65 protein-coding genes and 3 pseudogenes (1 of these 68 running past the window's edge) are annotated in these 55,904 nt (G+C 47.8%); 50 read left to right on the forward strand and 18 right to left on the reverse strand.

Annotated features, from left to right (window positions below; translation table 11 throughout):
- The 6 genes from D908_RS14535 to motX all read left to right on the forward strand — a co-directional run.
- A partial coding sequence (locus tag D908_RS14535) for an NAD-binding protein (protein WP_005523119.1) occupies positions 1–1,197 on the forward strand: 1,197 nt, incomplete at its 5' end.
- Positions 1,198–1,206: 9 nt separating this feature from the next.
- A complete protein-coding gene (locus D908_RS14530; RefSeq protein WP_000810611.1) occupies positions 1,207–1,407 on the forward strand; it encodes a YheV family putative zinc ribbon protein in 201 nt (66 codons plus the stop codon).
- A gap of 91 nt (positions 1,408–1,498) precedes the next feature.
- Positions 1,499–2,101 (forward strand): peptidylprolyl isomerase, encoded by a 603-nt coding sequence (gene slyD / locus D908_RS14525; protein ID WP_000687668.1) that lies wholly within the window; start codon positions 1,499–1,501, stop codon positions 2,099–2,101.
- Between the two features lie 165 nt (positions 2,102–2,266).
- Positions 2,267–3,247: an isoaspartyl peptidase/L-asparaginase family protein gene (locus D908_RS14520; RefSeq protein WP_005523138.1), complete on the forward strand. Its 981-nt coding sequence runs from the start codon at positions 2,267–2,269 to the stop codon at positions 3,245–3,247.
- A gap of 141 nt (positions 3,248–3,388) precedes the next feature.
- Positions 3,389–4,687 (forward strand): adenylosuccinate synthase, encoded by a 1,299-nt coding sequence (locus tag D908_RS14515; RefSeq protein WP_000527939.1) that lies wholly within the window; start codon positions 3,389–3,391, stop codon positions 4,685–4,687.
- Positions 4,688–4,894: 207 nt separating this feature from the next.
- Positions 4,895–5,530, forward strand: a complete 636-nt coding sequence (gene motX / locus D908_RS14510) for a flagellar protein MotX (protein ID WP_001883957.1) — start codon at positions 4,895–4,897, stop codon at positions 5,528–5,530.
- 40 nt (positions 5,531–5,570) lie between these two features.
- On the opposite strand, the gene D908_RS14505 is transcribed toward motX, so the two are convergent.
- Positions 5,571–7,400 (reverse strand): DUF3413 domain-containing protein, encoded by a 1,830-nt coding sequence (locus D908_RS14505; protein WP_005523142.1) that lies wholly within the window; start codon positions 7,398–7,400, stop codon positions 5,571–5,573.
- A 182-nt stretch (positions 7,401–7,582) separates the two neighbouring features.
- On the opposite strand from D908_RS14505, the gene rnr reads away from it, so the two are divergent.
- The 30 genes from rnr to rplQ all read left to right on the forward strand — a co-directional run bounded on the left by rnr (position 7,583) and on the right by rplQ (position 24,914).
- Positions 7,583–10,048, forward strand: coding sequence for a ribonuclease R (gene rnr / locus D908_RS14500; RefSeq protein ID WP_005523144.1), 2,466 nt, complete (start codon positions 7,583–7,585; stop codon positions 10,046–10,048).
- Between the two features lie 7 nt (positions 10,049–10,055).
- Positions 10,056–10,796 carry a 23S rRNA (guanosine(2251)-2'-O)-methyltransferase RlmB gene (gene rlmB / locus D908_RS14495; protein ID WP_000064144.1) on the forward strand — a complete coding sequence of 247 codons (741 nt, stop codon included), beginning with the start codon at positions 10,056–10,058 and terminating at the stop codon, positions 10,794–10,796.
- 449 nt (positions 10,797–11,245) lie between these two features.
- Positions 11,246–11,557, forward strand: a complete 312-nt coding sequence (gene rpsJ, locus D908_RS14490; protein WP_001181007.1) for a 30S ribosomal protein S10 — start codon at positions 11,246–11,248, stop codon at positions 11,555–11,557.
- A 14-nt stretch (positions 11,558–11,571) separates the two neighbouring features.
- Positions 11,572–12,201 (forward strand): 50S ribosomal protein L3, encoded by a 630-nt coding sequence (rplC, locus tag D908_RS14485; RefSeq protein WP_000579660.1) that lies wholly within the window; start codon positions 11,572–11,574, stop codon positions 12,199–12,201.
- Between the two features lie 16 nt (positions 12,202–12,217).
- The gene (gene rplD, locus D908_RS14480; protein ID WP_000422344.1) at positions 12,218–12,820 is read left to right on the forward strand and encodes a 50S ribosomal protein L4; all 603 of its coding nucleotides are present in this window, start codon (positions 12,218–12,220) and stop codon (positions 12,818–12,820) included.
- Entirely contained in the window at positions 12,817–13,119 is a 303-nt protein-coding gene (rplW, locus tag D908_RS14475) for a 50S ribosomal protein L23 (RefSeq protein ID WP_000617540.1), read from the forward strand. The genes rplD and rplW overlap by 4 nt, the downstream gene beginning before the upstream one ends.
- A gap of 16 nt (positions 13,120–13,135) precedes the next feature.
- Positions 13,136–13,960 (forward strand): 50S ribosomal protein L2, encoded by an 825-nt coding sequence (rplB, locus tag D908_RS14470; protein ID WP_001018909.1) that lies wholly within the window; start codon positions 13,136–13,138, stop codon positions 13,958–13,960.
- Between the two features lie 20 nt (positions 13,961–13,980).
- A complete protein-coding gene (gene rpsS / locus D908_RS14465) occupies positions 13,981–14,259 on the forward strand; it encodes a 30S ribosomal protein S19 (RefSeq protein WP_001138114.1) in 279 nt (92 codons plus the stop codon).
- A gap of 10 nt (positions 14,260–14,269) precedes the next feature.
- Entirely contained in the window at positions 14,270–14,602 is a 333-nt protein-coding gene (gene rplV / locus D908_RS14460; RefSeq protein ID WP_000387269.1) for a 50S ribosomal protein L22, read from the forward strand.
- Positions 14,603–14,621: 19 nt separating this feature from the next.
- On the forward strand, positions 14,622–15,323 hold the full coding sequence (gene rpsC / locus D908_RS14455; RefSeq protein WP_000529940.1) for a 30S ribosomal protein S3: 702 nt from the start codon (positions 14,622–14,624) through the stop codon (positions 15,321–15,323).
- An 11-nt stretch (positions 15,324–15,334) separates the two neighbouring features.
- Positions 15,335–15,745, forward strand: a complete 411-nt coding sequence (rplP, locus tag D908_RS14450) for a 50S ribosomal protein L16 (RefSeq protein ID WP_000941218.1) — start codon at positions 15,335–15,337, stop codon at positions 15,743–15,745.
- Positions 15,745–15,936, forward strand: coding sequence for a 50S ribosomal protein L29 (gene rpmC, locus D908_RS14445; protein ID WP_000647192.1), 192 nt, complete (start codon positions 15,745–15,747; stop codon positions 15,934–15,936). Before rplP ends, rpmC begins: the two co-directional genes overlap by 1 nt.
- Positions 15,936–16,190 (forward strand): 30S ribosomal protein S17, encoded by a 255-nt coding sequence (gene rpsQ, locus D908_RS14440; RefSeq protein WP_001280802.1) that lies wholly within the window; start codon positions 15,936–15,938, stop codon positions 16,188–16,190. Before rpmC ends, rpsQ begins: the two co-directional genes overlap by 1 nt.
- A gap of 162 nt (positions 16,191–16,352) precedes the next feature.
- On the forward strand, positions 16,353–16,724 hold the full coding sequence (gene rplN, locus D908_RS14435) for a 50S ribosomal protein L14 (RefSeq protein ID WP_000615540.1): 372 nt from the start codon (positions 16,353–16,355) through the stop codon (positions 16,722–16,724).
- Positions 16,725–16,736: 12 nt separating this feature from the next.
- The gene (gene rplX / locus D908_RS14430; protein ID WP_005523146.1) at positions 16,737–17,054 is read left to right on the forward strand and encodes a 50S ribosomal protein L24; all 318 of its coding nucleotides are present in this window, start codon (positions 16,737–16,739) and stop codon (positions 17,052–17,054) included.
- Positions 17,055–17,078: 24 nt separating this feature from the next.
- Complete coding sequence (rplE, locus tag D908_RS14425; RefSeq protein ID WP_001096208.1) at positions 17,079–17,618, forward strand: 50S ribosomal protein L5; 540 nt, start codon at positions 17,079–17,081, stop codon at positions 17,616–17,618.
- 17 nt (positions 17,619–17,635) lie between these two features.
- Entirely contained in the window at positions 17,636–17,941 is a 306-nt protein-coding gene (rpsN, locus tag D908_RS14420) for a 30S ribosomal protein S14 (protein WP_001118926.1), read from the forward strand.
- Between the two features lie 29 nt (positions 17,942–17,970).
- The gene (rpsH, locus tag D908_RS14415) at positions 17,971–18,363 is read left to right on the forward strand and encodes a 30S ribosomal protein S8 (protein ID WP_000062614.1); all 393 of its coding nucleotides are present in this window, start codon (positions 17,971–17,973) and stop codon (positions 18,361–18,363) included.
- 14 nt (positions 18,364–18,377) lie between these two features.
- Complete coding sequence (gene rplF / locus D908_RS14410) at positions 18,378–18,911, forward strand: 50S ribosomal protein L6 (protein WP_000091925.1); 534 nt, start codon at positions 18,378–18,380, stop codon at positions 18,909–18,911.
- Between the two features lie 9 nt (positions 18,912–18,920).
- A complete protein-coding gene (rplR, locus tag D908_RS14405) occupies positions 18,921–19,274 on the forward strand; it encodes a 50S ribosomal protein L18 (RefSeq protein ID WP_000358092.1) in 354 nt (117 codons plus the stop codon).
- A 14-nt stretch (positions 19,275–19,288) separates the two neighbouring features.
- Complete coding sequence (gene rpsE / locus D908_RS14400) at positions 19,289–19,792, forward strand: 30S ribosomal protein S5 (protein ID WP_001040926.1); 504 nt, start codon at positions 19,289–19,291, stop codon at positions 19,790–19,792.
- 6 nt (positions 19,793–19,798) lie between these two features.
- A complete protein-coding gene (gene rpmD, locus D908_RS14395) occupies positions 19,799–19,975 on the forward strand; it encodes a 50S ribosomal protein L30 (protein ID WP_000201159.1) in 177 nt (58 codons plus the stop codon).
- Between the two features lie 5 nt (positions 19,976–19,980).
- A complete protein-coding gene (gene rplO / locus D908_RS14390; RefSeq protein ID WP_000926114.1) occupies positions 19,981–20,415 on the forward strand; it encodes a 50S ribosomal protein L15 in 435 nt (144 codons plus the stop codon).
- Positions 20,416–20,435: 20 nt separating this feature from the next.
- Positions 20,436–21,770 carry a preprotein translocase subunit SecY gene (gene secY / locus D908_RS14385; protein ID WP_000101601.1) on the forward strand — a complete coding sequence of 445 codons (1,335 nt, stop codon included), beginning with the start codon at positions 20,436–20,438 and terminating at the stop codon, positions 21,768–21,770.
- A 37-nt stretch (positions 21,771–21,807) separates the two neighbouring features.
- Positions 21,808–21,921 (forward strand): 50S ribosomal protein L36, encoded by a 114-nt coding sequence (rpmJ, locus tag D908_RS14380; protein ID WP_000868186.1) that lies wholly within the window; start codon positions 21,808–21,810, stop codon positions 21,919–21,921.
- 149 nt (positions 21,922–22,070) lie between these two features.
- The gene (gene rpsM / locus D908_RS14375; RefSeq protein ID WP_000090771.1) at positions 22,071–22,427 is read left to right on the forward strand and encodes a 30S ribosomal protein S13; all 357 of its coding nucleotides are present in this window, start codon (positions 22,071–22,073) and stop codon (positions 22,425–22,427) included.
- A gap of 19 nt (positions 22,428–22,446) precedes the next feature.
- On the forward strand, positions 22,447–22,836 hold the full coding sequence (gene rpsK / locus D908_RS14370) for a 30S ribosomal protein S11 (protein WP_001118870.1): 390 nt from the start codon (positions 22,447–22,449) through the stop codon (positions 22,834–22,836).
- A gap of 27 nt (positions 22,837–22,863) precedes the next feature.
- Positions 22,864–23,484, forward strand: coding sequence for a 30S ribosomal protein S4 (gene rpsD, locus D908_RS14365; protein ID WP_000135214.1), 621 nt, complete (start codon positions 22,864–22,866; stop codon positions 23,482–23,484).
- 24 nt (positions 23,485–23,508) lie between these two features.
- Complete coding sequence (locus tag D908_RS14360; protein ID WP_001162087.1) at positions 23,509–24,501, forward strand: DNA-directed RNA polymerase subunit alpha; 993 nt, start codon at positions 23,509–23,511, stop codon at positions 24,499–24,501.
- Positions 24,502–24,527: 26 nt separating this feature from the next.
- Entirely contained in the window at positions 24,528–24,914 is a 387-nt protein-coding gene (rplQ, locus tag D908_RS14355) for a 50S ribosomal protein L17 (RefSeq protein ID WP_001216361.1), read from the forward strand.
- A gap of 122 nt (positions 24,915–25,036) precedes the next feature.
- On the opposite strand, the gene D908_RS14350 is transcribed toward rplQ, so the two are convergent.
- Positions 25,037–25,513, reverse strand: a complete 477-nt coding sequence (locus tag D908_RS14350; protein WP_005523153.1) for a DUF2780 domain-containing protein — start codon at positions 25,511–25,513, stop codon at positions 25,037–25,039.
- 144 nt (positions 25,514–25,657) lie between these two features.
- A complete protein-coding gene (locus D908_RS14345) occupies positions 25,658–26,278 on the reverse strand; it encodes a BamJ family beta-barrel-assembly machinery protein (RefSeq protein WP_000005598.1) in 621 nt (206 codons plus the stop codon).
- A gap of 225 nt (positions 26,279–26,503) precedes the next feature.
- Between D908_RS14345 and D908_RS0118975 the strand changes: the two are divergent.
- Positions 26,504–27,072 (forward strand): annotated as a pseudogene (locus D908_RS0118975) (LysM-like peptidoglycan-binding domain-containing protein).
- Here the strand turns inward: D908_RS0118975 and D908_RS14340 are convergent.
- Positions 27,022–27,915 carry a DMT family transporter gene (locus tag D908_RS14340; protein WP_000017476.1) on the reverse strand — a complete coding sequence of 298 codons (894 nt, stop codon included), beginning with the start codon at positions 27,913–27,915 and terminating at the stop codon, positions 27,022–27,024. The pseudogene D908_RS0118975 and the gene D908_RS14340 sit on opposite strands and share 51 nt — an antisense overlap.
- A 2-nt stretch (positions 27,916–27,917) precedes the next feature.
- Complete coding sequence (locus D908_RS14335) at positions 27,918–28,367, reverse strand: GNAT family N-acetyltransferase (RefSeq protein ID WP_000634060.1); 450 nt, start codon at positions 28,365–28,367, stop codon at positions 27,918–27,920.
- 200 nt (positions 28,368–28,567) lie between these two features.
- Between D908_RS14335 and dbpA the strand changes: the two genes are divergently transcribed.
- Positions 28,568–29,950, forward strand: coding sequence for an ATP-dependent RNA helicase DbpA (gene dbpA / locus D908_RS14330; protein ID WP_005523155.1), 1,383 nt, complete (start codon positions 28,568–28,570; stop codon positions 29,948–29,950).
- A gap of 2 nt (positions 29,951–29,952) precedes the next feature.
- On the opposite strand, the gene D908_RS14325 is transcribed toward dbpA, so the two are convergent.
- Both D908_RS14325 and cpdB read right to left on the reverse strand, forming a co-directional pair.
- Positions 29,953–30,522 carry a Crp/Fnr family transcriptional regulator gene (locus D908_RS14325; protein ID WP_001148839.1) on the reverse strand — a complete coding sequence of 190 codons (570 nt, stop codon included), beginning with the start codon at positions 30,520–30,522 and terminating at the stop codon, positions 29,953–29,955.
- Positions 30,523–30,642: 120 nt separating this feature from the next.
- A complete protein-coding gene (cpdB, locus tag D908_RS14320) occupies positions 30,643–32,550 on the reverse strand; it encodes a 2',3'-cyclic-nucleotide 2'-phosphodiesterase (RefSeq protein WP_235047345.1) in 1,908 nt (635 codons plus the stop codon).
- 367 nt (positions 32,551–32,917) lie between these two features.
- On the opposite strand from cpdB, the gene cobA reads away from it, so the two are divergent.
- From cobA to cysC, 4 genes are read left to right on the forward strand one after another with little or no spacing between them, the layout of a single operon-like run.
- A complete protein-coding gene (gene cobA, locus D908_RS14315) occupies positions 32,918–33,784 on the forward strand; it encodes a uroporphyrinogen-III C-methyltransferase (protein ID WP_005523157.1) in 867 nt (288 codons plus the stop codon).
- 43 nt (positions 33,785–33,827) lie between these two features.
- Positions 33,828–34,796 (forward strand): sulfate adenylyltransferase subunit CysD, encoded by a 969-nt coding sequence (cysD, locus tag D908_RS14310; protein ID WP_227744713.1) that lies wholly within the window; start codon positions 33,828–33,830, stop codon positions 34,794–34,796.
- Positions 34,797–34,813: 17 nt separating this feature from the next.
- Positions 34,814–36,244: a sulfate adenylyltransferase subunit CysN gene (gene cysN / locus D908_RS14305; protein WP_005523158.1), complete on the forward strand. Its 1,431-nt coding sequence runs from the start codon at positions 34,814–34,816 to the stop codon at positions 36,242–36,244.
- A 32-nt stretch (positions 36,245–36,276) separates the two neighbouring features.
- Positions 36,277–36,903: an adenylyl-sulfate kinase gene (gene cysC / locus D908_RS14300; protein WP_005523162.1), complete on the forward strand. Its 627-nt coding sequence runs from the start codon at positions 36,277–36,279 to the stop codon at positions 36,901–36,903.
- An 87-nt stretch (positions 36,904–36,990) separates the two neighbouring features.
- Here cysC and D908_RS0118980 read toward each other — a convergent pair.
- From D908_RS0118980 to msrA, 9 genes and pseudogenes are all read right to left on the reverse strand, one after another.
- Positions 36,991–37,888 (reverse strand): annotated as a pseudogene (locus D908_RS0118980) (TIGR03899 family protein).
- Positions 37,889–38,186: 298 nt separating this feature from the next.
- Complete coding sequence (locus D908_RS14295; protein ID WP_005523165.1) at positions 38,187–38,711, reverse strand: DUF3299 domain-containing protein; 525 nt, start codon at positions 38,709–38,711, stop codon at positions 38,187–38,189.
- A 52-nt stretch (positions 38,712–38,763) separates the two neighbouring features.
- On the reverse strand, positions 38,764–40,023 hold the full coding sequence (locus D908_RS14290) for an ABC transporter permease (RefSeq protein WP_005523167.1): 1,260 nt from the start codon (positions 40,021–40,023) through the stop codon (positions 38,764–38,766).
- A complete protein-coding gene (locus D908_RS14285; protein WP_000543019.1) occupies positions 40,020–40,736 on the reverse strand; it encodes an ABC transporter ATP-binding protein in 717 nt (238 codons plus the stop codon). Before D908_RS14285 ends, D908_RS14290 begins: the two co-directional genes overlap by 4 nt.
- 77 nt (positions 40,737–40,813) lie before the next feature.
- The gene (zrgA, locus tag D908_RS14280) at positions 40,814–41,482 is read right to left on the reverse strand and encodes a zinc uptake protein ZrgA (protein WP_005523169.1); all 669 of its coding nucleotides are present in this window, start codon (positions 41,480–41,482) and stop codon (positions 40,814–40,816) included.
- Positions 41,483–41,528: 46 nt separating this feature from the next.
- Positions 41,529–41,819 carry a DUF2607 domain-containing protein gene (locus D908_RS14275; protein WP_005523170.1) on the reverse strand — a complete coding sequence of 97 codons (291 nt, stop codon included), beginning with the start codon at positions 41,817–41,819 and terminating at the stop codon, positions 41,529–41,531.
- A 159-nt stretch (positions 41,820–41,978) separates the two neighbouring features.
- The gene (locus D908_RS14270) at positions 41,979–42,530 is read right to left on the reverse strand and encodes a YtfJ family protein (RefSeq protein ID WP_005523172.1); all 552 of its coding nucleotides are present in this window, start codon (positions 42,528–42,530) and stop codon (positions 41,979–41,981) included.
- Positions 42,531–42,673: 143 nt separating this feature from the next.
- On the reverse strand, positions 42,674–43,204 hold the full coding sequence (locus D908_RS14265) for a DUF2799 domain-containing protein (RefSeq protein ID WP_032467536.1): 531 nt from the start codon (positions 43,202–43,204) through the stop codon (positions 42,674–42,676).
- A gap of 212 nt (positions 43,205–43,416) precedes the next feature.
- Positions 43,417–44,055 (reverse strand): peptide-methionine (S)-S-oxide reductase MsrA, encoded by a 639-nt coding sequence (gene msrA / locus D908_RS14260; RefSeq protein ID WP_005523174.1) that lies wholly within the window; start codon positions 44,053–44,055, stop codon positions 43,417–43,419.
- A 163-nt stretch (positions 44,056–44,218) separates the two neighbouring features.
- On the opposite strand from msrA, the gene tamA reads away from it, so the two are divergent.
- Genes tamA through D908_RS14240 form a run of 4 tightly spaced genes read left to right on the forward strand, consistent with a single transcriptional unit; the run spans position 44,219 to position 50,444 of the window.
- Positions 44,219–45,934, forward strand: a complete 1,716-nt coding sequence (gene tamA / locus D908_RS14255; protein WP_005523175.1) for an autotransporter assembly complex protein TamA — start codon at positions 44,219–44,221, stop codon at positions 45,932–45,934.
- Entirely contained in the window at positions 45,931–49,695 is a 3,765-nt protein-coding gene (tamB, locus tag D908_RS14250) for an autotransporter assembly complex protein TamB (protein ID WP_005523176.1), read from the forward strand. The genes tamA and tamB overlap by 4 nt, the downstream gene beginning before the upstream one ends.
- A gap of 10 nt (positions 49,696–49,705) precedes the next feature.
- Positions 49,706–50,053: a gamma-glutamylcyclotransferase family protein gene (locus D908_RS14245; protein ID WP_001164259.1), complete on the forward strand. Its 348-nt coding sequence runs from the start codon at positions 49,706–49,708 to the stop codon at positions 50,051–50,053.
- Between the two features lie 37 nt (positions 50,054–50,090).
- Entirely contained in the window at positions 50,091–50,444 is a 354-nt protein-coding gene (locus tag D908_RS14240; RefSeq protein ID WP_000976317.1) for a DUF2799 domain-containing protein, read from the forward strand.
- A gap of 68 nt (positions 50,445–50,512) precedes the next feature.
- Here D908_RS14240 and ppa read toward each other — a convergent pair whose 3' ends face one another.
- Together ppa and fbp are read right to left on the reverse strand one after the other, a co-directional pair.
- On the reverse strand, positions 50,513–51,043 hold the full coding sequence (ppa, locus tag D908_RS14235) for an inorganic diphosphatase (protein WP_000056163.1): 531 nt from the start codon (positions 51,041–51,043) through the stop codon (positions 50,513–50,515).
- 170 nt (positions 51,044–51,213) lie between these two features.
- The gene (fbp, locus tag D908_RS14230) at positions 51,214–52,224 is read right to left on the reverse strand and encodes a class 1 fructose-bisphosphatase (protein WP_001171117.1); all 1,011 of its coding nucleotides are present in this window, start codon (positions 52,222–52,224) and stop codon (positions 51,214–51,216) included.
- A gap of 306 nt (positions 52,225–52,530) precedes the next feature.
- Here fbp and mpl point away from each other — a divergent pair, with 306 nt between their 5' ends.
- The 4 genes and pseudogenes from mpl to thiP all read left to right on the forward strand — a co-directional run.
- Entirely contained in the window at positions 52,531–53,886 is a 1,356-nt protein-coding gene (gene mpl, locus D908_RS14225; RefSeq protein WP_005523189.1) for a UDP-N-acetylmuramate:L-alanyl-gamma-D-glutamyl-meso-diaminopimelate ligase, read from the forward strand.
- A 12-nt stretch (positions 53,887–53,898) separates the two neighbouring features.
- On the forward strand, positions 53,899–54,528 hold the full coding sequence (locus D908_RS14220) for a flavin prenyltransferase UbiX (RefSeq protein ID WP_005523201.1): 630 nt from the start codon (positions 53,899–53,901) through the stop codon (positions 54,526–54,528).
- Between the two features lie 260 nt (positions 54,529–54,788).
- Complete coding sequence (gene thiB, locus D908_RS14215; protein ID WP_005523203.1) at positions 54,789–55,781, forward strand: thiamine ABC transporter substrate binding subunit; 993 nt, start codon at positions 54,789–54,791, stop codon at positions 55,779–55,781.
- 9 nt (positions 55,782–55,790) lie between these two features.
- Positions 55,791–55,904: pseudogene (gene thiP / locus D908_RS0118990) on the forward strand (thiamine/thiamine pyrophosphate ABC transporter permease ThiP) (it continues 1,483 nt past the right edge of the window).

Below are 55,904 nucleotides of genomic sequence, written 5' to 3' on the forward strand. Positions count from 1 at the left end.
CCACTGTTTCGTTACATTGCTTTGAGCGGGGTGCGTGAACTGTTTACCGTCGCGGCTTTGCTGCTGGTGGTGGGCATTGCCTTGATGATGCAAAAGCTCGGTCTTTCCATGGCACTTGGCACTTTTTTAGCGGGCGTCATCCTTGCGGAAAGTGAGTTTCGCCATGAATTAGAAATTGCTATCGATCCTTTTAAGGGATTGCTGCTGGGGCTGTTTTTTATCTCGGTCGGTATGGCAGTCGATGTTGGTCTGCTGTTGGTGAAACCTGTATGGATAGCACTCACGGTGCTGGGTTTGGTGATTGTCAAAGGGTTGATCTTATATTTGCTGGCTCGGCTTTCCGGCACTGTTGCAAAAGCACGCAGTAAAATGGCGGTAATTTTAAAGCAAGGGGGGGAATTCGCCTTCGTGATCTTTACTGCCGCCAGCGCAGAAGGATTGCTGAATGCAGAGCAAATTTCCTTCTTGCTGGTGGTAGTCAGTTTGTCTATGGTCACCACTCCCTTATTACTCAGTGCTCAAAAGCACTGGTTTGCCCGCCAACTCAATACGGAAGATGCACCTCTCACGCCCGATGTGGAAAACAAAGAGCCGCGAGTGATCATCGTTGGCTTTGGTCGTTTTGGTCAGATTGTTGGTCGCTTGCTGTACGCCAACAAAATCAAAGTGACCATTTTGGAAAGCGATGCTAGCCAAGTTCGCTTGCTGCGTAAGTATGGCTATAAAGTTTTTTATGGTGATGCCACCAACCTTGAGTTACTGCGCGCCGCAGGCATAGAGCAAGCCGAGGCTTTGGTCATTTGTACTGACGATCCGGAACAAGTGATTAAAATTGTCGAGCTGTGTCAGCATCATTTTCCTAAACTCAAATTACTGGCACGTGCCCGAAGCCGAGTGGAGGCTTACCAGCTATTGAGTCTTGGGGTGCAAAACTACACCCGAGAAACATTTTTAAGTGCACTGGATTTGGGGCGTAAAGCCCTCATCCAGTTGGGGATGCATCCTTATCAAGCTAAGCGTGCTGAAGAGCATTTTCATCGCTTAGATAAAGCGATGCTGAAAGAATTGCTACCGCAGCATAATGAAGATAAACAACTCGAACTGCGTGCCAAAGAAGCGCGCACTGAACTTGAAGAGATTTTCAGCCGTGAGATGGACAGTGACCAACTCTCACGTCGATATTGGGAAAAGGAGTAGTACAATCTCGTGAAACAAAAAAAACGTTTTATAGCCGGAGCAACCTGCCCTCAGTGTAAAACTGCGGATGCATTGCAATGGTGGATGGAGAACAGTATTGAGCTGGTTGAGTGTGTTGAATGCGGCTTCCATGAACAGCGCAAACCTAAGTCACTTGAACAGAGTCAGCATGCGAATGAGCAGATGATCGGGATTTTTAAGCCGGAGTAATTGAGTTTCTGCGTGTGATCTTCATAATGTCGGCAACATTCCTCTCTTAGTCTGTATTGAGCGGTTAAGAGACAACCTCCCTGGAGCAGTTATGAAAATTGAAAAAAACACGGTAGCAAGTCTTGCTTACCAATTGACGATCGAAGATGGCGTGGTGGTGGATCAGTCTACTGTTGATGCGCCACTGGATTACCTGCACGGCCACAACAACCTGATTACAGGTCTTGAGCGTGAGCTGGAAGGCAAAGTGGCTGGCGATAAATTCACAGTAACGATCGCACCGGAAGATGCGTACGGTGAGCACAACGAAGATCTTGTTCAACGTGTTCCTGCTGAAGTGTTCCAAGGCGTTGATGAGCTAGAAGTAGGTATGCGTTTCCTAGCGGATACTGACCAAGGTCCAATCCCAGTTGAAATCACTGAAGTTGATGGTGATGAAGTCGTCGTTGATGGTAATCACATGCTGGCTGGTCAATCACTGACTTTCACGGTTGAAGTTGTTGCAGTTCGCGCAGCAACAGAAGACGAAATTGCTCACGGCCATATCCACCAAGGTGGCGGCAGCTGTGGTGGTCATGATCACGATCATGATCATGAAGGCGGTTGCTGCGGTGGCGAAGGCCACGGCCACGATCACCACGGTCATGGCAAAGAAGGCGGCTGCTGTGGCGGCGGCAGTTGTGGTTCTCACTAATTAGTGAATCCATTTACTCCTAAGTAATACGTAATTCTCGTAGTACGATAGGTTTGAAAAGCGCTAACCGCGATCCGGTTAGCGCTTTTTTATTGCTGATTCAGGCACTATACGCGAATCATCTTAAAGCAATTAAGTGGTTAACTCCGCTGGAGAAAAGAAGTTATGACACAGCCTTTTGCGATTGCAATTCATGGTGGCGCAGGCACGATTTTGCGTGAGCAGATGAGTGAATCATTGCGCACGGACATCCTTAACACCTTAGAACAGGCCGTGCGAGCCGGGCATCAATTGCTGACACAAGGTGCGGATGCCTTGGATGCGGTCGTTGCTGCGGTGACGGTATTGGAAGATTCTCCTTTGTTTAATGCAGGTAAAGGATCGGTACTGACTCACAATGAAATGGTGGAGATGGATGCCTCAGTCATGCATGGTGCAACGCGTGAAGCGGGGGCGATAGCGGGTATACGACACATCAAAAACCCCATCCAACTTGCGCGCGATGTGCTGCGACATAGCGAGCATGTATTTTTGATCGGCGAAGGGGCTGAGCAGTTTGCCTTCCAACAAGGTCATGTGTACACCGAACAAGACTATTTCTTCACTGAACGACGTTATGAACAGCTACAAAACATGAAGCAGCAAGATCGCTTCACGCTTTCAGAAGCTGCCTATCAATCTGGAGCCGACGAACAAGAGCCGCAAAGTGAATATCCCGATGATAAGAAATTTGGCACGGTAGGTGCTGTGGCGCTGGATCAGCATGGTAACTTGGCTGCGGCGACCAGCACGGGCGGGATCACCAACAAGCGTTTTGGTCGGGTGGGAGATTCTCCAGTGATTGGAGCCGGAACCATCGCTGAAAACGGCAATGTTGCGATTTCATGCACAGGAATGGGCGAGTATTTTATTCGTTATGCGGTGGCGGGCGATGTTGCAGCGCGAATGCGTTATCTCAAAGAAGATGTACACACCGCCTGTGAAACTGTTGTGCAGGGTGAGCTAAAAACCGTCGGTGGTGAAGGTGGTTTAATTGCTATCGATGGTGAGGGTGATATTCACTTTGCCATGAACAGTTCTGGTATGTATCGCGCCTGTATTGATCGTCATGGTCAAGTCAGTGTAAAAATTTACGCCGACGAATAACCGATTCTTAATTATCGTTTTCTAATAACTGAATGGATTTTCAAGGTCGTTTTATATGAATTTTTCATGCTTAAAAAATGACTGCAAGGATTCAAATTCGGTGCTAGAATCCATTTTTAACTAGCAATCAGACTTGGAAAGATGGGTAATAACGTAGTCGTTCTTGGCACCCAATGGGGTGACGAAGGTAAAGGTAAAATCGTAGACCTTTTAACTGAAGATGCAAAATACGTGGTTCGCTACCAAGGCGGACATAACGCAGGTCACACACTAGTAATCGACGGTCAAAAAACCGTTCTTCACTTGATTCCATCCGGTATTCTTCGCAACAACGTGAAATGTATCATCGGTAACGGTGTTGTACTTTCACCAGAAGCGCTGCTCAAAGAAATGTCTGGTCTTGAAGATCGTGGTGTTCCTGTTCGCGAGCGTCTTTTCATTTCTGAAGCTTGTCCTCTGATCCTTCCATACCACGTTGCTCTTGACCAAGCGCGCGAAGCCGCTCGTGGCAAGAAAGCGATTGGTACTACCGGTCGTGGTATCGGTCCTGCGTACGAAGACAAAGTGGCTCGTCGTGGTCTGCGTGTTGGTGATCTATTCGACATGGCAACTTTTGCTGAGAAGTTGCAAGAAGTCATGGCATTCCATAACTTCCAGCTTGAGCATTTCTACAAAGTAGAACCAGTAAGCTACGAAGCAGTACTGGAACAAGCTAAAGGTTACGCAGAACTGCTGACTTCTATGGTTATCGATGTGACTAACGAACTTGATGCAGCGCGTAAGCGTGGCGATAAGATCATGTTCGAAGGCGCGCAAGGTACAATGCTGGATATCGATCACGGTACTTACCCATATGTAACCTCTTCAAACACGACTGCTGGTGGTGTTGCTGCGGGTTCTGGTTTCGGTCCTCGTCACCTAGGTTACATTCTAGGTATCGCGAAAGCGTACTGTACACGTGTTGGTGCAGGTCCATTCCCAACTGAACTGTTTGACGAAGTGGGCGAACACTTAGGCGTTAAAGGTCATGAGTTTGGTGCAACCACGGGTCGTAAGCGTCGTTGTGGCTGGTTTGATGCAGTGGCGATGCGCCGCGCAATTCAAATCAACTCAGTAACTGGCTTCTGTCTGACTAAACTGGATGTTCTTGATGGTCTGAAAGAGATCAAGATCTGTACTGGTTACCAAATGCCAGATGGTTCAATTGCTGAAGTTTCACCAATGGCGGCTGACGCATTTGAAAACGTGACTCCAATTTACGAAACTATGCCTGGTTGGTCTGAAACGACTTTCGGTGCAAAAACTCTGGCTGAACTGCCACAGACAGCACTGGATTACATCAAGCGTATTGAAGAGCTGACTGGCGTTCCTGTAGACATCATTTCTACTGGCCCAGACCGCAACGAAACTATCATCAAAGTTCACCCATTCAGCGCGTGATCTTGAGATAAAAAATAGTAAGCCGACTCATTGAGTCGGCTTTTTTTTGCCATACTGTTGGTGGTATTTTGTGCGCCTATGGCAAAAAGTTGCCGCAAAAGGGTAAATGAGCCTAAAGCGATGGCATTGAATGCCGATATAGAAAGCAAACCGGGTCAGAGTGCAATGTGGCACGTGATGGCTGCGGTGTTATGTAAGAGTGCAGGTATGAAGCTACGAACGGTAGCCGCTTCCTTATTGCTTGCATGGCACTCCTCGTACAATCCTGCTTATGCAGCGGATTTAGGAGAGCCAGTGCCTATCTATTCGGAAGCTGAGCTAATCAAACTGATTGAAGAAAATAAACATCTTGAGCGCGTAAAAGCCGATAATTGCCAGATCGTGGAAGACATTGTCGCGCGTGCTACGCGTATCAGTCTGCCCTCGTATGAATTCCTGTATGGTGACATGCTGGCGTGGGGCGTGTGTGTTGATCAGGATGTCGAGCTTGGTCTCTATTATATGGAGAATGCGGCGCACCAAGGGCTACCAGCTGCACTTGAGCAGCTTGGACGTTACTACTCCCGTGGCACGTTAGTTCAACAAGACAAAGAACGCGCAATTCCTTATCTGCGTGAAGCTGCTGCAATGGGTAACCTGAATGCACGCATTCAGCTTGCTGAGCTGTTATTGCGTGACTATGGCAGTCCGCTGGATTATGAAGATGCGTATCGTTGGTTATATAACTCAGTGACCGCCGATCAGCGTACTCACAACCGTATAGCACTTCTTCGTCAGGGCTTAGAACGTCGTATGCCGGAGAACATTATCGCGCGAGCAAAACGTCGAGAAACGTTCTGGTAAAGTGCTTTACCAGAACGCAGATTTTTTAGTGTAAAAGTTATTAGCGTAAAAACTGACGCATCTCCTGCAGTGCTTGCATAATCTGCTGACTGGAAATTTGTCGCTCCTTCTCAGGCATCAGGTCGGCACTTAAGGCTTCAACGCGGCCACTAGGATAACTGACCAACATCTCCTTATCGCTCACCAACGCATAGTTAAAGTAACTACCGATAATCGTCCATTCCCTCTGCGGACTTTCTTGCCAAAGCGGATACCCTAACGCAAATTCATTCATCGGGTTTTGTACTCCTAACACTTCTTGCATCAGCATAGGCGCCACATCAAGGTGCGTGGTTTTATGGGTGAGCACAGTACCTTCTTTCTCTGGAATATAGATATACAGCGGTACATGAATCTGCGCCATGCTGTAGTTACTGCCATGCCCCCAATAATTCTGTTGATTGTCATTAAACTCCTCACCATGGTCAGAAGTAATGATCACGATCGTATTGCTCAGCTCGTTGCGGGCTTTCAGCTCATTGAGCACTTTACCGATCAATGAATCTGCGTAATAAACCGCGTTGCGATAGCGGTTACGATAGGGCTCAGGATCAAAACTGTTGTTGAGTTTGATGTGATCGACGCGTTCCCAATAAGGAGTAAACGGCGGCGTCATAGTGGATGGAAAATCTGCTGCATGTGCTGAATCGTAAAACAGAAACCCGAAGTAAGGCTGCTGGCGATCCCGCTGATTGAGAAAGCTGAGAAAATCTTCGGTAATCCGTTCATCGCGTTGCGGTGGTGTTTCACCCGGTGTCACTGTGCGTAGTTGTGGGATTTTGCTAAAGATCGTCCGATCAAAAGGCGGGCTGTTTAAAGGTGCCGAGCTGTAAATCGCAAATTGATAATTGAGATCGGCGAGTGCCTGCATTAATTGAGGACGCGTCTGACTACTTTGAAACTCCTCCCAATAAGTGGCTGGTAAACCATAAAACAGACTGAATAGTCCGGCTTGAGTCGAGTTTCCACCACTTAAATGATGGGTAAAGCGAGTTGCTCCTTGACCAAAATTCGCAATGTTTGGAGTGACTTCACGATTGGCATCATCAAAACGCCAAGCATCAATGCTAATCACCAAAATGTTCGGGCGCTGTGCGGGTGGCTCGATGCGCAGTGGGCGTAGTGGGTAGTTTAAAGCGCTACTGGATGGAGCATGAAAATCCACTTGTTGACTGCGAACCGCTTGCGCATCGACGACACCAAGTTGATCGAAAAAGCGCTTAGCCGTCAAAGGATAATAGAGCGGCCAGTGGTAACTGTAGCTTGGGATTTCGCTGTCATAAGTGGCATCTTTCCATGCATGAATCATTTGGCTGCTCAGTAGAGCCAGTAGCCACATGCCGCAGGCCATTCTAATTAAGCGTGAACGTTGTATATGGTGTGCCAGTTTCATTACTAGCCATTGTGCAAGACCAACAATCATCACGATCAAGCTTGCCATCATTAGGGTGTACCATGACACGCTTATAACCTGCTCGCCACCATGCAGCAGTAGATCCCACACAAAACCACTGAGATGGAAACGATATTGTTGGTACACCTCAATATCGACCAACAGCAAAATACTGACTATCCAAGACACCAAAAAGACGGCGCCATGCAACAATCGACTTGGTAGCCAGACCAAGGCGAGTGCGCTGAGGGTGATCGCAAAGGCGAATAAGCCAAACCAGCCAAACTGAGTGGTCAAAAGATAAGTATAAGCTGTCGTGTTGCCAGCACTGACCTCCATCCATTTCAGATAAGGCAGACCTAACACACTTAATAAAACGGCGTTCAAAATAAAGTGACTAAAAAGCCACTGTATATTCTTTTTTATCATCAATAACATGTGGAATCCCCGTATCAGATGGGATTGGTTGGACAGCAAAATCGTTGCAAATAATAACTTAAAAGTTGACTCAAGTCACATTACCTAGAATGATGAACTGGTTCTGTGCGTTGTCATTAGTTGTTAGTAGTGACAAAGCAGTAGGATATAACTAACACCTTCCTAGATAAGCAGGTCTGCCTATGTCTGATACCACACATCTTGATCCTTTCGCTGATCGCGAAGCCGACAATTATGACAATCCAATTCCGAGTCGTGAGTACATTCTCGAATTTTTAACCCAAGCCAATGTTCCCATGAATCGCAACGATCTGTTCGAAGCCCTGAAACTCGAGGGTGAAGAGCAATATGAAGGGTTGCGTCGCCGCCTACGGGCAATGGAACGAGATGGCCAACTGGTGTTCACACGCCGCCAATGCTATGCCTTGCCAGAAAAGTTAGAAATGGTGAAAGGCTATGTGATTGGCCACAAAGATGGCCATGGCTGGGTACGTCCAGAAGGAAGCCTCAATAAAGAAGGCGATATCCTGTTACCTCATCATCAGATGCGTACGCTAATCCATGGTGATTATGTATTAGTTCAACCAAGCGGTACCGATAAACGTGGCCGCAAAGAGGGGCGTCTGGTACGCATTTTAGAAGAACGCAATGGCCAAATTGTTGGACGTTTCTTCTTTGAATATGGTTATTCCTACGTGGTGCCGGATGACTCACGTATTCACCATGACATTTTGATCCCGAATGACTTACGTGCCGGAGCGCGAATGGGCAATGTGGTGGTGATTGAAATTACTGATCGTGGCACGCGCAATCGCGGCATGATGGGTAAAGTGGTTGAAGTTCTTGGCGAAAATATGGCGCCGGGTATGGAAACACAAATTGCTATTCGCACTCACCAAATTCCTCATGAATGGCCAACAGAAGTTGAACAACAAGTTGCTGGGCTAGGCGAAGAAGTGCCTGAAGAAGCCAAGCAAGGTCGTGTCGATCTGCGCGCTTTGCCATTGGTGACTATTGATGGTGAGGATGCCCGCGACTTCGATGATGCAGTGTATTGTGAAGCGAAAAAAGGGGGCGGCTGGCGTTTATGGGTGGCGATTGCCGATGTGAGTTATTACGTACGACCTGATACGGCTCTGGATAAAGAGGCGATCAATCGCGGTAACTCGGTTTACTTCCCATCGCAAGTTGTCCCAATGTTGCCTGAAGTGTTGTCTAACGGCCTCTGTTCACTCAACCCACAAGTGGATCGCTTGTGCATGGTGTGTGAAATGACGGTATCGGAAACGGGTAAACTTTCTGGCTACAAGCATTATGAAGCGGTGATGAACTCACACGCTCGTCTGACTTACACCAAAGTGCACGAAATCCTCGAAGGGGATGAAGAGCTGCGTGAGCGCTATAAAGCGTTGGTTCCGCATCTTGAAGAGCTGCATAGAATGTATCAAGTGCTCAAAGGCGCGCGTGATGAGCGTGGCGCGATTGAGTTTGAAACCGTCGAAACCAAATTCATCTTCAATGCTCAACGTAAAATTGAAAGCATTGAGCCGGTGATCCGTAACGATGCTCACAAGCTGATTGAAGAGTGTATGATCCTCGCCAACATCGCCTCTGCCTCTTTGGTGGAGAAAGCGAAAGAAGCGGCGTTGTACCGTGTCCATGAGCCACCAGGTGAAGAACGTTTAACGGGCTTCCGTGATTTCCTCGGTGAGTTGGGATTGGATCTCTCTGGTGGCCTTGAGCCGTCACCGACCGATTACGCGAATCTGATGAAACAAATCGGCGAGCGTCCGGACAAAGAGCTTATCCAAACGATGCTGCTGCGTTCCATGAAGCAAGCGGTGTATAACGCGGATAACGCGGGTCACTTTGGCTTGGCGTTGAAACGTTACGCGCACTTTACTTCGCCAATCCGTCGTTATCCGGATTTGCTGCTGCATCGTGCCATCAAATACTTGATCGCTAAACACGAAGGGCGTAACCAAGACCGTTGGACTCCAACAGGTGGTTATCACTATTCCTTCGATGATATGGATTTCTACGGTGAACAGTGTTCTATGACTGAGCGCCGAGCCGATGATGCAACACGCGAAGTGTCTGATTGGCTCAAATGCGAGTACATGCAAGATCATGTGGGTGAAGAGCTTGAAGGTGTGGTCGCTAACGTGACCAGTTTCGGTTTCTTCGTACGTCTAACTGAGCTGCATATTGATGGCTTGGTGCATATTTCGACTTTGGCTAACGATTACTACCATTACGATCCGATCGGACAGCGTCTGGTTGGTGAAAGCTTTGGCGCCATCTACCGCCTTGGTGATGCAGTGAAAGTAAAAGTGTTGGCGGTAAACCTTGATGATCGCCAAATTGACTTTGAATTGGTCGAAACAAGTCGTAAGCTACGCGGCCAAGGTAAAACGGCTAAGAAACGTGCCGAAGAAGCCCGAGCGAAAGCACAAGGTAAAAAAGAGGCAGCAACCAAAGGCGGCCGTGGTAAAGCGCCAGTGAAGTCAGAGGCGAAACCTCAGGTAGAAGCGACACGCCACCCAGATGGCGAAGGTCGGAGTAAACCAAAAAAGACTAAAGCGCCGAAAAAACGCAAAGACCAAGCTCGTAAGAAAACCAGTAAAGCACGAGACAAAACCAAATAGGTAAAACATGAGTAACGAATTGATTTATGGCATCCACGCAGTGAACGCGGTATTACAACGCGATCCAGCGCGTTTTGTCGAAGCGTATGTGCTAAAAGGTCGTCAGGATGATCGCCTGCTACCTGTGCTCAATGAACTGATGCGTCTTGGCGTTTCAATTCAAGAGATGAGCCGCAAAGCGCTCGATGACAAAGCGGAAGGCGCGAACCATCAAGGACTGATTGCCCGTGTTAAACCCGCTCGTCAACTCAATGAAAATGATCTTGACGATATCCTCGCTCAGCATGAACAACCTCTGTTGCTGGTGCTAGACGGAGTGACTGACCCACACAACTTAGGCGCTTGCCTGCGTAATGCAGACGCAGCAGGGGTGGCTGCCGTCATTGTACCGAAAGACAAATCGGCACCGATGACCGCAACCGTAAGTAAAGTCGCGTGTGGCGCGGCTGAAACCGTACCGCTAGTGCGCGTCACCAACTTGGCGCGCACGATGCGTGCGTTGCAAGAAAAGGGCGTATGGTTTGTCGGTACAGCAGGTGAAGCCACCCACGACATCTACCAAAGCAAACTGACCGGGCCACTGGCTATCGTGATGGGCGCAGAAGGGGATGGTATGCGTCGCCTAACCCGCGAGACGTGTGATGGCCTGATTAAGATCCCGATGGCAGGGAGTGTCTCCAGCCTGAACGTTTCAGTGGCTTGTGGTATCTGCTTGTTTGAAGCTGTGCGTCAGCGTATGGCTAATTAATAAGCTTACGGTGTATACCTCTGATAGCGGGCACGAAAGTGCCCGTTTATTTTTTCTCTTATTCCTACCTCTCTATTTTCCCCCCAATCTCTTTTCGCTACGACAGCGATTGGATTTAATTCCGTTTATTTTTCAGACATCCCTTGCAACTGAAACTGTGATCGGTATAATGCCCCGCACTGGTTAAGCCAGTTGTGAACCAATGAGCAGCGAGGAGCTGACCCATCTTATTGATAGGTTAGGTAATGTATACTCAGCTTATGTTCGCAGTTAATAAAAATTTAGCTTTCTACTATCTTGCGATAGTTCAGGTTAATCACCTATTAGCTGACAATGCGTCCTAATCTTGGATGCTACGGTTTCACATAAATCAATCGGCATTCACTCGTCTTGACGGGTTTGAGTGGCGATATTGTTTGTGTAATTTTTTAATATTGGAGCTCTGTCTCATGCAGAACCAACGTATCCGTATCCGCCTGAAAGCTTTCGATTACAAACTGATCGATGCTTCTACAGCGGAAATCGTTGAAACAGCTAAGCGCACTGGCGCACAGGTTCGTGGTCCAATCCCACTGCCAACTCGTAAAGAGCGTTTCACTGTTCTTATCTCTCCACACGTTAACAAAGATGCTCGTGATCAGTACGAAATCCGTACTCACAAACGTCTAATCGACATCGTTGAACCAACAGACAAAACTGTTGATGCTCTGATGCGTCTAGACCTTGCTGCGGGCGTTGACGTACAAATTAGCCTAGGTTAAGGGAGATTAGAAGAATGATTGGTCTAATCGGTCGTAAAGTGGGCATGACCCGCGTATTTACTGAAGACGGCGTTTCTATCCCAGTAACTGTTGTTGAAGTTGAAGCAAACCGTGTTTCTCAAGTGAAAACTCTTGAAACTGACGGCTACGCTGCAATCCAAGTAACTGCTGGTTCTAAGAAAGCTAACCGTGTTACTAAGCCAGAAGCTGGTCACTTCGCGAAAGCGGGTGTAGAAGCTGGTCGCGGTCTTTGGGAATTCCGTTTGGAAAACGGTGAAGAGTTTGCAGTAGGTTCTGAACTGACTGTTGAACTGTTCAACGAAGTAAAAAAAGTAGACGTTACTGGTACATCTAAGGGTAAAGGTTTCCAAGGCGCTGTTAAGCGTTGGAACTTCCGTACTCAAGATATGACTCACGGTAACTCATTGTCTCACCGTGCACCGGGTTCAATTGGCCAATGTCAAACTCCAGGTCGCGTGTTCAAAGGCAAAAAAATGGCAGGTCACATGGGTGCTGAGCGTGTAACGACTCAAAACCTAGAGATCGTACGTGTTGACGCTGAGCGCAATCTGCTTCTGATTAAAGGTGCAGTCCCAGGCGCAACTGGCGGTAACGTGATCGTCAAACCAGCTGTTAAAGCGTAACGTCTAGGAGTAAGTAATGGAATTGATGGTTAAAGGTGCTAACGCACTAACTGTTTCCGAAACTACTTTCGGACGTGAGTTCAACGAAGCTCTTGTACACCAAGTAGTTGTTGCTTATGCAGCAGGTGCTCGTCAAGGTACTCGTGCTCAAAAGACACGTTCAGAAGTTTCTGGCGGTGGCGCTAAGCCATGGCGTCAAAAAGGTACTGGCCGTGCACGTGCTGGTACAATCCGTAGCCCAATCTGGCGTACAGGTGGTGTTACTTTTGCTGCGAAACCACAAGATCACAGCCAAAAAGTAAACAAGAAAATGTACCGTGGTGCTATGAAGAGCATTCTGTCTGAGCTAGTTCGTCAAGAGCGTCTAATCGTTGTTGAAAACTTCTCAGTTGAAGCTCCAAAGACCAAAGCTCTGGTAGCTAAGCTAAAAGAACTTGAGCTGAACGATGTTCTCATCGTTACTGGCGAAGTAGACGAGAATCTGTTCTTAGCTGCTCGTAACCTGTACAAAGTTGACGTGCGTGACGTAACTGGTATCGACCCAGTAAGCCTGATCGCATTTGACAAGGTTCTTATGACTGCTGCTGCAGTTAAGCAAGTTGAGGAGATGCTGGCATGATCCGTGAAGAGCGTCTACTAAAAGTTCTACGTGCTCCGCACATCTCTGAAAAAGCAACTATGTCTGCTGAGAAAGCGAACACTATCGTTTTCAAAGTAGCAAAAGATGCAACTAAGAAAGAGATCAAAGCAGCTGTAGAAAAGCTATTTGAAGTTGAAGTTAAGTCTGTAAATACCCTGATCATCAAGGGTAAGACCAAGCGTCAAGGTCTGCGCCAAGGCCGTCGTTCAGACGTGAAAAAAGCGTACGTGACTTTGAATGAAGGTCAAGATCTTGACTTCGTTGGCGGCGCGGAATAACAGGAGTAGTTGAAAAATGGCTATTGTTAAATGTAAGCCGACTTCGGCTGGTCGTCGTCACGTTGTTAAAGTTGTTAACGCTGACCTGCACAAGGGTAAGCCATACGCCCCTCTTCTAGAGAAAAACTCTAAGAACGGTGGTCGTAACAACAACGGTCGTATCACAGTACGTCACATCGGTGGTGGCCACAAGCAACACTACCGTTTGGTTGACTTCAAACGTACTAAAGACGGTATCCCAGCGAAAGTTGAGCGTCTAGAATACGATCCAAACCGTAGCGCAAACATCGCTCTAGTTCTGTACGCAGACGGTGAGCGTCGTTACATCATTGCACCTAAAGGTCTGCGTGCTGGTGACGTTATCCAATCTGGCCCTGATGCGCCGATCAAAGCGGGTAACGCAATGCCTATGCGCAACATCCCAGTTGGTTCAACTATCCACAACGTTGAATTGACTCCAGGAAAAGGTGCACAGCTGGCTCGTTCTGCTGGTGCGTACGCGCAACTAGTAGCTCGTGACGGTGCTTATGTAACTATCCGTCTACGTTCTGGTGAAATGCGTAAAGTGCTGTCTGAAGGCCGTGCAACTATCGGTGAAGTAGGCAACGCTGAGCACATGCTGCGTGAACTAGGTAAAGCTGGTGCAGCGCGCTGGCGTGGTGTTCGTCCAACCGTTCGCGGTGTGGTAATGAACCCGGTTGATCACCCACATGGTGGTGGTGAAGGCCGTACTTCTGGTGGTCGTCACCCTGTATCTCCTTGGGGTGTTCCAACCAAAGGCTACAAGACACGTAGTAACAAACGCACTGACAAGTACATCGTACGTCGTCGTAATAAGTAATCTATTTAAGAGGATAAGCCATGCCACGTTCTCTCAAGAAAGGTCCATTTATTGACCTACACTTGCTGAAGAAGGTAGAGAAAGCGGTGGAAAGCGGAGACAAAAAGCCTATTAAGACTTGGTCCCGTCGTTCAATGATCATTCCAACAATGATCGGTTTGACCATCGCTGTCCATAATGGTCGTCAACACGTTCCAGTTTTCGTAACTGACGAGATGATCGGTCACAAATTGGGCGAATTTGCACCTACTCGTACTTACCGCGGTCACGCTGCGGATAAGAAAGCTAAGAAGAAATAAGGGGTAAATAATGGAAGCTATCGCTAAACATAACTTTGCTCGTATTTCTCCTCAGAAAGCTCGCTTAGTTGCAGACCAAATCCGCGGTAAATCTGTGGATCAAGCTCTAGAACTTCTGACTTTCAGCAACAAAAAAGCGGCTGAACTGGTTAAGAAAGTTCTGGAATCTGCAATCGCGAACGCAGAGCACAACGAAGGTGCAGACATCGACGATCTACGTGTCGCTAAAATCTTCGTAGATGAGGGCCCAGTCATGAAGCGTATTATGCCTCGTGCTAAAGGCCGTGCGGATCGTATCTTGAAGCGTTCAAGCCACATTACTGTGGTTGTCGCAGATCGCTAAGAGACTAGGAGAGTAAGCAATGGGTCAGAAAGTACATCCAAATGGTATTCGTCTAGGCATCGTTAAGCCTTGGAATGCTACATGGTTTGCTAACACCAAAGATTTCGCTGACAACCTAGACGGCGACTTCAAGGTACGTCAATACCTATCTAAGGAATTGGCAAACGCGTCTCTGTCACGCATCGTTATCGAACGTCCTGCGAAAAGCATCCGTGTGACTATTCACACTGCTCGACCAGGTGTTGTTATCGGTAAGAAAGGCGAAGACGTTGAAAAACTGCGTGCAGCAGTAGCAAAAATTGCTGGCGTACCAGCGCAAATCAACATCGCTGAAGTACGTAAGCCAGAGCTGGATGGTCAGCTTGTGGCTGATAGCATCGCGTCTCAACTAGAGCGTCGCGTAATGTTCCGTCGTGCTATGAAGCGCGCAGTACAAAACGCAATGCGCCTAGGCGCTAAAGGTATCAAAGTGGAAGTAAGCGGCCGTTTAGGCGGCGCTGAAATCGCTCGTTCAGAGTGGTACCGTGAAGGTCGTGTACCTCTACACACTCTGCGTGCTGACATTGATTACGCAACTTCTTCGGCTCACACCACCTACGGTGTAATCGGCGTTAAAGTCTGGATCTTCAAAGGTGAGATCCTGGGCGGTATGCCAGCAGCAACTGAAGCTGCAGAGCCAAAGGCTGACAAGCCGAAGAAGCAGCGTAAAGGCCGTAAGTAAGGAGTCGACAGATGCTACAACCTAAACGTACTAAGTTCCGTAAGGTTCAGACTGGTCGTAACCGTGGTCTAGCGAAAGGCACTGAAGTTAGCTTCGGCTCTTTTGGTCTTAAAGCTGTTGGCCGTGGTCGTCTGACTGCTCGTCAAATCGAAGCAGCACGTCGTGCTATGACGCGTCACATCAAGCGTCAAGGTAAAATCTGGATCCGTGTGTTCCCAGACAAGCCAATCACTGAAAAACCACTAGAAGTTCGTCAAGGTAAGGGTAAAGGTAACGTTGAGTACTGGGTAGCCCAAATCCAACCTGGTAAGGTTATGTACGAAGTTGATGGTGTACCTGAAGAATTGGCACGTGAAGCGTTCCGCCTAGCGGCTCGCAAACTGCCATTCAAGACTACATTTGTAACTAAGCAGGTGATGTGATGAAAGCACAAGATCTACGCGAAAAGAGCGTTGAAGAGCTGAACTCTGAGCTACTGAATTTGCTGAAAGAACAGTTCAACTTGCGCATGCAAGCTGCGACTGGTCAACTGCAGCAGACTCATACTCTGAAAGCTGTACGCCGTGATATCGCACGTGTGAAAACTGTTTTGACTGAGAAGGCAGGCGCATAATGAGCGACAAAATTCGTACTCAACTAGGTCGTGTTGTTAGCGACAAGATGGACAAGTCTATCGTTGTTGCTATCGAGCGCATGGTGAAGCACCCTATCTACGGTAAATTCGTTAAGCGCACGACTAAAGTACACGCACATGACGAAAACAACGAGTGTGGCATTGGCGACACCGTTGAAATTCGTGAATGTCGTCCACTGTCTAAGACTAAGTCTTGGACTCTGGTGAAAATTGTAGAAAAAGCGAAGATCTAATCTCCACTCTTTCTCGCAAATCAGGCGGCTCCAATTATTTTTGGAGCCGCTTGTTTTTTGACTACCCAATCAAAAAAAAGGGTGGTACAATTCGCGTCCCTTTAAAGAGGCAGCCCGACCCGAGATGGGTCTAGTTTTTTTAATATTTAGCGGAGCACTAACATGATCCAAATGCAAACTATGCTGGATGCAGCTGATAACTCAGGCGCTCGCAGCGTAATGTGTATTAAGGTTCTGGGTGGCTCTCACCGTCGTTACGCCCACGTTGGCGACATCATCAAAGTTACCGTTAAGGAAGCAATTCCTCGCGGTAAAGTAAAAAAAGGTGATGTGTTAAAGGCGGTGGTAGTTCGCACCCGTAAAGGCGTACGTCGTCCAGACGGTTCTGTCATTCGCTTCGACCGTAATGCTTGCGTTCTGTTGAACAACAACAGTGAGCAACCTATCGGTACACGTATCTTTGGTCCAGTGACTCGTGAACTTCGTAATGCGAAATTCATGAAGATTGTATCACTGGCTCCAGAAGTTCTGTAAGGAGCGGCAACAATGGCAGCTAAAATCCGTCAAAATGACGAAGTAATCGTTCTTGCTGGGAAAGACAAAGGCAAGAAAGGTAAAGTAACTAAGGTTCTGGCAACTGGTAAAGTTATCGTTGAAGGTATCAATCTAGTTAAGAAACATCAGAAACCTGTTCCTGCAATGGGTGTCCAAGGTGGCATCGTTGAGCAAGAAGCAGCGATCGATGTTTCTAACATTGCGATTTTCAACGTAAAAACTGGTAAAGCAGACCGCATCGGTTTCCGTTTCGAAGATGGTAAGAAAGTTCGTTTCTTTAAATCTAACAACGAAATCGTTTCTAACTAATTAGAAGTAATTTGGAGTTCTACTATGGCGAAACTGCATGATTACTACAAGTCGTCTGTAGTCGCTGAGCTGACCAAACAGTTCAGTTACACAAGCGTCATGCAAGTCCCTAGAATTGAGAAAATCACCCTCAATATGGGCGTTGGTGAAGCAATCAACGATAAGAAACTACTGGAAAATGCTGCGTCTGATATGGCGATCATCTCTGGCCAAAAGCCACTGATCACTAAAGCGCGCAAATCTGTAGCTGGTTTCAAAATTCGTGAAGGCTACCCAATTGGTTGTAAAGTAACCTTGCGTGGCGAACGCATGTGGGATTTCTTGGAGCGTTTGATTTCTATCGCTCTACCACGTGTACGTGACTTCCGCGGTGTTAACGGCAAGTCTTTTGACGGTCGTGGTAACTACAGCATGGGCGTTCGCGAGCAAATCATCTTTCCGGAAATCGACTACGATAAAGTCGATCGTGTACGCGGTCTTGATATCACTATCACGACTACCGCTGGTACCGATGAGGAAGGCCGTGCTCTGCTGGCTGCCTTTAACTTCCCATTCCGTAAGTAAGGTGAAGGGTTACTGTTATGGCTAAACAATCAATGAAAGCACGTGAAGAAAAACGTGCGAAGCTGGTAGCTCAGTTCGCTGAAAAGCGTGCAACTCTGAAAGCTATCATCAGCGATGTAAACGCATCTGAAGAAGATCGTTGGAACGCGGTTCTTAAACTGCAATCTCTTCCACGTGATTCAAGTCGTTCTCGTCAGCGTAACCGTTGCAACCAAACTGGTCGCCCACACGGTTTCCTACGTAAGTTCGGTCTAAGCCGTATTAAAGTTCGTGAAGCTTGCATGAAAGGCGAGATTCCAGGACTTCGTAAGGCTAGCTGGTAATTGCCACTTAATCATTTGGAGTAAAGTTTATGAGCATGCAAGATCCGATTTCGGATATGCTGACCCGCATTCGTAACGGTCAGGCAGCAAACAAAGTTGCTGTAAAAATGCCTTCTTCAAAGCTGAAAGTTGCAATTGCTGCACTTCTGAAAGCAGAAGGTTATATCGCTGATTTCGCTGTTGAAGGCGAAGTGAAAGCAGAGCTGGAAATCACTCTTAAGTATTTCCAAGCAAAACCAGTAATCGAGCAAATCAAACGCGTTTCTCGTCCAGGTCTTCGTGTTTACAAGAAGAAAGACGAGCTGCCATCTGTAATGGGTGGTCTAGGCGTTGCTGTCGTTTCCACTTCCAAGGGTCTGATGTCAGACCGCGCTGCTCGTAAAGCAGGTCTTGGCGGTGAAATCATTTGCTACGTAGCATAATTAAGGAGTAGAACATGTCTCGTGTTGCTAAAGCACCTGTCGCTATTCCAGCTGGCGTAGAGGTGAAACTGAACGGCCAAGAGATCACTATCAAAGGTGCTAAAGGCGAACTTTCTCGCGTTTTCCACAAAGGTGTAGTGATCGCACAAGAAGACAACCAATTGACTTTTGGTCCACGTGAAGGCGTAGCCAATGCATGGGCACAAGCAGGTACTGCACGTGCTCTAGTTAAGAACATGGTTGTTGGTGTTACTGAAGGCTTTACTAAGAAACTCGTTCTGAAGGGTGTTGGTTACCGTGCTGCTATGAAAGGCAACGCTGTAGGCTTGACTCTGGGTTTCTCTCACCCTGTTGAGCACGAGCTGCCAGCGGGTGTTAAAGCAGAATGTCCAAGCCAAACTGAAATTGTCCTAACTGGTTGCGATAAGCAAGTAGTTGGTCAAGTTGCGGCTGACATTCGTTCTTACCGCGCGCCTGAGCCTTACAAAGGCAAAGGTATTCGTTACGCAGATGAAAATGTGCGTAGTAAAGAAGCTAAGAAGAAGTAAGGTAACACTATGGATAAGAAAGCATCTCGCATCCGTCGTGCTACACGTGCACGTCGTAAGATTGCAGAACTGGGTGCAACTCGCCTAGTAGTACACCGTACTCCTCGTCACGTGTACGCACAAGTGATTGCAGCTAATGGCTCTGAGGTTATCGCCGCCGCTTCTACTGTAGAAAAAGCGATCCGTGAGCAAGTGAAATACACCGGTAACATCGATGCAGCGAAAGCAGTGGGTAAAGCTGTTGCAGAGCGCGCACTTGAAAAAGGCGTAACTGTAGTTGCGTTTGATCGTTCTGGTTTCCAATACCACGGTCGAGTAGCAGCGCTAGCAGATTCTGCTCGCGAAGCTGGTCTGAAATTCTAAGGTAGGGTTGGAAGATGGCTAAAGAACAACAAGTTCAAGCGAATGATTTGCAAGAAAAATTAATCGCAGTTAACCGCGTTTCTAAAACGGTTAAAGGTGGTCGAATCATGAGCTTTACTGCACTGACTGTAGTTGGTGACGGTAACGGTCGTGTAGGTTTCGGTTACGGTAAAGCCCGTGAAGTACCTGCTGCGATCCAAAAAGCAATGGAAAAAGCACGTCGTAGCATGGTTACGATCGCGCTGAACGAAGGTACTCTTCATCACCCAGTGAAAGGTCGCCATTCGGGCTCTAAAGTTTACATGCAGCCTGCTGCAGAAGGTACTGGTGTAATCGCAGGTGGTGCGATGCGTGCAGTGCTTGAAGTTGCTGGTGTACACAACGTTTTGTCTAAAGCGTACGGCTCTACTAACCCAATCAACATCGTTCGTGCAACGATTGATGCGCTAGTAGACGTTAAGTCACCAGAAATGGTTGCTGCTAAACGTGGTCTAACTGTTGAAGCGATTTCGGAGTAAGAACACATGGCAACTATTAAAGTAACTCAAACTAAAAGCTCAATTGGTCGCCTGCCAAAGCACAAAGCTACACTGCGCGGTTTAGGTCTTCGTAAAATCAACCACACAGTAGAACTTGAAGATACGCCATGTGTTCGTGGCATGATCAACAAGGTTTACTACATGGTTAAAGTTGAGGAGTAATCATAATGTTATTGAATACTCTATCACCGGCTGCGGGTTCTAAACATGCTCCTAAGCGTTTAGGTCGTGGTGTCGGTTCTGGCCTTGGTAAAACAGGTGGCCGTGGTCACAAAGGTCAAAAGTCACGTTCTGGCGGCAAAGTTCGTCCAGGTTTTGAAGGCGGTCAAATGCCTCTGAAACAACGTCTACCAAAATTCGGTTTCACTTCTCGTAAGAGCTTTGTGTCTGCTGAAATTCGTCTGTCTGAACTGGCGAAAGTAACTGGTGACGTAGTTGATCTGAACGCTCTGAAAGCGGCAAACCTTGTTACTAAAAACATTGAGTTTGCAAAAATCGTTCTTTCTGGCGAGATCAACAAAGCAGTGACTGTAAAAGGTCTGCGCGTGACTAAAGGCGCTAAAGCTGCAATCGAAGCTGCAGGCGGTAAAATCGAGGAATAATCTCGAGGATTGAGGTACAGATGGCTAGAAAACCAGGACAAGATTTTCGTAGTGCTCAGAGCGGCTTAAGTGAACTAAAGTCGCGCTTATTCTTCGTAATTGGTGCACTTTTAGTATTCCGAGCCGGCTCTTTTGTGCCGATTCCTGGTATTGACGCTGCTGTACTTGCCGAATTGTTCGAACAGCAAAAAGGTACCATCGTAGAAATGTTTAACATGTTCTCCGGTGGTGCTCTTGAGCGTGCATCTATTTTAGCACTGGGCATCATGCCGTATATTTCGGCATCAATTGTTGTCCAGTTGCTAACAGTAGTTCATCCAGCGTTAGCGGAACTCAAGAAAGAGGGTGAAGCAGGCCGTCGTAAGATCAGCCAATATACGCGCTACGGCACGCTTGTACTTGCAACATTCCAAGCAATTGGTATTGCAACAGGCTTACCAAACATGGTCAACAATCTGGTCGTTATCGACCAAACCATGTTTACCCTGATTGCGACCGTGAGTTTAGTAACCGGTACCATGTTCTTGATGTGGTTAGGTGAACAAATTACAGAGCGTGGAATTGGAAACGGTATTTCGATACTGATTTTCGCAGGTATTGTTGCTGGATTGCCATCGGCAATCGGTCAAACAATCGAGCAAGCGCGTCAAGGTGAACTGCATGTACTTCTTCTGCTGTTAATTGCAGTACTTGCTTTTGCTGTGATTTACTTCGTTGTTTTCATGGAGCGTGGTCAACGTCGTATCGTTGTTAACTATGCGAAGCGTCAACAAGGTCGTAAAGTGTTCGCAGCACAGAGCACGCACCTGCCGTTGAAAATCAACATGGCTGGTGTAATTCCTGCGATTTTTGCGTCAAGCATTATCCTGTTCCCAGGAACATTGGCGCAGTGGTTTGGTCAGAACGGTGAAAGCAGCACATTCGGTTGGCTAACTGATGTGTCTTTGGCTTTGAGCCCAGGCCAGCCTCTGTATGTAATGCTTTATGCAGCGGCGATTATCTTCTTCTGTTTCTTCTATACCGCGTTGGTGTTTAACCCGCGTGAAACAGCAGATAACCTGAAGAAGTCTGGTGCATTCGTACCCGGTATCCGCCCAGGTGAACAGACAGCGAAATATATCGATAAAGTAATGACACGTTTAACTCTTGCGGGTGCACTGTATATTACTTTTATCTGTCTGATCCCTGAGTTCATGATGGTCGCGTGGAACGTACGTTTCTACTTTGGCGGCACATCACTACTGATTGTAGTTGTCGTGATCATGGACTTTATGGCACAGGTACAGACCCATTTGATGTCTCATCAATATGAGTCTGTGTTGAAAAAAGCAAATCTGAAAGGCTACGGCCGTTAATACGGCAGCAGTTCAGATAGATTTACGGAGTTTAGCAATGAAAGTTCGTGCTTCCGTTAAAAAAATCTGCCGTAACTGTAAAGTTATCAAGCGTAACGGTGTTGTTCGCGTGATTTGCAGTGAGCCAAAGCACAAGCAGCGCCAAGGCTAATTAGCAGAAATTTTTTACTTGAAAATTAAGGTAGTGTCGAGTATATTCCTCGGCCTACCTTTTGCGTGCAAAAGAAGTAGTATACCGCAACGTATCCTCGACGGGCTTTGTTGCGGGTAATTCTTTGATGAAAGTACTAGGAGTGCATAGTGGCCCGTATAGCAGGCATTAACATTCCTGATCACAAACACGCTGTAATCGCTCTAACTGCGATCTACGGTATCGGTAAGACCCGTTCAAAAGCTATTCTAGCTGACCTGGGTATTGCTGAGAGTGTTAAGATCAGTGAACTAACTGAAGAGCAGATCGATCAACTGCGTGATGGTGTAGCTAAGTACACTGTAGAGGGTGATCTACGTCGTGAAGTTTCCATGAACATCAAGCGCCTAATGGATCTTGGTTGTTACCGTGGTCTTCGTCATCGTCGCAGTCTACCACTACGTGGACAGCGTACTAAAACCAACGCTCGCACCCGTAAGGGTCCGCGTAAGCCGATCAAGAAATAATCGGGAAGGGTAGAGTACAATGGCTAAACAACCAACTCGCGCACGTAAGCGTGTACGCAAGCAAGTTGCTGATGGCGTAGCGCATATCCACGCATCTTTCAACAACACAATCGTAACCATTACGGACCGTCAAGGTAATGCTCTTGCTTGGGCAACTGCTGGTGGTTCTGGTTTCCGCGGTTCTCGTAAGTCTACTCCGTTCGCTGCACAGGTTGCTGCTGAGCGTTGTGCTGAAATGGCTAAAGAATACGGCCTAAAGAACCTAGAGGTTATGGTTAAGGGTCCTGGTCCAGGTCGTGAATCTACTGTTCGCGCTCTGAATGCAGCTGGTTTCCGTATCACGAACATCGTTGATGCTACACCAATCCCTCATAACGGTTGTCGTCCACCGAAGAAACGTCGCGTTTAACGTTTCTAGGAAGATTGGAGAAAGATCATGGCAAGATATTTGGGTCCTAAGCTGAAGCTTAGCCGCCGCGAAGGTACTGACTTGTTCCTTAAGTCAGGCGTTCGTGCGATTGATACCAAGTGTAAAATTGATAACGCACCAGGCGTACACGGCGCTCGTCGCGGTCGTCTGTCTGAGTATGGCGTTCAGCTTCGTGAGAAGCAAAAAGTTCGTCGTATTTATGGCGTTTTAGAAAAACAATTCCGTAACTACTACAAAGAAGCTGCTCGCCTGAAAGGCAACACAGGTGAAAACCTGCTTCAGCTTCTGGAAGGTCGTCTGGATAACGTAGTTTACCGTATGGGTTTTGGTGCAACTCGCGCTGAAGCACGTCAGCTGGTTAGCCACAAAGCTATCCTAGTGAACGGTAAAGTAGTAAACGTTCCTTCTTTCAATGTTGCGGCTAACGACGTTGTTGCAATTCGTGAGAAAGCGAAAAAGCAATCTCGCATCAAAGCAGCTCTAGAAGTTGCTGAACAACGCGAAAAACCAACTTGGATTGAAGTCGATGTAAACACGATGGAAGGTACTTTCAAGCGTCTGCCTGAGCGTTCCGATCTGTCTGCTGACATCAACGAACAATTGATCGTCGAGCTTTACTCTAAGTAAGGTTTAAACTAAAGAGAGGACACAATGCAGGGTTCTGTAACAGAATTTCTTAAGCCACGTCTTGTTGATATCGAACAAATCAGCACGACACACGCAAAAGTAACTCTTGAGCCGTTAGAGCGTGGTTTCGGCCATACTCTGGGTAATGCACTTCGCCGTATTCTTCTATCTTCAATGCCAGGTTGTGCTGTTACTGAAGTAGAGATTGAAGGCGTTCTTCACGAGTACAGCACCAAAGAAGGTGTTCAGGAAGATATCCTTGAGATTCTCTTGAACCTGAAAGGTCTGGCTGTTCGCGTTGCCGAAGGCAAAGATGAAGTGTTCATTACACTAAACAAATCAGGCTCGGGCCCTGTGGTTGCAGGTGACATCACCCATGACGGTGATGTAGAGATCGTAAACCCTGAACACGTAATTTGTCATTTAACTTCTGACAATGCTGCGATCGCTATGCGTATCAAAGTAGAACGTGGTCGTGGTTATGTTCCAGCTTCTGCCCGTATCCATACTGAAGAAGACGAGCGTCCAATTGGTCGTCTGCTTGTCGATGCCACTTTCAGCCCAGTAGACAAAATTGCCTACTCAGTTGAAGCGGCTCGTGTTGAGCAACGTACTGACCTGGATAAGCTAGTTATCGATATGGAAACTAACGGTACTCTTGAGCCTGAGGAAGCAATCCGTCGCGCAGCAACTATTCTTGCTGAGCAATTGGATGCGTTCGTAGATCTTCGTGATGTACGTGTACCTGAGGAGAAGGAAGAGAAGCCAGAATTCGATCCGATCCTACTGCGTCCTGTAGACGATCTTGAACTAACAGTTCGCTCTGCTAACTGTCTGAAAGCAGAAGCGATTCACTACATCGGTGATCTGGTACAGCGCACTGAGGTTGAGCTTCTTAAAACGCCAAACCTTGGTAAGAAATCTCTTACAGAGATTAAAGACGTGCTTGCATCACGTGGTCTGTCTCTGGGCATGCGTCTAGAAAACTGGCCGCCAGCGTCAATCGCTGAAGATTAATCGATAATAGTTAGAAGGATTAGGTCATGCGCCATCGTAAGAGTGGTCGTCAACTCAACCGCAACAGCAGTCATCGCAAAGCGATGTTCAGCAACATGGCTAGCTCTCTAGTACGTCATGAAGTTATCAAGACTACTTTGCCAAAAGCGAAAGAGCTGCGTCGCGTCGTTGAGCCTTTGATTACACTAGCTAAGACTGACAGCGTTGCTAACCGTCGTCTAGCATTTGCTCGCACTCGTGATAACGAAGTGGTAGCAAAACTGTTTAACGAACTAGGTCCACGTTTCGCTGCACGTCAAGGCGGCTACACTCGTATTCTGAAGTGTGGTTTCCGTGCAGGTGACAAAGCTCCAATGGCTTACATTGAGCTGGTTGATCGCCCAGAAGTTGCTGTAGAAGCTGCTGCTGAGTAATCAGTTCGTCATGCAATAAAAGAGCCGGGCTAGCCCGGCTTTTTTATTTCTGCTTTCTGCCTTATTTTGCTTGTAGAGTGTTCTACTCTTACTCGCACTCTATCTCGATAGGCTATGTGGTACTACTGCCACAGTTTGCCTAGCGATTCCAATAGGTTTTGACTAGCACCTTGCTGCGTCAAGTATTGCATCAAAACAGGTACAAACTGTTCGACCATGCTGGCATCCAGCCCTAAAGCATTAAAGGCTTGGTTAACTTCTTTGCGTTGCAAAATAGTGCTGAGATTTTGATTAGGGATCAATCCGCTCAATTCATTGAGGTTAGGAATCAACTGGTTCAACTCAATACTTTGCTCTGTATTGAGATGGTTTTGTGCTTGTGTAAGCAATGTAGCCACACCGCCACCCGCTTGTTGTGGAGTTAGTGGTAACTGGCTAGTAAATTGATTCAGCAAGTCTTGTGTGGCTTTGGATTGAGAAAGTGTTTGACCAACCAATCCGGCTAGGTCATTAGAAGCTAATGAATTGAGGCTTGGAAAAGCCAGTGCAGAGGCGCTGGCGAGAGTTGTAATAAATAGGGCAGTAAAACGATAGTGCATAATCACTCTCCATATAGCGCATTACTTAATTTCCTACTAGTCGAAGGTTCGGTCCCAAGCAGTAGGTAGACAATAGTCTAATTAAAAAAGAGCGACCCAGTGGGTCGCTCTTTGTCAAATTATTGCGAAAAGTAAAACCTAAGCTTACAGAATATCCAGCAGTTCTACTTCAAATACCAAAGCTGCGAATGGTGGAATTGCTGCGCCTGCGCCACGCTCACCATAAGCAAGATCCTGAGGAATGTAGAGTTTCCACTTAGAACCTACAGGCATTAATTGCAGTGCCTCAACCCAACCGCGGATAACGCCAGTTACTGGGAATTCAGCTGGTTGACCGCGAGATACTGAGCTGTCGAACACAGTGCCATCAACTAATTGGCCGTGGTAGTGAACGCGAACTGACTTGTCAGCAGTTGGGATCGCACCGTTACCTTCAACCAGAACTTCGTATTGCAGACCTGACTCAAGAACAGTGACTTCTGGACGCAGAGCATTATCTTTCAGGAATGCTTCACCTTCAGATGCAGCTGCTTTTGCGGCTTCTTGGCGAGCTTCTTCTGCGCGCATGTGAATTGCGTGCAGAGCTTGGTTGATCTCATCGATAGAGATCGCAGGCTGTTCGCCAACCAGTGCAGTTGCGATACCTGCAGCAATCGCAGCCACGTTCAGGCCTTCTAGACCGCTGCCAGCCAGTTGCTGACCCATTTGCAGGCCGATACCGTAGCTAGCTTTTTGCTCTACGGTTTCAAATTTAACTTCAGACATAAAAGTCACTCTTGGTCGTTCAATAAAGGCGACAGAATAACAGGTTAGGCATTGTGATGAAACGTCTAGCCTTAGATCCGTAAGGTCAGTGAGGTGTGACTTGTCGCAGAAAGTTCAGCGAAAATCTTCAAGTTTGTGTCAAGCTTTGGCTTTAAGGTTACTCGACTCTATACTCTAACCTCATGAGTTTTTATACTGTGGGCAAGTAATTAAAGGACTTTAAACATGAATCGCCGCCACAAGAAGCCGCAGCAAATTGATTATCTGCCGAAGTGAAGACTTATTGGCAGAAATTAGATTGGCCACACTATCGCCAGCAACTTAGTGAGCTATGGTTACGCCTGCCTGTTTTCCATCGTAGAGGCTTGATGGTACTGGCTCCAGTTGTGTTGGTATTGATGATTGTTCCTTTGCCGGAGAGTAAAGAAGAGGCTATTGAGCCTACATCCTCTACCAAGCGCATTGAAGTGGGGATGAATACGCAAAGTCTGAGTGAGCAACGCTCTCAAAATCAGCAAACGGCACTGAAATCCTCGGCCTGGCAGGAGTACGTCGTTCGTCAAGGAGATACTCTGTCTCAGGTATTCCGCAATAACGAACTGCCGCTAACGGATATCAATGCCTTGGTCAAAGTTGAAGGGGTAGATAAACCACTCAGCCAAATCCAAGCTGGTCAGTTGATTCGCTTTAAGTTGGCCGAAAATGGTCAATTAGATATTCTGCAATTGGAACGAAACAACCAATCAGTGATGTTCTTCCGACTCTCTGACGGCGGTTTTGGGCGCAGTAAATAATCCCCACCACTTAGCAAACAACGCTCTGGGTAACAAAGGCAAAATAATCATTCCGATACCGAGCCAAGTTAGCGCATCTAAAAGCTCATCAAACCAAATTGCCCCAAAGGCAGCGACAAAAATCAGCCCCGAATACTCAGCCAGTGCAATCTGGCTGGCTGACGCTTTCTGGTAGGCGGCAACGGCTAATCCGTTATACAACAGAATCAACCCTGAACTGGCGGCAATCCATAACCATTCTTGTTGTGTCAGCGGTTGCCAATAAGCGGCGGCGAGCAATCCTGAAATGGGCAGTGAAAAAAGGGATGTCCACATTAATGTGGTTACCACTGGTTGCTGCTCAGGGATTGTTCGTGCCAGTAAATTAAACAGTGCCAGTGAAAATGCAGTGCCGAGGGCAAATAGCGCTGCCCAATGAAACTGCGATGGTCGGAGTACAATCAATACGCCAATAAACCCAGTGACAGTCGCTACTATCTTGCCACGGTTGGGTTTCTCTTTAAGAAACAGAATGGAGAGTGGCAGCATCAAAAGTGGGGCGGCGTAAAATACTGCATTCGCTGTTGCCAACGGTAGATAGGAAATAGCGACCACCATGCAACCAGCACCTAAAAGCACTAAGTGGGCGCGTATCCAAGTTATCTTTGGATCATGAAGTTGACGTAAGACTTTTGGTTGTCGCCACCAAAGAGGCCAAATTAAGACAAAGGCGAATAACTGGCGTAAGAACATGTACTGGAAGGGAACCACTTCACCTTGTAGCATTTTGACCGCGACATCGGAGAGTGAAGCCGCCAAATTGCCGAAAATTAACAGCCAAATGGCCAGTGCTGCGTGGCTCATAGTCAGGCTCTTTTCATGTCGATGTGAGGAATACCATCTTCCAGATATGTTTTAGAAGTCGGTTCAAAACCATAGCGGCCATAAAAGTCACGCAGATGCTCCTGAGCACCAATTTCTATCGCTTGTTGAGGCCACAAGTGCTGGCAATGCTCAAGCGCAGTTTGCAATAACAGATGCCCTAAACCATTCCCCCGAGCGCTAGCCTTAGTGGCAACCCGACCAATGCTTACACTCGGGTAGCTGACACCCATTGGCAGCAGGCGTGCGCAAGCAACTAACTCTTTATCTCGGTAGCCGAGTAAATGGTGCACACCAGTCATGCGATCTTTGTTATCTAATTCGGGATAGGGGCAGGTCTGTTCAACCACAAAAACATCAACTCGCAGTTTGAGTAGATCGTACAGCTGTTCGGTCGTTAATTGGCAAAAAGGGATACATTGCCAGGTGATCATTTCTATCTCCTTGAAAATGAGGTCTGCAAGTCAGGTATATCATGCTATGGATCATGAGTTTGACACTGTACCAGTTAGAGAAAAAATGCGCGTTAACAAAGGTTAAACGCGGGTTGGAAAATTTAAATGAAGATTCACTGGAGCTGAAGCGCAAAATAACGATAATAGCGCTTCTTTTTTCGTCACACTGAGGACACCTCTTGAACGCCAATTCTTTTGCAGCTTTGAATCTGAAGCCTGAATTACTCGCTAACCTTGAAACTATGGGGTTTGCAACCATGACTCCGATTCAGGCGCAATCTCTACCCGCTATTCTCAATAGACAGGATGTGATTGGCCAAGGAAAAACAGGCTCAGGTAAAACAGCGGCATTTGGTCTTGGGGTGTTATCAAATCTCAATGTGAAGCGCTTTCGCGTGCAAGCCTTGGTGTTGTGCCCAACTCGTGAGTTAGCTGACCAAGTGGCGACCGATATTCGTACCTTAGGGCGCACTATCCATAATATTAAAGTGCTGACACTGTGTGGCGGTATGCCGATGGGACCACAGATTGGTTCTCTTGAGCATGGCGCGCATATCTTGGTGGGTACACCGGGGCGTATTTTGGATCACCTGAGCAAAGATCGTATCGATCTGAGTGAGTTGAACACGCTGGTATTGGATGAAGCTGATCGCATGTTAGAAATGGGCTTCCAAGAAGCGTTAGAAGCGATCATCGCGGCAGCACCGACTCAACGTCAAACCTTGCTGTTTAGTGCCACTTACCCAGCCAGCATTGAGCAAATTGCACAAAGTGTGACTCGCAATGCGATGATGATTAAAGTAGCGGCGACGCATGATACTTCCAGTATTCGTCAATACTTTTACAAGGTAGATGGCAGCACCGCGCGTGATGAAGCACTGGAAACCTTACTGTTGCACCATCAACCCACCTCTTCAGTGGTGTTTTGTAATACCAAGCGTGAAGTACAAAATGTCGCGGATGCGTTGCATCAAAGCGGCTTTAGCGTGATTGAACTGCATGGTGATATGGAGCAGCGTGAGCGTGACCAAGCCCTAGTGCAGTTTGCTAATAAGAGCATTTCGATTCTGGTTGCGACTGATGTGGCTGCACGTGGTCTGGATGTTGATAATCTTGATGCCGTGTTTAACTACGATTTGTCACGCGATCCTGAAGTGCATGTGCACCGCATCGGTCGTACGGGTCGCGCAGGCAGTAAAGGTTTGGCGTTTAGCTTCTTTAGCGATAACGAGAGCTACCGTGTGGCGCAAATTGATGAGTACATGGATATCGCAATTGAGCCATCTACTTTGCCACAACCTGCGGCAGGTGCGCGCCCTTACGCCGCCAATATGGTGACTATTCAGATTGATGGCGGTAAGAAAGACAAGGTTCGTCCGGGGGATATTCTTGGCGCACTCACCAGTGATGGTGAACTGACGGCGGCGCAGATCGGCAAGATCAACCTATTCCCGATGCGATCTTATGTCGCAGTAGAGAAGAAAATTGCCCATAAAGCGCTGAACAAAATCGCTAACGGCAAGATGAAGGGACGCCAGTTCCGCGCTCGTTTACTTAAATAATCTCACGAATGATTTCTCAGCCGTGCTTTGATGCGGCTGAGGCTAATCGGCGTGATCCCCAAATAAGCGGCGATGTGGTGATCGCAAAGCCGCTCCATCAACTCAGGAAATTGTGCACACATCACCTGATAACGCTGTTCAGGTCGATAGAGCAACATAAAACGCTCTTTTTGCTCTTTGTACAGCAGTTGGGTTTCCAACAAACGCTGATAAAGCGGATGACCGCTAGCACGCCATTCCCGTAATACTTCAATAGGCACTCCCACCAATTGCACTGGTGATAAGGTTTCCAACACAAACGGCGAACCCTGTTCACGGATCAGGCTTTCAAAGCCAATTGCCCAATCTTGCTCCCAGTAGAATTCCTTGCTGAAGCTTTTTCCTTCTTCGGTGAGATAACAAGCGTGGCACAGGCCTTCTAACACCCAATACGCAAACGGAGTTTGCTCGCCTTGCGCGACCAAAATATGCCGTGTGGGTAACTCTAATGGCTGGGCAACGCTCTGTAGCTGTGTGCATTCGGCATCCGAAAAGCCATGATGTTTGAGATAAGCTTGAAACTGCGCTTGCATAAAAGCCTCATAGAAAAAGAGAAACAGCCACTCATGGTGGCTGTTTACTTTACGTGATAACCCTGGTGACTTGAAGCCGCAGCAGTGTTGGTTGCAGTTTCAATATTGGGTTATCGGTGCTTATTTTTGTAGGTCGATACGATACACCGCAAAGCCGACTTCATCGGTAGCGACTTGGGTCATCGGATATTGGCCTTTTTGTTTAATAAACTGGGTTGCCTTATCACTTGGTGAGGTTTCAAAGCGGATATCCAGTTTTGTTTTGCTGGAAATCGGAGCAAATGACCAGTTGTTGTCAGCACTTGGCGTAACTTCACCTTTCTCTTTGCTCACGCGCGCAATGTAATCAGCCACGACTGTACGGTTTTCGTCAGGTGAATCAAACGCAACAAACTTAGCACCAGTGCCAGGGAACTTGTTGCTGTAAGCACGGTAGTTGTTGGTGGCGATCAAGAAGGTCTGCTTGTCATTGATCGGCTTACCTTGATAGGTCAGCTTCACAATACGCTGTGATTTAGGATTGATCAGTTTGCAATCGCCGTCGTAGCGCGCTGGCTGAGTAATATCAATCTGATAGTTCACTCCATCGATCACATCAAAGTTATAGGTACGGAAGTCATTCCAGTTGATCAGTGATTGTGGTGCGCTAGAGGTCACATCAATTTGATTGAATTGACCTGCGGAACACTCCAACCACTCTTTCACTTCATATCCGCTGACCTTCATGGTGACTAAGGTGTTCGGGTAGAGATAAAGATCGGCTGCGTTACGGAAGGTGAGTTCACCAGATTCCACTTCGGTAAAACCGTTGGGATCATCTTTACGGCCACCGGCTTTAAAGGGAGCGGCGGCTGACAGCACTGGTAGACCATCAAGGTTTGGATCGCCTTGAATAAAGCGCTCCACATAATCTTTTTGCGCGAGGTTGACGATTTGTACGGTGGGATCGTCTTGTACCAATGACAAGAAGCTGTACATCACATCGTTCGCTTTACCTATTGGTTGGTTAACAAAATCGCGGGTGCCTTTGTGATCATCTTGCAGTGCTTTCACCATTGCGGTATCGGCTTCGACTAACGCTTTCTTATTGGCTTTATCGAAGATAGGGCGAGCTTCAGATTGACCGGAAGTGACCGTCCAGCGGCCTTGTTGTTTTTCCAACGTCAGATCCATTACCCCAACATGGCTACCCCAGCGTCCCGGCATCACAGCGGTGACACCATTGATGGTGCCTTTATCGATGTCTGCACCCGGTACATTGGCAAAATCTTTACCCGGGAAGACGGCGTGAGAGTGACCAAAAGCAATGGCATCGATGCCTTTCACTTGAGTCAGGTAGTAAACCGAGTTTTCTGCGCCAGCTTGGTATTCTTCGGTGCTAATCCCTGAGTGAGGAATGGCCACAATCACGTCCGCACCTTGTGCTTTCATTTTTGGAATGAGCTTTTCTGCGGTCTGTTTGATATCCGCAGCCGTCACTTTGCCTTCGAGGTTTTTCTTATCCCACACCATGATTTGTGGTGGTACAAAACCGATATAACCAACTTTGATGGTATGTGCTTCACCATCAGTATCTTTGAAGGTGTGCTCTTTAATCACGTAAGGCGTGAAGAGGTGCTGACCCGTTTTGGCATCAAACACGTTGGCGTTGATGTAGGGGAAAGCGGCATCGTTGATGGTTTCTTTTAAGAAATCGAGGCCGTAGTTGAATTCGTGGTTACCAATGTTGCCCACATCATAGCCCAGTGGATTCATCGCTTTGTAAACCGGATGGACTTCACCCGCTTTAATGCCCTTATCCGCCATGTAGTCGCCCATTGGGCTGCCTTGAATCAAGTCGCCGTTATCCACCAACACGCTGTTTTCTACTTCGGCACGGGCTTGTTTAACTAGTGTTGCTGCACGCGTCAGGCCAATTTGATCGGAGGCTTTATCTTTGTAGTAGTCATAATCCATCAAATTAGTATGAATATCAGTGGTTTCGACAATACGCAGTTTGATCGTATCAGCCATTGCAGGGCCAGCCATGGCTAACAGGCCACCGAGAACCGCTAAAGAAACAGGTTTGATCATCATGGTCATCATTGACTCCAGAGTGAGTTGCAGAAAAGAACAAAAACAATCCGATAAATGTAACAAAACTCTATGAAACAATGATTTCACTCATGACTAAACTGTGATGCAACGCGATACCTTTATCTAAATCTGCCCCCTTGATCCCAGTTAGAGCACGACACCTCAAGTTGCTTTTGCGCTCAATCTGCTGACTTTCATCGAATAGAGTCATTTTTAATCGTTTATATCAGCTTTTGGAATAAAAAATGAAATTATAGAATTTCAGGTAATAAATAGAACTGCTCATAATGCCTGCAACAGACCAATAAGGATCAAGATTATGGCGCAGGATGCGGTGACCCTCTTTCGTAAAACCCCTCGCTTAGCCGTTGTGGAAGGCTCAAGTTATTCGCGTGCGACGCGCAGCCAACTGCAAGCGGGTGAAGTGGCGTTGGTGGGCGCAGGTCCGGGTGACCCTGAGCTCTTGACGGTAAAAGCCCTCAGCTACCTACAGCAAGCCGATGTGGTGTTGTACGACTACTTAGTCTCCGAAGACATCATGGCGTTGATTCCGACAGAAACGATTTTAGTCTGCGTTGGCAAACGTGCGGGTCATCATAGTGTGCCGCAAGAAAAAACTAACCAGTTGTTGGTGGACTTTGCCCGTCAAGGCTATCGAGTAGTGCGCATTAAAGGCGGCGATCCCTTCATGTTTGGTCGTGGTGGTGAAGAGCTGGAAGTGCTGTTTGAAGCAGGCGTGAAATTCCAGATTGTTCCCGGCATTACCGCAGCAGCAGGTGCAACAGCGTACGCTGGCATTCCATTGACTCATCGTGATTACGCTCAATCTGCTTTATTTGTGACGGGTCATTTAAAAGCACAAGCCGAGGATTTGGATTGGTCAACACTGGCACGTGGGCAACAAACCTTAGTGATTTACATGGGGTTAAGCAATGCAGCCATGATCGCTCAGCAATTGCAGCAGCATGGCCGTCATGCCAGCACGCCAGTGGCAATCATTGAACGCGGTACACAAACTAGCCAGAAGGTGCTGATTGGCACACTGCAAACCTTGCCAAGTTTGGCGACTCAGGCGCAATCACCCGCGTTGATTGTGGTCGGTGAAGTGGTGGCGCTGGCGGACAAACTGCACTGGTTTGGTGAAAGGCATCAAGCTGAGCAGCTTGAAGCTGCGCAATCGGCCTAAGTGTGAACGCACATCCTCTTGTTCATAACTCATGATTTAAAAGATACGGCGTTGCCAAGGCGCAGCGTCTCGCCGTCAGGCAAGCGAAAAGGAAGCAGGAAAAATGGATCAACAACGTTTAACCCATTTAAAACAGTTGGAAGCAGAAAGTATCCACATCATTCGTGAAGTGGCGGCAGAATTTGATAATCCAGTGATGATGTACTCGATTGGTAAAGACTCATCGGTCATGTTGCATTTGGCACGTAAAGCCTTTTATCCGGGCAAAATTCCTTTTCCTTTGTTGCACGTCGATACCGACTGGAAGTTTCGCGATATGATCGCGTTTCGCGATGCGACAGCAAAAAAATATGGCTTTGAGCTGCTAGTGCATAAAAACCCGGAAGGGTTAGCCGCAGGAATTAACCCGTTCGTGCATGGTTCTTCCAAGCATACCGACATCATGAAAACCCAAGGCTTGAAGCAAGCACTGAACAAATATGGCTTTGATGCTGCTTTTGGTGGGGCGCGTCGTGATGAAGAGAAATCGCGCGCCAAAGAGCGTGTCTACTCTTTCCGCGATAAAAACCATACTTGGGACCCGAAAAATCAGCGCCCAGAGCTATGGCGTACCTATAACGGCCAAATCAACAAAGGCGAAAGCATTCGCGTGTTCCCACTCTCTAACTGGACTGAGCTGGATATTTGGCAATACATCTATTTGGAAAATATCGAGATTGTTCCGCTCTATTTAGCCGATGTACGCCCGGTTGTGCAGCGTGATGGCATGCTGATCATGGTGGATGATGAACGCATGGAACTGCGTGAAGGCGAACAGATTGAACACAAAAGCGTGCGTTTCCGCACCTTGGGTTGTTACCCACTGACTGGAGCAATTGAGTCACAAGCCAACACACTGACTGAAATTATTGAAGAGATGCTGGTAGCGACGTCGAGTGAGCGTCAAGGCCGCGCGATCGATCACGATCAGTCGGGATCAATGGAACTGAAAAAACGTCAAGGTTACTTCTAAGGATCGAAGGAAAGCGTATGAACAATGCAGTGAAAGAACAGCTCGCTGAGCTCGGTATTGAAGGTTACCTCAATCAGCATCAACACAAATCCTTACTGAGATTCTTAACCTGTGGCTCAGTAGACGATGGTAAAAGTACCTTGATCGGTCGCTTGCTCCACGACTCAAAACAGATTTATGAAGATCAGTTGGCGGCCGTACATAACGACAGCCAGCGTGTCGGCACAACAGGCAGTCGCCCAGACTTAGCGCTGCTGGTGGATGGCTTGCAAGCTGAGCGTGAACAAGGCATCACGATTGATGTGGCGTATCGTTATTTCTCAACCCAGAAACGTAAATTCATCATTTCCGATACTCCGGGGCATGAACAGTACACTCGCAATATGGCCACCGGCGCATCGACCTGTGATCTTGCGGTGATCTTGATTGATGCGCGTAAAGGCGTGCTGGATCAAACGCGTCGTCACTCGTTTATCTCCAATCTGCTCGGTTTGAAGCATTTTGTCGTGGCGGTCAATAAAATGGATCTGGTCGATTATTCGCAAGATCGTTTTGAACAAATCCGCGCAGAATACCTCGAGTTTTCTAAGCATTTGCAGGGTGAAACGGATATTCAGATCATCCCACTCTCTGCTTTGGAAGGCGATAACGTCGTAGAGAAAAGCCGTTTGATGGATTGGTATCAAGGCCCATCACTGCTTGAGCTACTGGAAAATGTCGATATTGACCGTGACAAGAGTGGTGGTGAATTCCGCTTCCCAGTGCAGTATGTGAATCGTCCTAACCTCGATTTTCGCGGTTTCGCGGGTACGATCGCTTCTGGTGTGGTGAAGGTGGGCGATAAGATCAAAGCACTGCCATCGGGTAAAACCTCAACTGTGACGCGCATTGTAACCTTTGATGGCGATCTGCCTCAGGCACAAGCTGGATTGGCGGTGACCTTGACTCTGGCTGATGAGATCGACATCAGTCGTGGTGATTTAATTGTGCTTGAAAGCGCACAAGTCGACAGCACTAACCATTTGCTGGCTGATGTGGTGTGGATGACGGAACAGCCGCTGCAAGTTGGCCGTGATTACGATATCAAAATCGCTGGTAAGAAAACCGTGGGTCAAGTGAAAGCTGTGCGCCATCAGTACGACATCAATAACTTGTCGACCTACCACGCGGAGAGTTTGCCGCTTAATGGAATTGGTTTGTGCGAGTGGACTTTGACTCAAACGGTGGCGATCGATAAGTATCTGGATTGTGCCGATACGGGTGGTTTCATCATTATTGACCGTCTGACTAACGTTACTGTTGGCGCAGGCTTAGTACGTGACAGTTTGCAAAATATTGCGGGTCAAACCGAGCAATTCTCCGCCTTTGAATTAGAGTTGAATGCGCTAGTGCGTAAACATTTCCCACATTGGCAAGCGATTGATTTGAGCCGTTTAGGCAAAGCATGAGCGAGGCGCTAATGGTAAAGCAAGGAGAGAGCATGAGCCGTGAACAAGATGCCAATGAGCATAATGTGGTGTGGCATCGTCATGCCGTGGATAAAGAGCAACGTGCGGCGCTGAAAGAGCAGCGCCCAGCGGTACTCTGGTTTACTGGTTTATCTGGCGCGGGCAAATCGACCGTGGCAGGGGCGCTTGAGAACCGTTTAGCCGAGCTCGGTTATCATACTTATCTGCTTGATGGTGATAACGTACGCCACGGTTTGTGTAGCGATCTCGGCTTTTCTGAACAGGATAGACGGGAAAACATTCGCCGCATTGGTGAGCTTGCCAAGCTGATGGCGGATGCGGGTTTGATTGTGCTTACTGCGTTTATTTCGCCGCATCGCGCTGAGCGCCAGATGGTACGAGATTTGTTGCCAGCAGGTGAGTTTATTGAAGTGTACGTCAACACGTCATTGGATGTGTGCGAAGCGCGTGACCCGAAAGGCTTATACAAGAAGGCGCGTGCTGGAGAAATTCGCCAGTTTACGGGCATTGACTCCGCTTACGAATCTCCGCTTAATCCGGATATTGATTTGCCTGCGGGTGAAAAAAGCGTGGATGAGTTGGTGGTGCAGTGCCTGCATGCGTTAGCAGAGCGTAATATCATTCAGCGCCAAGGTTAACTCTTTAGATACCAAGTCAATACAAGTAAATAAAAAACAAAAAGCGACCATCCGGTCGCTTTTTTGATCCTGCTTTGTGAAAGCTACTCACACTGTGTGGTGAATCGAGCTACTGCTCACTTCGGTCTGCACCGTGAATTTTTGGGTAAGCAAGGCCACCAATTGATCGTAGTAAGTCATGTTGGGTTTGTTACCCAGCAGACGACACAGCTCATTCCCCGTTGGCTGAAGCGATAATAGATCAGGCGCACACCTTTGCTGCTCGGTTGCAGATGCAGATTTTTGCCTTGATAGCTGAGCAGTAGAGCGGGTTCGGATTCTATTTCGCCAGATTCCAATTCCGTTGCGTGTAAAAGCCCTAGTTCAATCAACACCAACAAGCTGGAATAGGGCAGTTGGTGACTACCAATATTGATTGCTTGGGTCGTGGTGCGCTTGCCAAGACTAAACAGGCTATTTTGTGCTTTATAGCCAATCAGCAATTTCAAACTGGTGTCTGAACCAAAACTGCACGCGAGAGCAGCGGCGCGTTGCAAAATCTGCGCTTCTTTGGGGGTCATATCTTGCAGCACTTTCAGGGCTTTCATGGAAGTGAAACCGGGGTTGGTCACTTCACGTTTCAGTACTTGCGCCCACAGCCGTTGCATTGAGCTGTTGTGAATATCTTGCGCCATATCGAAAAAGCGATACAGCCAGTCTTGGTCTGGATCGCCCGCTGTTTCATTACGGCATGAGCTATGCGCGAGCTTGATGATCTGCTCTAGGTTTTTCTGGCGTTGCTCTTTACGGTGACGTTCACGCTGCACTGCGCGTTCTAATGCGCTGTTTTCCGGTGTTTCAGTTAATAGTTGAGCATCTAAGCATGATGACGCGCGATCACCAGAATTCGGTTGCCGCTGTCTTTGACATAATGAGAGTGAGTTCGTTTATCTTGGCTCTGTTGAGAGTCATGCTCGATCACAACAGGCGTCGTATTATCCGCCATGCGCTACCTGAAAGCCTCTGCTACGGTTTTTAGTCTGCTTTAAAATTTACTCTGTTCATCGCTGAGCAGCCAGTGAAACTCTCGGACTCAGCGCACAATTTTGTGCTATCACAAATGATAATAAATTGTTAAAGTTGTTATCGTTATTTGTGGGGTGGCTATGAAGTATTGGAAAGAGCGCAAATTGGCCAAGTACCTATCAATCGTGATCTTATTTATCGGCTATTTTTCGGTACTGGCGTATTTATCGAAATATTTGGTGTAATCCTCCCCGCGCGAGGCGCAGGGAGGGCAAGTTTTACATATCGTCGTACTCTGCGATCTCTGTCCCAACAATGGTGTAGGCCGTTTCTGCAAGATCATGACTGAGTGATTCGGTTTTCAATTCCCCAATCACATAAATCACATCCCATAGCTCTTGAATGGGCGCACCTTTTGGAAACTTCACGTAAATGATCTGGTTCGGTGGTGGTGGCGGTACGTGGATACATGCGCCAAAGTAAGGCACCAACAAAAACTCAGTGACTTTTTGATCATCCCCTTCTAGTGGGATCACAAAGCCGGGAATTTTAACTCGGCTGCCATTCAATTCAGTACGTACGGTGCCAAGTTGCTGCTGTTTTGCAGGCTCAGTACCGTTGTGATCCGGCATCGGCATACCTTGTTGATCAAACAGTTTACGCTCTTGTTCGGGGATTAAATCCAACCAGTCGAGCTGCAGTACATCTTGCTCGCTGGCTGGCGCGGTTTCTTGATTTGCCAACAGTGGCGTTGAATACAGCGGGGCCATGATTAGGTTCGCTATCAACATGAAAATTCTCATTAAATGCTTCCTTGTGATCTTCTCGTGTAGAGCAAGCCACATCGATTTTTTCCTATAAGCGAATGGTCATTCCATCACTGAGCGATTGACGATAAGCGCGCAGTGCGGGAATAAACCCAATCACCATTCCTGCCAGTTGTACGCAGCCGAGCAATTGCCACTCATAAGGAGTGAGTCCGGTCAGCGCAATTTGAATGCCGTACTGGCTAGCAATCATTGGGGCTGCCATGGCTAGAAGCAGGTAGAGCATGCTTACTCCAAGCGCAATGCCTAACAGAGTCAGCACGCTGGCTTCGCTCACCAGCAAGGCAAACACATGGTGTGGTCTTGCCCCCATAGCACGCAAAATGGACATCTCTCGACGCCGCTCTTGCAAGCTGGTCAGCAAGCTACTGAGCATGCCGAGCAGTCCTGCGATGACGACAAAAATGGAGACTGCCATCAGCGCTTGTTCAGCGACCGACATCATGCCCCACAGCTCATGCAGTGCTACGCCGGGCATGATAGCGCTGAGCGGTTCTGCCGGATAGTCATTGATCTGCCGCTGCAAGGCAAAAGTTTGGATTTTTGATTTAAGTCCAATCAGCATGGCGGTGATTTGCTTAGGTGTGAAATCACGCTGAGCGAGTTGGTCAGCACTTGGCTGATGCCCAAGGTTTGCTCCCGATTCCCAACCGACATGAATTGCTTCTATCGCTTCTAAGGAAACATGTACGGTTTTATCCACGGGTGTGCCTGTCGGTGCCAATATCCCTACCACAGTAAACGGCAAATTATCGTGGCGGCTAAAACCGACATCACTGATGCCGTGAGCAATAATGACCTTGCTACCAACCTGATAGCCGAGAGACTTTGCCACATCCGCGCCGATCACGGTTTCAAACAGCCCGTTGAACTCTCCACCTTGTGAAAAAGTCAGTGGTTGCTTACTTCCGTAACGATAATGCTCGAAATAGCTGTGATTGGTGCCTAAAACTCGAAACCCTTTGTGCGAATCGCCCAAGGAGATGGGGATTGCCCATTTGACCGCGCGATGCTGGCTAAACTCTTGATAGCTGAGCCAATCAATATTGTTGGTGGCGTTACCAATGCGAAATACCGAGTAGAGCAGCAAATTGACCTGCCCTGAACGCCCGCCGACGATCAAATCGGTTCCAGAAATGGTGTTGGCAAAACTCTCTTTGGCTTGCGTGCGAATCCGTTCAACACCGAGCAGTAATACCACCGCGATGGAAACGGTCAGTACTGTTAACAGCGCGGTCGCTTTACGATTGAGTAAGCTTTTCCACGCCAGATTCAGGATCACTTTCATTGCCAGCCTCCCGCGCGATTGAGTGTCGGTAAGTGGATGCTGCGCTCAAAGAGCTTCTCGAGCGTTGGGTCATGGCTAACAAAAATTAAGGTTGAACCGACACGCTCAGCTTCTTCGCGCAGCAAGGCTATAAAGGCTTCGCGGTTATCAAAATCGAGGGCTGAGGTGGGTTCATCGGCGATGATTAGTTTTGGTTCGCCAATTAAAGCACGCGCCGCAGCAACACGTTGCTGCTGGCCGATGCTCAGCTCGGTCACGGGTTTATTCAGTAACGCGCTGGGCAGGTGTAATCTTTCCAGTAGCGATTGCGCTTTCTGCTGCAAAGAGCCACTGACTTGCTGTTTGCGCAGCGCGGAAAAATGGCACGGTAAGGTCACGTTGTCTAAAACAGAGAGATAAGGCAGCAAATTAAAATGCTGAAAAATATAGCCAATATGGTCAGCGCGAAAGCGATCACGCTGGCTGGCACTCAGTGCACGCAGATCGCTGCCGAGCAAAGAGACCATACCTTGGGTTGCGGTGTTAATACCGGTTAACAAGCTAAGTAAGGTGGATTTACCACAGCCACTCGGGCCTTTGACAAACAGGTGTTCACCTTGGGCAACCTGTAAATGCGCAATATCCAAGGTGGGCGTGCTGGCCCCCGGCCAACAGAAAACTGCGTCATTCAACTCAATCACGAATGAAGCAGAATCAGAACTGTGAGCATGCATCATGGTTCCTCATGTGTGCTTGGGTACTTCAAAGCCATAAAGTCAGGGGTAAGTAGGTACTTACCCCTGATTGTGCATTACAAGTTGATGCGCGTTTGTTTTGCGTTCAGTTGTAGCGCACTTTGCTGCTTTTCGGTTAGCACATTAGCTTGGATTTTCTCTGTGCTTGGGAAATATTGGAACCATTGGGTATCAATCTGTTTTAGCTCTTCGATGGCTTCACAGTGGAACTGATATTGAACCGTGAAAGTGCCGTGTTCATTTTCATGCTCGTGACCTTTATGATCATGTTCAGAATGGTCATGCTTCTCGTGGTGATGAGCGGCTTCATCATGGTGGTGATCATGAGTTTTATCATGGCCATGTTCTTCACCTTCTTGATGAGCATGGTGATCTTCATGCTTCTCACCGCCTAAATTGTGTTTGATAAACACTTCGCGTGTTTCACACTGAGCTTTATTGCTCAGCACAAACAGTTCTTTTGGCAGGTGTAGAGTATCTAGTGCTTGCTTAAGCACTTTCTGTTGGGCTTCATCTTGTGGGGCGTGTTCGAAGCCGACCACATCGGCACCTGGCGCGGTAATTTCAATCAGTAAATCGTGACCATCTTGGGCGATGTTCAATTCTACTTGGCCATGAACATGGGCTTCGTGCTGACGATGTTGGTGGTCATTGTGATGATCGGCCAATGCGTTGCCAGAAAGCGTTGCGCCGACCATCAGCGCGAGGAATGTTGGGTAATGCATGAATAACTCCTAATTAAAACAAAAGAAACAATCGGTTTGGTTTGTTTTAAGCCGCTGGCGGTGAGCGAGCGAAATAGGAGTGCAACACCTGAGTGCGTTGAATGGGTTGTTCAACCCTCGCTTGTGGAGCGTTTTGACGCCAGCTTGGTAACACCCATTGTGTTGTTTTGAGCCCGTGTACGGCACTGGCAAATAACTGGCAGTCGTGTTGTAAGTGGTGCTCAGGATGAAGATCGAGCTGATGGTCAATCACGGCCACGTTAAACCAAAGCGCCAACACCACAGTGAGCATAGCCACTATGGATAAGCGAGTTGGACGTAGCATCTGTACAGACATAGCGTGCGTGACCCTGTATGATTGAGGGTTGTTATAATATAACAAGTCAAAAATCAGGCAAGCGATGATTCAGGCGAGTTTGTGTACTGGTGTGTCGAAAAATGAGCGGGTGAGAAAGTTAGTCCTTACTCACCCCTTTGTCACTTATTTGTCAGTGAGTTATAGGCTTTGTTGAATTAAACCTAGCACGGTTTGAATATCCGCATCGCTTAATGCCCCTTCTTTAACAAACAGCACTTTACCTTGTTTGTCTTGCACTATGATGGCGGAAGATTCGGCTTGTAACTGCCACGCTTTGGCAACCACGCCAGATTCATCGAGCACCATAGAAGACCAAGGAAACTCTTTTTTGCTGTCTTGCGCAGACGATTTCACAAATGAACCTGTGCCCCAAATCGCATCGTCTTGATTGATGATGGTCGTAGTTTGGTAACTTTCGGCAGGAAGCTTAGCTGCGGTGATTGCGGCCATTAACGGTGCATTCAGCTCTTTTGAACTGCTGCGTCCAGCGATAGCTTGAATCACGCGAACTTTGCCAACCATATCTGCTGAGTTCCATTTTTGATAGTTGACGCTTTTGTCTTGTAAGACGACTTCGCCGTACTTGTCGACGCCAATGGCTGGCACAGCTTCACCCAGAGTGAGGTTATGTGCTAAAGCAAGAGTAGGAGAGCATGCCAAGAGTAAGGCGATAAGTGTTTTATTTTTCATGGTTTTGTTTCCTCAGGTTGAGCAAACAAAGGTATAGCACACAAATGAGAGGAACGAGAAATTCCCTTTTACTTGAGCTCCTCAGCTCCGTGCGAATGTGGTGTCACGGAGCTGACGATGTTAACGGTAAGGCTGAATAAGGCTTAAAACGAGAATTGTATTTTGTATGAGCGCTCTGGAACCAGCAGAGAGCTTCTTTCACTGATCAGCTCTTTACGCTGGTCTTGGAGCGTTTTTCTTTGCTGTTTGTTATCGCTATTGTCTTTTAGCAAATTCAGCTTCAAATCAATATCCGCAATGGATTTATTGATTTCATCTAACCGCTTTTGCACTAAGTAATCTTGGTAACCTTGTTGATAGTTAGTGAGAAATTGTTGGCTGCTACATACACCGTAATATTCGCGGCCTTGTTTACCAACTCGGTAACCGTTGTCTGGCGAACAGAAAAGTACAGTGCCTTGCTCGAATCCTCGGTGCCAAAGCTCTTGGTCTGGGTAAACACCCGCTTCACGACAATCTTTGATGTAGTCATTGATAATGGCAGGATTTGTTCCATTCTGACCATCTAAATAGCCGATTTGTTGCCAATTGGCACTACGACACTCTTCGGGTGTCATGGAAGAACAGGCTGAAAGTATTAAAGGAATAAATAATAGGAATAGGATTTTTTTCATTACAGCAGCAAAAATAATCAAGGGACAGGTGACATGATTCTAATTAAACAATGTTTAATTTCAATAAATGGTGGCTAATGCATTCGTATTTGGAATTGTTTCTGTCGCGTGTAATGACTGAATACAGGGATCTGTTGTGACGGTTTGGTGTTGAATCAAAGGGCAGTATAAGTCGTAACAAGAATCAGACTACTGCCCTTAATTATGAGTAATTAGAGTGTGGTTTGTGGCGGGAAACAAACCCCAGTACCACCTAATCCGCAGTAACCGTTAGGGTTCTTCGCCAGATACTGCTGATGATAGGTTTCTGCAAAGTAGTAAGACCCAGCAGGTAGAATTTCTGTAGTGATTGCCGCTTGTTCACTGGCCGCAAGCAGAGCTTGGTAAGCAGCTTTTGACTCTTCAGCGATTTCGCGTTGTTCTTCGGTGAAATAGTAGATCGCGGAGCGATACTGAGTACCGCGATCATTGCCTTGGCGCATACCTTGAGTTGGATCGTGGCGTTCCCAAAACGCGCGTAATAGTTCCGCCAGTGGTAGACGCTTAGGATCGAAAACCACACGTACGACTTCGGTGTGTCCCGTTTTTCCAGTACACACTTCTTCATACGTTGGGTTAAGAGTAAAGCCGCCCGCGTAGCCAACTGAAGTTGAAATCACGCCATCCAGTTGCCAAAACAGGCGTTCGGCACCCCAAAAACAGCCCATGCCGATTAAAATCTGTTGTTGGTCATTTTTAGGAGCGGCAGAAAGTGAGCTACCGTTGACAAAGTGCGTATCTTCAATGGTCATGGCAGTATTGCGACCGGGAAGCGCAGTTTGTGCTGTGACCATAATTTGTTTATCGAGCATGATGTTTCCTTACTGAAGTGGGTTGACGTGCCTAAGCAGCGTTCGGATTATCTTCGATACAGACCGGAGTTTTAACCTTTTTCATACAGACGAAGCGATTCATTGACGCTATGATGCCTCCGTAGCAAAAATGTCACCGTTGTATAACGAGCCTAAATCAAGCATGAGACGAAAATCACTCCCCGCCTTAATCTCGCTATGGCTGTTTTCAGCTGTATCTTACGCCGATGTGAAATTGGAGATCACTGGGATAAGTGGCGCAGAGAAAGATAACGTGGATGCCTATCTGTCATCGATCGCCCCACAAGATTATTCCACCAGCCTGCGTTTTCAATCTCAGTTGGAAAAAAGCATTACTGAAGCGCTTAATGCGCTTGGGTATTACCACGCTTCGATCGATTTTAAAGTTTCGGAAGACAATCAGCGTTTAAGTGTGGCGATCACTCCCGGCGAAGTAACTCGTTTTAGTGAAGTGGATATTGTGATCACGGGTGAAGCCGAAAATGATCGTGACTTTCAGCGTTTGATCAAAAACAGTGGATTGAGAGTAGATCAGCCACTTAATCATAGTTTGTACGACAACCTAAAGTCTGGAATTCGTAATCTTGCGCTGCAAAAAGGCTTCTTTAATGGTGACTTTCAAGCCAGCCGATTGGAAGTGATCCCTGAGCTTAATCAAGCGCGAGTGAAGTTACATTTTGCTAGCGGCATTCGTTATCAATTTGGCGCTACCACAGTGGAAGGCAGTCAGATTGATGAAAATCGTGTGATGTCACTACGCCCATTCAAACAAGGCGATCCTTATCTAGTCTCACAAGTTGGCGAGTTTAACCAAAACCTTTCTAATACCGACTGGTTCTCCTCCGTGTTTGTGGAGCCGGATTTGTCAAAGTTGGATCAAGGCCGAGAACTGCCGATGAAGGTAACGTTAGCGCCTCAAGCGCGTAACCAGTTAGAGACAGGTTTGGGCTATTCAACGGACGTGGGGGTACGCGGCTCGCTGAAATGGAAAAAACCTTGGGTGAATAGCCGAGGCCACAGTTTTGATAGCAGTTTTTCGCTTTCCGCCCCTGAGCAAACCATCACCGCTGGCTACAAAATCCCGTTAGAAGATGTGTTGAACGAGTATTACCGCATTCAATATGGGATGAAGCATGTCGATAAACGTGACACTCAAAGTATGGAATCTAACTTATCGTTAGAACGGCATTGGCAGCTTGATGGAGGCTGGCACCGTACTGTGTTTATTCGGTATTTGCTTGAAAACTATGAACAAGGTCTGCAAGACGACAACAGTCAGTTCTTGTTGCCGGGCGTCACTTATACCCGTACTCGTACGCGAAGTAGCGGCAGCTTGCTCACTTGGGGGGATAAACAAACCATCACCCTTGAATATGGTGACCCGAAACTGATTTCTGCAACTCGAGTAGCACGTGTTCAAGCAGGTTCCTCTTGGTTACGAACTTATGCGCGTAATCATCGTGCTCTCATTCGTGTCGACGGTGGTGCCAACATTACCGATGAATTTGACCAACTTTCTCCTTCGTTACGTTTCTTTGCGGGTGGTGATAACAACCTGCGTGGTTATGGTTATGAGTCGATTTCTCCGAAAGATGCCAGTGGTGCTTTGACGGGTGCAAAATACATCGCCACTAGTTCAATCGAGTATCAATACCGCTTAACAGGCAACTGGTGGGCGGCGATGTTTATGGATGTCGGTGATGCCTTTAACGATACGCCAGAGTGGAAAAAAGGCGCGGGAGTTGGGGTGCGTTGGGTCTCTCCCGTGGGCCCGATTCGACTTGATTTCGCTTGGGGGCTCGATGCCACACCGGGTGATGAATTCAAAATCCACTTCACTTTGGGGCCTGAGCTATGATCAGACGGGCGCTGAAATTGACCAAATGGTTATCCATGCTGTTGTTGGTTTTGGTCATTGTTTTAGTGCTGGCTTTGGCGGGCGCTCTGTTTACCAATCCGGGTTTACAAGCAGTGTTGTGGGGTGTTCAGCAAGCCTTACCTCAACTGAAAGTAGAACAAGCACAAGGTGCACTATTTCCACGTTTTACGTTGCAAGGCGTCACTTACTCCGATAGCGAACTCAACCTCACGCTTGCTACTCAAACTCTGAGTTTAGCGATTAATCCTAACTGCTTGCTGGAACCGAGTGTTTGTATCAATGAGTTGGCCATCAGTGGCTTAACGTTTGATTTGCCATCCATTCCGGAAAGTGAAGAGGAACCTGTTGAGCCTGATTCAGAACCGTTAGGTGAAATCTCGACGCCCATTCCAATCCGTGTAGGCAAACTTGCGCTGCAAGATATCCAACTGAATATCCTTGGCAATCGAGTCGCGTGGCAGCAATTTAGTACTCGTGCTTCTTGGCAGGGCAATCGACTACGCATCGGGCAAACTGAGTGGCAGGGAATCCGACTCGCTTTAGCGGAGAGTGATGATGCGAGCGCTCCTGCTGCCAACCAAGCGGCGACAACGAACAAAGCGGAGCCGTTGGTATTGCCTGAGGTGCTGATCCCACTGCACATTGAATTGGAGCGATTCGATATTCGCGAATTCCGTTTGGAGCAAGAAACGCCGATTATCGTTAATCACTTGGGTTTGCAAGCCAATGCTTCTGGGCATCAAATAGCGATCTCGACGTTGGAATTGAGCATGCCGGAGCTGGATGCCCAACTCAATGCCGAAGCGACACTTACGGGTGATTATCCGCTGCAACTTGAGCTGAGCAGCCAAGTGCATCTGGCCGATTTCAAAGGCCAAACCTTCTCTCTGACCGCGCAAGGCAACTTGGCCGATCTCACTTTGCAAGCAAGTTTAGATACGCTAGCACAAGCTCAATTAAATGCGCATTTCAATGTGTTGGATGCGGATTTGCCATTTGATATTCAGCTGAGCAAGGTTAAAGCACAATGGCCTATGCATGGGGAAAGTGACTATCGGGTTGATGTGCCAGAGCTGAGTGTCAATGGTTCATTGAAGGATTATCAGCTGGCTCTAAAAGGTGTATTGCAAGGGAAAGAACTGCCGGATGTAAGCTTGGCTGTTCAAGGTCACGGCAATCTGGATGAGATAGCACTGCAATCCCTTAAAGTGGATTCGCTTGGCGGATCTGTGACTGGTAATGCGGTCGCTAACTGGAAAACACCGCTTAACTGGGCGGCGCGTTTAAACCTAAAAAATATTCAACCTGGCCTGCAATGGCCTGAAGCGGAAGGCCAAATCAGTGGTGAGCTGGATACTTCTGGCGCTTTAACAGAACAAGGTGGCTGGCAAGTTGATGTTTCTCGCCTGGCAATCACGGGATTACTGCGTGGCTATCCACTCGAAGTGTTGGGTGAAGTCAGTGCGTCCGATGTTAAAGGACAGGGCGATATTGCTTTGATCACCAAAGGCGTTTCACTGGCTCATGGCCCGAACTCGCTCACCGCCAAGGGGCAACTGACCAAACAATGGCGAATGTCGGTAGAACTTAACGTGCCTGATTTGAGTAAATCACTACCTGATGCCCAAGGCAAAATCATTGGTGATGTGTTGCTGCGTGGTGATCTCAAACAGCCGAAAGTCAAACTTTTGCTGGATGCGGATAGCTTGCAGTGGCAGGACATGGTTTCTGTTGGCCATGTGACTCTACAAGGCAATATTGTGCCGTTACCTGAGCTGCAAGGCGATTTCACCCTACAAGTTCGTGATGTCCAATATCAAGAGCAACACATTGATTCAGTAGAATTGAAAGCGCAAGGTTCACAGCAAAAGCATTCGGTGACGTTGGATGTGGCTTCTAATTTGGCTTCAACTAGCCTTGCATTGAATGGTCGACTGCGTTTGGAACCGTCGCTTCGTTGGCAAGGTGAATTGGAACGTATGTGGTTAAGCTCACCGCAAGGACGTTGGCAGTTGCAACAGGCCACAGCACTCTCGTTTGATCAGAAAACGGAGCGTGCCAAAGTGGCGGCGCACTGTTGGATACAAGGTAATTCCTCACTTTGTTTAGAAGAAGATGCCGAGTTGGGTGAGCGCGGTGAAGCGCGCTTAGCCATCAAACAGTTCGATTTTCAGCAACTGGCGGGCGTGTTGCCAAAAGAAACGAAACTCAATGGTGGTCTAGATGGGCAAGTGTGGGCTAAATGGTCACCGAAAGCGGCTCCGCAATTGAAAGCCAATTTGGAGCTGAGTAAAGGTCAGGTGACGCAAAAGCTCGAGAAAAGCATCACATTTGGCTGGGATAAAGCGCAATTTTCAGCTGAACTGGCCAAAAACCAGTTGCAGGCAAGTTGGCTGTTTGATGCGACCGATAACGGTGATCTCTCCGGCAATATTCGAATCGCCGATGTGCGCGCCGAACAAAAAAACATGCTTGGTTCACTTAACTTAACCACTTTCAATCTGGACTTCTTGCAACCGCTGATAGGTGAATACAGCGAGGCCAAATCCAGCATTAATGCCGATGTGCAATTCCACGGCCCTATGCTGCACCCTCAACTCAACGGCGAAATTGCGGTGAATGACATCCGGGTTAAAGGCGAAATTACCCCAGTCGACGTGCAATCAGGGCAAGTGTCACTGAAGTTTAATGGTTATCAGGCAGTGTTAAATGCCGATATCCAAACCACCGATGGTTTGCTGGAAGTGGATGGTGATGCCAATTGGCAGCAGTTGGAGGATTGGCGCGTAAAAGCACGGGTTCATGCACCCTCAATGATGGTGGAGCTACCACCTATGGTGAAAGTGAAAGTGATCCCAGATTTAACGCTGACCATGCAGCCACAGCTGGCGCGAGTAGTCGGGAATATTGCTTTGCCATGGGGCCGAATTGTGGTGGAAGAGCTGCCACCAAGTGCGATTGGTGTTTCAAAGGATCAAGTGCTGCTGAATGCAGATTTGCAACCGCTGAACGAGAAAGAGTCGTTGCCGTTTACGGTAGAAACTGATGTTAACGTGCAAATTGGTGATGATTTCCAACTGAATGCCTTTGGTTTGCAAGGCAACTTGGTTGGGCGACTTAATGTAGCGCAAAAGGATAAAGGCCCATTCATTTTGGGTGAGGTCAACATTCGCAACGGTCAATACCGCTCGTTTGGGCAGGATTTGCAGATCAAAGAAGGTAAGATCCTGATGAATGGTCCAGCAGATCAGCCTTATCTGGCGATCACGGCGATCCGTAACCCTGAAAACACGCAAGATGATGTGATCGCTGGGGTGCGAGTGAGTGGCCCATCGGATGAACCGTCGCTAACCATTTTCTCTGAGCCAGCCATGCCGCAGGCTAACGCACTTTCTTACTTGCTGCGTGGGCAGAATATTGATGGTGAAGCGGGCGGTAACGCCATGACCACCACTCTGATTGGCTTGAGCTTGGCGCAAAGCGGTAAGTTGGTCGGCGAGATTGGTCAAGCCTTTGGAGTGCAGGATTTGCAATTGGATACCGCAGGATCGGGGGATGATTCACAAGTCACAGTAAGTGGTTATATTCTGCCCGGCTTGCAAGTGAAATATGGTGTCGGTATTTTTAACTCAGTGGGTGAATTTACCGTTCGTTATCGCTTGATGCAGGATCTGTATTTAGAGGCGGTCTCCGGTGTCGATAGTGCCGTTGATCTACTCTATCAGTTCGAATTCAACTAAGGAGAGAGATGTGCAGCACCTCGTTTTTGTGTATGGCACTTTGCGTCATGGAGAGAGCAACCACACTTATTTACAACACAGTCAATTGCTTGGCCAATTTGAAACCAAACCAGAGTACGCACTGTATGATTTAGGGGCATATCCCGGTTTGGTTGAAGGGCATCAATCAGTGCATGGTGAAGTGTATCTGGTAGATGAGCATACCTTAGCTCAACTGGATATTTTGGAAGATGTGCCAGTGGAGTATCGACGTGACACGATTGAGACTCCCTTTGGTACGGCATGGATCTATATTTATCAAGAGACCCATCGCTTGCATTCGCTGATTGATTCCGGAGATTGGAGCCAAAGAGTGTAAAGCGGAAGCGGTCTTCCTTGGTTAAAGTGAGGATCAGATGATGAAAAAACTGCTTTGGTTAGTATTGTTGAGTGGTTGTGCAACCATAGAAGTTCCCCCGACGGGATCGCCCGTGGCTTGGGAAGCTTTTGGTCAACAGCAAGGTGAGCAAGGGAAAATCAAGTTGACCCAAGCACAGATGCTTAAACAAGATGAACAGCAGTTGATGGATGAACAACTCTACCAAGCGTATAGCCAAGGCTATGAGCAAGGGCGACAGCAGTACTGTCAACAAAGTGCTTATCTGCTGGGAGTTTCAGGCAAGTATTACCTTGGCGTCTGTGATGATATCAACATCTGGTTTCGGCAAGACTATGCTTCAGGCCGTCATTCCACCGCCGGTGAGTTATAAGCCAGAGTGCCAATGCGATAACAAAAAAGCCAGCTTACGCTGGCTTTTTTTATGCTCAAAACGAGGGCTTATTTGTTTTGCGCACGCTCATAAGAGCTCAGGATTTCAGCGCGAGCAGAGGCAGCATCTTCCCAGCCATCTACTTTTACCCATTTGCCTGATTCTAGCTCTTTGTAACGCTCAAAGAAGTGAGTGATCTGTGCTTTCAGCAGGGCTGGCAGGTCGTTCACGTCTTGGATGTGATCGTATTCTTTAGAGATCTTAGTGTGCGGTACCGCAACCACTTTCGCGTCTTCACCTGATTCGTCAGTCATCTTCAGCACGCCAACTGGACGGCAGCGGATTACAGAACCTGGGATCAGTGGGTATGGAGTTGGAACCAAAACGTCTACTGGGTCACCATCCAGTGACAGAGTGTGGTTCACGTAGCCGTAGTTGCATGGGTAGAACATAGGCGCTGACATAAAGCGGTCTACGAATACTGCGCCAGACTCTTTGTCGACTTCGTATTTGATTGGGTCAGCATTGGCAGGGATTTCGATCACTACATAGATATCATCAGGCAGTGATTTGCCCGCTGGCACATTGTTTAAGCTCATTAACGGTTTCCTTTTCTGTTGGCCGGACTTCAAATTCGGGATTTATTATTATTCAAGTTTGCAGATGGCGCAAAATGCACCCGTCAGCGAAGGGGTGAGTTTACTCTCAAATTAAAGGATCCCCAAGCCGACAGAGAGAAAAAGCGCCGCATTGAGCGGCGCTAACAGGCTTAATCGGGGTAAGTCTCTAAAAACTCTTCGACTTTATGCACCATATTTTTTGAACCGACGAAAAACGGCACGCGTTGGTGCAGCTCGGTTGGTTTGATGTCCATGATTCGACATGCGCCATCAGAAGCAAGGCCACCGGCTTGTTCAATCAAGAATGCCATTGGGTTGCACTCATAAAGCAGACGCAATTTACCATTCGGATGGCTTTGCGTGCTCGGGTACAAGTAGATACCGCCTTTGAGCAGGTTGCGATGGAAATCGGCCACCAGCGAACCAATGTAGCGTGAGGTGTATGGGCGACCATCTTCCGGCACATTTTCTTGGCAGTATTTGATGTACTTTTTCACCCCAGTCGGGAAACGGATGTAGTTACCCTCATTGATGGAGTAAATCTTACCGTTTTCAGGAATGCGCATATTCTCGTGGGAGAGATAGAAAGTGCCGAGTGAAGGATCGTAAGTAAAACCATTCACACCATTACCTGTGGTGTACACCAGCATGGTAGATGAGCCATAAATGACGTAGCCCGCTGCTACTTGCTTGTTCCCCGGTTGCAGAAAATCTTCCTGAGTCGGAGGTGTACCGACCGGTGAAACACGGCGGTAAATAGAGAAAATCGTACCAACCGACACGTTCACATCGATATTGGAAGAACCGTCTAACGGATCCATCAACACGACGTACTTGGCATTTTTGTTGAGCTCTTTATTGAATGCGACCGCTTCATCTTCTTCTTCGCTCGCCACACCACACACTTGATCACGTGCTTCCAGTGCCGCTTTGAATTTTTCGTTGGCATACAGGTCGAGTTTTTGTTGCTCTTCACCCTGAATGTTGTCATTGCCAGAAGCGCCAATGATATCCGCCAGTCCCGCTTTGTTGATTTCGCGGTTGACGATTTTGGCAGCCAAACGAATGGACGCTAAAAGAGAGGAAAGTTCACCGCTGGCGTGGGGGAAATCATGTTGCTTTTCAACAATAAATTCACCGAGGGTGCGCATTTTCTGCATGTTGATTCCTTAACACTATTTTGTCGGGGGTAAGCCCGTTTGTGGTGTTCTCCTTGCATTGACGCCACAAAGCGGGTTGAGCAAGATGATGGGATCCTCTGATGGAATCGATTTCGCTATGCATCTTGTCTGGTGTGGATTGTAAAACTTAGATCTTTTTACGGGTATTGAACTAACCGACGGAGATCTCACTTTTATTGTCGATAAATTCGAATTTACATCGCGCTGAACTGCCGGACTCGCTTTTGCGTAGCGGATCGGGATAATGGAGCCATTCCAATCGCACAGTAAAAAGGCTGGGTTTTTATGCACATTCATATCTTGGGGATTTGTGGCACTTTCATGGGTGGCGTGGCGATGTTAGCGCGTCAACTGGGTCATAAAGTGACGGGCAGCGATGCCAATGTTTACCCCCCAATGAGTACCATGTTAGAGGCGCAAGGCATCGAGATTATTGAAGGCTTTGACCCTGCTCAATTAGAGCCGAAGCCAGATCTGGTGGTGATTGGCAACGCAATGAGCCGTGGCAACCCTTGTGTGGAATACGTGCTAAACCATAACCTGCGTTACACCTCAGGCCCACAGTGGCTACAAGATTTTTTGCTGCATGATCGTTGGGTGATTGCGGTGTCGGGAACTCACGGAAAAACCACGACATCGAGCATGGTGGCGTGGGTGCTTGAGCACTGTGGATATCAACCGGGTTTCTTAGTCGGTGGTGTATTGGGCAATTTTGGTATTTCGGCACGTTTAGGTGAAAGCATGTTTTTTGTCGTCGAAGCCGATGAATACGACAGTGCTTTTTTCGATAAGCGATCTAAGTTCGTGCATTACCATCCACGCACCTTAGTGATGAACAATTTAGAGTTCGATCATGCAGACATCTTCGATAACTTAGAGGCGATCAAGCGTCAATTTCATCATTTGGTGCGTACTGTGCCGGGTAATGGTCGCATTCTCGCACCTAAGCAAGATGATGCTTTAGCCGACGTTTTTAAGCGTGGTTGTTGGAGCGAAACCGAGTTCAGTGGTGAGCAAGGTGAGTGGCAAGCGGAAAAAATCACCGCGGATGGCTCACAATTTCATGTTTTGCTGCATGGTGAGCGTGTTGGCCAAGTGAATTGGAGCTTGGTGGGGGATCACAACGTCAGCAACGCGCTAATGGCGATTGCCGCTGCGCGTCATGTGGGTGTTGCGCCAGGGTTGGCTTGTGAGGCATTGGGGCTGTTTGTGAACACCAAGCGCCGCTTAGAACTGAAAGGCGAAATCAATGGTGTGGCGGTGTACGATGATTTTGCCCATCACCCAACCGCGATTGAACTGACGCTGGGTGGTTTACGTAATAAGGTGGGTGATAAGAAAATCATCGCAGTGCTGGAGCCACGTTCTGCCACCATGAAGCTAGGCGTGCATAAAGAAACCTTGGCCGCTTCGCTACACAGTGCCGACTCGGTTTATCTTTACCAGCCTTCCAATATTCCTTGGTCGGTGGAAGAGGTTGCCAAGCAGTGCGCTCAACCAGCCCAAGTTAGCGCTAATATGGATGAATTTGTGACTATGATTGCTAAAGAAGCCAAAGCGGGTGACCAGATTTTGGTGATGAGCAACGGTGGCTTTGAAGGCATTCATGGCAAGCTGATTGCGGCACTGCAACAGAAATAATTTAAGGTGAGCATGAACAACAATCGAACCATTACTCTGGCTTGGACTGGCGCTTCCGGAGCGCCCTATGGGCTGCGTTTATTGCAATGCCTGCTGGCGGCGGATTATCAGGTGTATCTGCTGATCTCTTCGGCGGCGCGAGTGGTATTAGCGACAGAACATGGCTTGAAACTGCCCGCCAATCCCGAAGCGGCGCAAGCGGTTTTGGTTGAGCACTTGGGTTGTGCCAGTGATAAGTTGGTGGTGTGCGGCAAAGAGGATTGGTTTTCGCCTGTGGCGTCAGGTTCCGCTGCACCCAAGCAGATGGTGGTGTGTCCGTGTTCGGCAGGCAGTGTGGCGGCGATTGCGCATGGCATGTCGGATAATTTGATTGAACGCGCCGCTGATGTGGTACTGAAAGAGCGTGGACAGTTGCTGTTGGTAGTGCGTGAAACGCCTTTCTCCACTTTGCATCTGGAAAACATGCTTAAGCTCTCGCAAATGGGTGTGACTATCATGCCTGCTGCGCCGGGCTTTTATCATCAGCCACAATCGATCGAAGATTTAGTCGATTTTATGGTGGCGCGCATTCTCGATCACCTTGGAATTGAGCAAGCTCTCGTGCCGCGTTGGGGTTACGATCAACGCTCACGTGCAGAGTAAGTCATCCCTCGGAGGCGTTTTCCCTCTACTGGCTAATTGAAAGATTTACCATTACAATCCAACCCACTCACGGGGGGCCACCCATTCATAAGAATGGCGCTGAGATCAAGCACTGCTTGGGACCCGCAATGACCGCGACTTTTGTGGTTAAACCTGAACCAGATAATGCTGGCGTAGGAATTGAGTTAGGTTTGCAGAATGGAAAATGGACGATTCTCTGCCTCCCTCAAGCCTGTGCCGCTCATTAAGGAGAGCGAGCCTTGAAAATTCAACTGACTTCAGTTGCCTTAGCAACCTTATGTTTTGCTTCAGCGGCGTCTGCTGCGCAAACACTCACCGTTTATACCTACGACTCTTTTGCCGCCGACTGGGGGCCTGCACCTGCGATTGAAAAAGCGTTTGAAGCTCAATGCGGCTGTGATCTGCAGTTTGTCGCTTTGGATGACGGCGTGTCGATTCTTAATCGCCTGCGTTTAGAAGGCACTAACAGCAAAGCGGATGTGGTGCTGGGGCTGGATAACAACCTTATCGAAGAAGCCAAACAAACCGGATTATTGGCGACTCACAGTGTGGATACGAGCAAGGTGACACTACCAAACGGTTGGAGTGACAACACGTTTGTACCTTACGACTATGGCTATTTCGCTTTCGTCTATAACAAAGAGAAGCTGGCTAACCCGCCGACGAGCTTGAAAGAGCTGGTGGAAAAACGTGATGACCTGAAAGTGATCTACCAAGATCCGCGGACTTCAACGCCGGGACAAGGTTTACTGCTGTGGATGAAATCTGTCTATGGCGATCAAGCACCACAGGCGTGGAAGCAACTCGCGAGCAAAACGGTCACCGTTACCAAAGGTTGGTCAGAAGCTTACTCTATGTTCCTTGGTGGTGAGGCGGATTTAGTGCTCTCTTACACCACTTCTCCGGCCTATCACCTGATTGCGGAAAATGATGCACGTTTTGCCACGGCCAATTTTAGCGAAGGGCATTACCTACAAGTGGAAGTCGCAGCCAAAGTCAAAAGCAGTAAGAATGGCGAATTGGCGGACAAGTTCCTGCAATTTATCCTTAGTAATGAGTTCCAAAGCGTGATCCCAACGGGTAACTGGATGTATCCAGTGACGGCGGTTGAACTGCCAAAAGGGTTTGATACTTTGGCGGTACCCACACAATCTCTTTCCTTCAGCGCACAGGAAGTGGCGCAAATGCGTAAGCCATGGATTCGTGAGTGGCAGCAAGCGCTGAGCTTTTAAGGTTAAGCGTTGAATCGAGTTCCTCAATTGGGTTTTTGGGTCGCGGCAGGTGTCGCGGCCTTTGTCCTCGCTGCATTAGTGGCGCTGCTCTGGCAAGCACCGCCTCTTAATCTTAATCTGATC

The organism is Vibrio mimicus CAIM 602, assembly GCF_000338875.1.
GTDB classification, from domain to species: domain Bacteria; phylum Pseudomonadota; class Gammaproteobacteria; order Enterobacterales; family Vibrionaceae; genus Vibrio; species Vibrio mimicus.

Bases quoted from the DNA above. Each gene is read 5' to 3' on its own strand.
- slyD (WP_000687668.1), top strand. From the start codon at position 1,499: ATGAAAATTGAAAAAAACACGGTAGCAAGTCTTGCTTACCAATTGACG.
- D908_RS14520 (WP_005523138.1), top strand. From the start codon at position 2,267: ATGACACAGCCTTTTGCGATTGCAATTCATGGTGGCGCAGGCACGATT.
- D908_RS14515 (WP_000527939.1), top strand. From the start codon at position 3,389: ATGGGTAATAACGTAGTCGTTCTTGGCACCCAATGGGGTGACGAAGGT.
- motX (WP_001883957.1), top strand. From the start codon at position 4,895: ATGAAGCTACGAACGGTAGCCGCTTCCTTATTGCTTGCATGGCACTCC.
- D908_RS14505 (WP_005523142.1), bottom strand. From the start codon at position 7,400: ATGTTATTGATGATAAAAAAGAATATACAGTGGCTTTTTAGTCACTTT.
- rnr (WP_005523144.1), top strand. From the start codon at position 7,583: ATGTCTGATACCACACATCTTGATCCTTTCGCTGATCGCGAAGCCGAC.
- rlmB (WP_000064144.1), top strand. From the start codon at position 10,056: ATGAGTAACGAATTGATTTATGGCATCCACGCAGTGAACGCGGTATTA.
- rpsJ (WP_001181007.1), top strand. From the start codon at position 11,246: ATGCAGAACCAACGTATCCGTATCCGCCTGAAAGCTTTCGATTACAAA.
- rplC (WP_000579660.1), top strand. From the start codon at position 11,572: ATGATTGGTCTAATCGGTCGTAAAGTGGGCATGACCCGCGTATTTACT.
- rplD (WP_000422344.1), top strand. From the start codon at position 12,218: ATGGAATTGATGGTTAAAGGTGCTAACGCACTAACTGTTTCCGAAACT.
- rplW (WP_000617540.1), top strand. From the start codon at position 12,817: ATGATCCGTGAAGAGCGTCTACTAAAAGTTCTACGTGCTCCGCACATC.
- rplB (WP_001018909.1), top strand. From the start codon at position 13,136: ATGGCTATTGTTAAATGTAAGCCGACTTCGGCTGGTCGTCGTCACGTT.
- rpsS (WP_001138114.1), top strand. From the start codon at position 13,981: ATGCCACGTTCTCTCAAGAAAGGTCCATTTATTGACCTACACTTGCTG.
- rplV (WP_000387269.1), top strand. From the start codon at position 14,270: ATGGAAGCTATCGCTAAACATAACTTTGCTCGTATTTCTCCTCAGAAA.
- rpsC (WP_000529940.1), top strand. From the start codon at position 14,622: ATGGGTCAGAAAGTACATCCAAATGGTATTCGTCTAGGCATCGTTAAG.
- rplP (WP_000941218.1), top strand. From the start codon at position 15,335: ATGCTACAACCTAAACGTACTAAGTTCCGTAAGGTTCAGACTGGTCGT.
- rpmC (WP_000647192.1), top strand. From the start codon at position 15,745: ATGAAAGCACAAGATCTACGCGAAAAGAGCGTTGAAGAGCTGAACTCT.
- rpsQ (WP_001280802.1), top strand. From the start codon at position 15,936: ATGAGCGACAAAATTCGTACTCAACTAGGTCGTGTTGTTAGCGACAAG.
- rplN (WP_000615540.1), top strand. From the start codon at position 16,353: ATGATCCAAATGCAAACTATGCTGGATGCAGCTGATAACTCAGGCGCT.
- rplX (WP_005523146.1), top strand. From the start codon at position 16,737: ATGGCAGCTAAAATCCGTCAAAATGACGAAGTAATCGTTCTTGCTGGG.
- rplE (WP_001096208.1), top strand. From the start codon at position 17,079: ATGGCGAAACTGCATGATTACTACAAGTCGTCTGTAGTCGCTGAGCTG.
- rpsN (WP_001118926.1), top strand. From the start codon at position 17,636: ATGGCTAAACAATCAATGAAAGCACGTGAAGAAAAACGTGCGAAGCTG.
- rpsH (WP_000062614.1), top strand. From the start codon at position 17,971: ATGAGCATGCAAGATCCGATTTCGGATATGCTGACCCGCATTCGTAAC.
- rplF (WP_000091925.1), top strand. From the start codon at position 18,378: ATGTCTCGTGTTGCTAAAGCACCTGTCGCTATTCCAGCTGGCGTAGAG.
- rplR (WP_000358092.1), top strand. From the start codon at position 18,921: ATGGATAAGAAAGCATCTCGCATCCGTCGTGCTACACGTGCACGTCGT.
- rpsE (WP_001040926.1), top strand. From the start codon at position 19,289: ATGGCTAAAGAACAACAAGTTCAAGCGAATGATTTGCAAGAAAAATTA.
- rpmD (WP_000201159.1), top strand. From the start codon at position 19,799: ATGGCAACTATTAAAGTAACTCAAACTAAAAGCTCAATTGGTCGCCTG.
- rplO (WP_000926114.1), top strand. From the start codon at position 19,981: ATGTTATTGAATACTCTATCACCGGCTGCGGGTTCTAAACATGCTCCT.
- secY (WP_000101601.1), top strand. From the start codon at position 20,436: ATGGCTAGAAAACCAGGACAAGATTTTCGTAGTGCTCAGAGCGGCTTA.
- rpmJ (WP_000868186.1), top strand. From the start codon at position 21,808: ATGAAAGTTCGTGCTTCCGTTAAAAAAATCTGCCGTAACTGTAAAGTT.
- rpsK (WP_001118870.1), top strand. From the start codon at position 22,447: ATGGCTAAACAACCAACTCGCGCACGTAAGCGTGTACGCAAGCAAGTT.
- rpsD (WP_000135214.1), top strand. From the start codon at position 22,864: ATGGCAAGATATTTGGGTCCTAAGCTGAAGCTTAGCCGCCGCGAAGGT.
- D908_RS14360 (WP_001162087.1), top strand. From the start codon at position 23,509: ATGCAGGGTTCTGTAACAGAATTTCTTAAGCCACGTCTTGTTGATATC.
- rplQ (WP_001216361.1), top strand. From the start codon at position 24,528: ATGCGCCATCGTAAGAGTGGTCGTCAACTCAACCGCAACAGCAGTCAT.
- D908_RS14350 (WP_005523153.1), bottom strand. From the start codon at position 25,513: ATGCACTATCGTTTTACTGCCCTATTTATTACAACTCTCGCCAGCGCC.
- D908_RS14345 (WP_000005598.1), bottom strand. From the start codon at position 26,278: ATGTCTGAAGTTAAATTTGAAACCGTAGAGCAAAAAGCTAGCTACGGT.
- D908_RS14340 (WP_000017476.1), bottom strand. From the start codon at position 27,915: ATGAGCCACGCAGCACTGGCCATTTGGCTGTTAATTTTCGGCAATTTG.
- D908_RS14335 (WP_000634060.1), bottom strand. From the start codon at position 28,367: ATGATCACCTGGCAATGTATCCCTTTTTGCCAATTAACGACCGAACAG.
- D908_RS14325 (WP_001148839.1), bottom strand. From the start codon at position 30,522: ATGCAAGCGCAGTTTCAAGCTTATCTCAAACATCATGGCTTTTCGGAT.
- cpdB (WP_235047345.1), bottom strand. From the start codon at position 32,550: ATGGCTGGCCCTGCAATGGCTGATACGATCAAACTGCGTATTGTCGAA.
- cobA (WP_005523157.1), top strand. From the start codon at position 32,918: ATGGCGCAGGATGCGGTGACCCTCTTTCGTAAAACCCCTCGCTTAGCC.
- cysN (WP_005523158.1), top strand. From the start codon at position 34,814: ATGAACAATGCAGTGAAAGAACAGCTCGCTGAGCTCGGTATTGAAGGT.
- cysC (WP_005523162.1), top strand. From the start codon at position 36,277: ATGAGCCGTGAACAAGATGCCAATGAGCATAATGTGGTGTGGCATCGT.
- D908_RS14295 (WP_005523165.1), bottom strand. From the start codon at position 38,711: ATGAGAATTTTCATGTTGATAGCGAACCTAATCATGGCCCCGCTGTAT.
- D908_RS14290 (WP_005523167.1), bottom strand. From the start codon at position 40,023: ATGAAAGTGATCCTGAATCTGGCGTGGAAAAGCTTACTCAATCGTAAA.
- D908_RS14285 (WP_000543019.1), bottom strand. From the start codon at position 40,736: ATGCATGCTCACAGTTCTGATTCTGCTTCATTCGTGATTGAGTTGAAT.
- zrgA (WP_005523169.1), bottom strand. From the start codon at position 41,482: ATGCATTACCCAACATTCCTCGCGCTGATGGTCGGCGCAACGCTTTCT.
- D908_RS14275 (WP_005523170.1), bottom strand. From the start codon at position 41,819: ATGTCTGTACAGATGCTACGTCCAACTCGCTTATCCATAGTGGCTATG.
- D908_RS14270 (WP_005523172.1), bottom strand. From the start codon at position 42,530: ATGAAAAATAAAACACTTATCGCCTTACTCTTGGCATGCTCTCCTACT.
- D908_RS14265 (WP_032467536.1), bottom strand. From the start codon at position 43,204: ATGAAAAAAATCCTATTCCTATTATTTATTCCTTTAATACTTTCAGCC.
- msrA (WP_005523174.1), bottom strand. From the start codon at position 44,055: ATGCTCGATAAACAAATTATGGTCACAGCACAAACTGCGCTTCCCGGT.
- tamA (WP_005523175.1), top strand. From the start codon at position 44,219: ATGAGACGAAAATCACTCCCCGCCTTAATCTCGCTATGGCTGTTTTCA.
- tamB (WP_005523176.1), top strand. From the start codon at position 45,931: ATGATCAGACGGGCGCTGAAATTGACCAAATGGTTATCCATGCTGTTG.
- D908_RS14240 (WP_000976317.1), top strand. From the start codon at position 50,091: ATGATGAAAAAACTGCTTTGGTTAGTATTGTTGAGTGGTTGTGCAACC.
- ppa (WP_000056163.1), bottom strand. From the start codon at position 51,043: ATGAGCTTAAACAATGTGCCAGCGGGCAAATCACTGCCTGATGATATC.
- fbp (WP_001171117.1), bottom strand. From the start codon at position 52,224: ATGCAGAAAATGCGCACCCTCGGTGAATTTATTGTTGAAAAGCAACAT.
- mpl (WP_005523189.1), top strand. From the start codon at position 52,531: ATGCACATTCATATCTTGGGGATTTGTGGCACTTTCATGGGTGGCGTG.
- D908_RS14220 (WP_005523201.1), top strand. From the start codon at position 53,899: ATGAACAACAATCGAACCATTACTCTGGCTTGGACTGGCGCTTCCGGA.